Source organism: Halobacterium yunchengense (assembly GCF_037031165.1).
Lineage (GTDB): Archaea > Halobacteriota > Halobacteria > Halobacteriales > Halobacteriaceae > Halobacterium > Halobacterium yunchengense.
Map to the genome: position 1 here is coordinate 167,756 of NZ_JAYEZL010000003.1, position 52,897 is coordinate 220,652.

At 71.9% G+C, this 52,897-nt stretch carries 63 protein-coding genes and 1 tRNA gene (2 of these 64 cut by a window edge); 25 read left to right on the top strand and 39 right to left on the bottom strand.

What is annotated here, in order from left to right; genetic code table 11:
- Positions 1–1,173, top strand: the 3' portion of a protein-coding gene (locus U5911_RS09880) for a right-handed parallel beta-helix repeat-containing protein (protein ID WP_336036868.1). It extends 996 nt beyond the left edge of the window; only the last 1,173 of its 2,169 coding nucleotides appear in the window; the start codon falls outside the window, past its left edge; its stop codon occupies positions 1,171–1,173.
- Positions 1,174–1,233: 60 nt separating this feature from the next.
- On the opposite strand, the gene glmM is transcribed toward U5911_RS09880, so the two are convergent.
- Entirely contained in the window at positions 1,234–2,556 is a 1,323-nt protein-coding gene (gene glmM, locus U5911_RS09885; RefSeq protein ID WP_336036869.1) for a phosphoglucosamine mutase, read from the bottom strand.
- Positions 2,557–3,073: 517 nt separating this feature from the next.
- A tRNA-Ala gene (locus U5911_RS09890) sits at positions 3,074–3,145 on the bottom strand.
- A 251-nt stretch (positions 3,146–3,396) separates the two neighbouring features.
- On the opposite strand from U5911_RS09890, the gene U5911_RS09895 reads away from it, so the two are divergent.
- Genes U5911_RS09895 through U5911_RS09910 form a run of 4 tightly spaced genes read left to right on the top strand, consistent with a single transcriptional unit; the run spans position 3,397 to position 5,788 of the window.
- Positions 3,397–3,861 carry a 30S ribosomal protein S15 gene (locus tag U5911_RS09895; protein ID WP_336036870.1) on the top strand — a complete coding sequence of 155 codons (465 nt, stop codon included), beginning with the start codon at positions 3,397–3,399 and terminating at the stop codon, positions 3,859–3,861.
- Complete coding sequence (locus U5911_RS09900; protein ID WP_336036871.1) at positions 3,862–4,932, top strand: hypothetical protein; 1,071 nt, start codon at positions 3,862–3,864, stop codon at positions 4,930–4,932.
- Complete coding sequence (locus U5911_RS09905; RefSeq protein ID WP_336036872.1) at positions 4,929–5,168, top strand: KEOPS complex subunit Pcc1; 240 nt, start codon at positions 4,929–4,931, stop codon at positions 5,166–5,168. Before U5911_RS09900 ends, U5911_RS09905 begins: the two co-directional genes overlap by 4 nt.
- The gene (locus tag U5911_RS09910; RefSeq protein WP_336036873.1) at positions 5,165–5,788 is read left to right on the top strand and encodes a 30S ribosomal protein S3ae; all 624 of its coding nucleotides are present in this window, start codon (positions 5,165–5,167) and stop codon (positions 5,786–5,788) included. The genes U5911_RS09905 and U5911_RS09910 overlap by 4 nt, the downstream gene beginning before the upstream one ends.
- Before the next feature lie 115 nt (positions 5,789–5,903).
- Here U5911_RS09910 and U5911_RS09915 read toward each other — a convergent pair whose 3' ends face one another.
- Entirely contained in the window at positions 5,904–6,353 is a 450-nt protein-coding gene (locus U5911_RS09915) for a plastocyanin/azurin family copper-binding protein (RefSeq protein WP_336036874.1), read from the bottom strand.
- Positions 6,354–6,498: 145 nt separating this feature from the next.
- Here U5911_RS09915 and U5911_RS09920 point away from each other — a divergent pair, with 145 nt between their 5' ends.
- The 3 genes from U5911_RS09920 (at position 6,499) to U5911_RS09930 (ending at position 10,214) form a co-directional block, all read left to right on the top strand.
- Positions 6,499–7,188 carry a protein sorting system archaetidylserine synthase gene (locus U5911_RS09920; protein WP_336036875.1) on the top strand — a complete coding sequence of 230 codons (690 nt, stop codon included), beginning with the start codon at positions 6,499–6,501 and terminating at the stop codon, positions 7,186–7,188.
- Between the two features lie 23 nt (positions 7,189–7,211).
- Positions 7,212–8,501 (top strand): HEAT repeat domain-containing protein, encoded by a 1,290-nt coding sequence (locus U5911_RS09925; RefSeq protein ID WP_336036876.1) that lies wholly within the window; start codon positions 7,212–7,214, stop codon positions 8,499–8,501.
- A 129-nt stretch (positions 8,502–8,630) separates the two neighbouring features.
- On the top strand, positions 8,631–10,214 hold the full coding sequence (locus U5911_RS09930; RefSeq protein ID WP_336036877.1) for a phospholipase D-like domain-containing protein: 1,584 nt from the start codon (positions 8,631–8,633) through the stop codon (positions 10,212–10,214).
- A gap of 1 nt (position 10,215) precedes the next feature.
- On the opposite strand, the gene U5911_RS09935 is transcribed toward U5911_RS09930, so the two are convergent.
- Positions 10,216–12,102, bottom strand: a complete 1,887-nt coding sequence (locus U5911_RS09935) for a DHH family phosphoesterase (RefSeq protein ID WP_336036878.1) — start codon at positions 12,100–12,102, stop codon at positions 10,216–10,218.
- 154 nt (positions 12,103–12,256) lie between these two features.
- On the opposite strand from U5911_RS09935, the gene U5911_RS09940 reads away from it, so the two are divergent.
- Together U5911_RS09940 and U5911_RS09945 are read left to right on the top strand one after the other, a co-directional pair.
- On the top strand, positions 12,257–12,742 hold the full coding sequence (locus tag U5911_RS09940) for a Mov34/MPN/PAD-1 family protein (RefSeq protein ID WP_336036879.1): 486 nt from the start codon (positions 12,257–12,259) through the stop codon (positions 12,740–12,742).
- The gene (locus tag U5911_RS09945; RefSeq protein WP_336036880.1) at positions 12,739–13,167 is read left to right on the top strand and encodes an FAD synthase family protein; all 429 of its coding nucleotides are present in this window, start codon (positions 12,739–12,741) and stop codon (positions 13,165–13,167) included. Before U5911_RS09940 ends, U5911_RS09945 begins: the two co-directional genes overlap by 4 nt.
- Before the next feature lie 23 nt (positions 13,168–13,190).
- On the opposite strand, the gene U5911_RS09950 is transcribed toward U5911_RS09945, so the two are convergent.
- On the bottom strand, positions 13,191–13,382 hold the full coding sequence (locus U5911_RS09950; protein WP_336036881.1) for a hypothetical protein: 192 nt from the start codon (positions 13,380–13,382) through the stop codon (positions 13,191–13,193).
- A 140-nt stretch (positions 13,383–13,522) separates the two neighbouring features.
- A complete protein-coding gene (locus U5911_RS09955) occupies positions 13,523–14,665 on the bottom strand; it encodes an acyl-CoA dehydrogenase family protein (protein ID WP_336036882.1) in 1,143 nt (380 codons plus the stop codon).
- A gap of 125 nt (positions 14,666–14,790) precedes the next feature.
- Here U5911_RS09955 and U5911_RS09960 point away from each other — a divergent pair, with 125 nt between their 5' ends.
- Complete coding sequence (locus U5911_RS09960; protein WP_336036883.1) at positions 14,791–15,639, top strand: RIO1 family regulatory kinase/ATPase domain-containing protein; 849 nt, start codon at positions 14,791–14,793, stop codon at positions 15,637–15,639.
- 3 nt (positions 15,640–15,642) lie between these two features.
- On the opposite strand, the gene U5911_RS09965 is transcribed toward U5911_RS09960, so the two are convergent.
- Positions 15,643–16,431 (bottom strand): arylamine N-acetyltransferase family protein, encoded by a 789-nt coding sequence (locus U5911_RS09965; protein ID WP_336036884.1) that lies wholly within the window; start codon positions 16,429–16,431, stop codon positions 15,643–15,645.
- Between the two features lie 128 nt (positions 16,432–16,559).
- On the opposite strand from U5911_RS09965, the gene U5911_RS09970 reads away from it, so the two are divergent.
- Positions 16,560–18,074, top strand: a complete 1,515-nt coding sequence (locus tag U5911_RS09970; RefSeq protein WP_336036885.1) for an aldehyde dehydrogenase family protein — start codon at positions 16,560–16,562, stop codon at positions 18,072–18,074.
- Positions 18,075–18,581: 507 nt separating this feature from the next.
- Here the strand turns inward: U5911_RS09970 and U5911_RS09975 are convergent.
- The 4 genes from U5911_RS09975 to U5911_RS09990 all read right to left on the bottom strand — a co-directional run bounded on the left by U5911_RS09975 (position 18,582) and on the right by U5911_RS09990 (position 20,384).
- Positions 18,582–19,379, bottom strand: a complete 798-nt coding sequence (locus U5911_RS09975) for a carbon-nitrogen family hydrolase (RefSeq protein WP_336036886.1) — start codon at positions 19,377–19,379, stop codon at positions 18,582–18,584.
- 1 nt (position 19,380) lies between these two features.
- Positions 19,381–19,794: a CoxG family protein gene (locus U5911_RS09980; protein WP_336036887.1), complete on the bottom strand. Its 414-nt coding sequence runs from the start codon at positions 19,792–19,794 to the stop codon at positions 19,381–19,383.
- Positions 19,795–19,915: 121 nt separating this feature from the next.
- A complete protein-coding gene (locus tag U5911_RS09985) occupies positions 19,916–20,143 on the bottom strand; it encodes a DUF7123 family protein (protein WP_336036888.1) in 228 nt (75 codons plus the stop codon).
- 55 nt (positions 20,144–20,198) lie between these two features.
- A complete protein-coding gene (locus tag U5911_RS09990; RefSeq protein ID WP_336036889.1) occupies positions 20,199–20,384 on the bottom strand; it encodes a DUF7525 family protein in 186 nt (61 codons plus the stop codon).
- A 126-nt stretch (positions 20,385–20,510) separates the two neighbouring features.
- Here U5911_RS09990 and U5911_RS09995 point away from each other — a divergent pair, with 126 nt between their 5' ends.
- The gene (locus U5911_RS09995) at positions 20,511–21,698 is read left to right on the top strand and encodes an LEA/WHy family protein (RefSeq protein WP_336036890.1); all 1,188 of its coding nucleotides are present in this window, start codon (positions 20,511–20,513) and stop codon (positions 21,696–21,698) included.
- Positions 21,699–21,945: 247 nt separating this feature from the next.
- Complete coding sequence (locus U5911_RS16805) at positions 21,946–22,347, top strand: DUF7528 family protein (RefSeq protein WP_418771534.1); 402 nt, start codon at positions 21,946–21,948, stop codon at positions 22,345–22,347.
- Between the two features lie 36 nt (positions 22,348–22,383).
- Here the strand turns inward: U5911_RS16805 and U5911_RS10005 are convergent, their stop codons facing one another.
- A complete protein-coding gene (locus U5911_RS10005) occupies positions 22,384–23,412 on the bottom strand; it encodes a phosphate uptake regulator PhoU (protein WP_336036892.1) in 1,029 nt (342 codons plus the stop codon).
- 255 nt (positions 23,413–23,667) lie between these two features.
- Here U5911_RS10005 and U5911_RS10010 point away from each other — a divergent pair, with 255 nt between their 5' ends.
- A complete protein-coding gene (locus tag U5911_RS10010) occupies positions 23,668–23,838 on the top strand; it encodes a DUF5786 family protein (RefSeq protein ID WP_336036893.1) in 171 nt (56 codons plus the stop codon).
- Positions 23,839–23,930: 92 nt separating this feature from the next.
- On the opposite strand, the gene U5911_RS10015 is transcribed toward U5911_RS10010, so the two are convergent.
- A complete protein-coding gene (locus U5911_RS10015; RefSeq protein WP_336036894.1) occupies positions 23,931–25,007 on the bottom strand; it encodes an ATP-NAD kinase family protein in 1,077 nt (358 codons plus the stop codon).
- 86 nt (positions 25,008–25,093) lie between these two features.
- Here U5911_RS10015 and U5911_RS10020 point away from each other — a divergent pair, with 86 nt between their 5' ends.
- Positions 25,094–25,462 carry a DUF7522 family protein gene (locus tag U5911_RS10020; RefSeq protein ID WP_336036895.1) on the top strand — a complete coding sequence of 123 codons (369 nt, stop codon included), beginning with the start codon at positions 25,094–25,096 and terminating at the stop codon, positions 25,460–25,462.
- Between the two features lie 309 nt (positions 25,463–25,771).
- Here U5911_RS10020 and U5911_RS10025 read toward each other — a convergent pair whose 3' ends face one another.
- The 6 genes from U5911_RS10025 to U5911_RS10050 form a co-directional block, all read right to left on the bottom strand.
- Positions 25,772–26,455, bottom strand: a complete 684-nt coding sequence (locus tag U5911_RS10025; protein ID WP_336036896.1) for a competence/damage-inducible protein A — start codon at positions 26,453–26,455, stop codon at positions 25,772–25,774.
- 135 nt (positions 26,456–26,590) lie between these two features.
- Positions 26,591–27,295, bottom strand: a complete 705-nt coding sequence (locus U5911_RS10030) for a DUF5803 family protein (RefSeq protein WP_336036897.1) — start codon at positions 27,293–27,295, stop codon at positions 26,591–26,593.
- Positions 27,292–27,957: a DUF2110 family protein gene (locus tag U5911_RS10035; protein ID WP_336036898.1), complete on the bottom strand. Its 666-nt coding sequence runs from the start codon at positions 27,955–27,957 to the stop codon at positions 27,292–27,294. Before U5911_RS10035 ends, U5911_RS10030 begins: the two co-directional genes overlap by 4 nt.
- Complete coding sequence (locus U5911_RS10040; RefSeq protein WP_336036899.1) at positions 27,957–28,475, bottom strand: transcription factor; 519 nt, start codon at positions 28,473–28,475, stop codon at positions 27,957–27,959. The genes U5911_RS10035 and U5911_RS10040 overlap by 1 nt, the downstream gene beginning before the upstream one ends.
- Positions 28,476–28,611: 136 nt before the next feature.
- Positions 28,612–29,994: an FAD-binding oxidoreductase gene (locus U5911_RS10045; protein ID WP_336036900.1), complete on the bottom strand. Its 1,383-nt coding sequence runs from the start codon at positions 29,992–29,994 to the stop codon at positions 28,612–28,614.
- 69 nt (positions 29,995–30,063) lie between these two features.
- Entirely contained in the window at positions 30,064–30,603 is a 540-nt protein-coding gene (locus tag U5911_RS10050; protein ID WP_336036901.1) for a tRNA (cytidine(56)-2'-O)-methyltransferase, read from the bottom strand.
- A gap of 188 nt (positions 30,604–30,791) precedes the next feature.
- On the opposite strand from U5911_RS10050, the gene U5911_RS10055 reads away from it, so the two are divergent.
- Complete coding sequence (locus U5911_RS10055) at positions 30,792–31,976, top strand: hypothetical protein (RefSeq protein WP_336036902.1); 1,185 nt, start codon at positions 30,792–30,794, stop codon at positions 31,974–31,976.
- Between the two features lie 40 nt (positions 31,977–32,016).
- Here U5911_RS10055 and fer read toward each other — a convergent pair whose 3' ends face one another.
- Entirely contained in the window at positions 32,017–32,706 is a 690-nt protein-coding gene (fer, locus tag U5911_RS10060; RefSeq protein WP_336036903.1) for a ferredoxin Fer, read from the bottom strand.
- Between the two features lie 117 nt (positions 32,707–32,823).
- Between fer and U5911_RS10065 the strand changes: the two genes are divergently transcribed.
- The 3 genes from U5911_RS10065 to U5911_RS10075 all read left to right on the top strand — a co-directional run bounded on the left by U5911_RS10065 (position 32,824) and on the right by U5911_RS10075 (position 35,435).
- Positions 32,824–33,705: an SDR family NAD(P)-dependent oxidoreductase gene (locus U5911_RS10065; RefSeq protein WP_336036904.1), complete on the top strand. Its 882-nt coding sequence runs from the start codon at positions 32,824–32,826 to the stop codon at positions 33,703–33,705.
- Between the two features lie 78 nt (positions 33,706–33,783).
- Positions 33,784–34,725 carry an NAD-dependent epimerase/dehydratase family protein gene (locus tag U5911_RS10070; protein WP_336036905.1) on the top strand — a complete coding sequence of 314 codons (942 nt, stop codon included), beginning with the start codon at positions 33,784–33,786 and terminating at the stop codon, positions 34,723–34,725.
- Positions 34,726–34,796: 71 nt separating this feature from the next.
- A complete protein-coding gene (locus tag U5911_RS10075) occupies positions 34,797–35,435 on the top strand; it encodes an RAD55 family ATPase (RefSeq protein ID WP_336036906.1) in 639 nt (212 codons plus the stop codon).
- Here the strand turns inward: U5911_RS10075 and U5911_RS10080 are convergent.
- Positions 35,429–35,860 (bottom strand): DUF7522 family protein, encoded by a 432-nt coding sequence (locus U5911_RS10080; protein ID WP_336036907.1) that lies wholly within the window; start codon positions 35,858–35,860, stop codon positions 35,429–35,431. The two genes, U5911_RS10075 and U5911_RS10080, sit on opposite strands and share 7 nt — an antisense overlap.
- Before the next feature lie 97 nt (positions 35,861–35,957).
- On the opposite strand from U5911_RS10080, the gene U5911_RS10085 reads away from it, so the two are divergent.
- Positions 35,958–36,359 carry a hypothetical protein gene (locus U5911_RS10085; protein WP_336036908.1) on the top strand — a complete coding sequence of 134 codons (402 nt, stop codon included), beginning with the start codon at positions 35,958–35,960 and terminating at the stop codon, positions 36,357–36,359.
- Between the two features lie 54 nt (positions 36,360–36,413).
- Here the strand turns inward: U5911_RS10085 and U5911_RS10090 are convergent, their stop codons facing one another.
- From U5911_RS10090 to U5911_RS10105, 4 genes are read right to left on the bottom strand one after another with little or no spacing between them, the layout of a single operon-like run.
- Positions 36,414–36,596: a hypothetical protein gene (locus U5911_RS10090; protein ID WP_336036909.1), complete on the bottom strand. Its 183-nt coding sequence runs from the start codon at positions 36,594–36,596 to the stop codon at positions 36,414–36,416.
- A gap of 49 nt (positions 36,597–36,645) precedes the next feature.
- Entirely contained in the window at positions 36,646–36,873 is a 228-nt protein-coding gene (locus tag U5911_RS10095) for a hypothetical protein (RefSeq protein ID WP_336036910.1), read from the bottom strand.
- Complete coding sequence (locus tag U5911_RS10100; protein WP_336036911.1) at positions 36,870–37,121, bottom strand: hypothetical protein; 252 nt, start codon at positions 37,119–37,121, stop codon at positions 36,870–36,872. The genes U5911_RS10095 and U5911_RS10100 overlap by 4 nt, the downstream gene beginning before the upstream one ends.
- On the bottom strand, positions 37,118–37,270 hold the full coding sequence (locus U5911_RS10105; protein WP_336036912.1) for a hypothetical protein: 153 nt from the start codon (positions 37,268–37,270) through the stop codon (positions 37,118–37,120). Before U5911_RS10105 ends, U5911_RS10100 begins: the two co-directional genes overlap by 4 nt.
- A gap of 107 nt (positions 37,271–37,377) precedes the next feature.
- Between U5911_RS10105 and U5911_RS10110 the strand changes: the two genes are divergently transcribed.
- Positions 37,378–38,577 (top strand): DUF7405 family protein, encoded by a 1,200-nt coding sequence (locus tag U5911_RS10110; RefSeq protein ID WP_336036913.1) that lies wholly within the window; start codon positions 37,378–37,380, stop codon positions 38,575–38,577.
- Positions 38,578–38,614: 37 nt separating this feature from the next.
- Here U5911_RS10110 and U5911_RS10115 read toward each other — a convergent pair whose 3' ends face one another.
- Genes U5911_RS10115 through U5911_RS10130 form a run of 4 tightly spaced genes read right to left on the bottom strand, consistent with a single transcriptional unit; the run spans position 38,615 to position 43,916 of the window.
- Positions 38,615–39,625: a cytochrome b/b6 domain-containing protein gene (locus tag U5911_RS10115; protein ID WP_336036914.1), complete on the bottom strand. Its 1,011-nt coding sequence runs from the start codon at positions 39,623–39,625 to the stop codon at positions 38,615–38,617.
- On the bottom strand, positions 39,622–40,047 hold the full coding sequence (locus U5911_RS10120; protein ID WP_336036915.1) for a hypothetical protein: 426 nt from the start codon (positions 40,045–40,047) through the stop codon (positions 39,622–39,624). The genes U5911_RS10115 and U5911_RS10120 overlap by 4 nt, the downstream gene beginning before the upstream one ends.
- Complete coding sequence (locus U5911_RS10125; protein WP_336036916.1) at positions 40,047–40,721, bottom strand: 4Fe-4S dicluster domain-containing protein; 675 nt, start codon at positions 40,719–40,721, stop codon at positions 40,047–40,049. Before U5911_RS10125 ends, U5911_RS10120 begins: the two co-directional genes overlap by 1 nt.
- Before the next feature lie 3 nt (positions 40,722–40,724).
- Positions 40,725–43,916: a molybdopterin oxidoreductase family protein gene (locus tag U5911_RS10130; protein ID WP_336036917.1), complete on the bottom strand. Its 3,192-nt coding sequence runs from the start codon at positions 43,914–43,916 to the stop codon at positions 40,725–40,727.
- 171 nt (positions 43,917–44,087) lie between these two features.
- Between U5911_RS10130 and U5911_RS10135 the strand changes: the two genes are divergently transcribed.
- The gene (locus U5911_RS10135) at positions 44,088–46,181 is read left to right on the top strand and encodes a hydrogenase iron-sulfur subunit (RefSeq protein ID WP_336036918.1); all 2,094 of its coding nucleotides are present in this window, start codon (positions 44,088–44,090) and stop codon (positions 46,179–46,181) included.
- A 2-nt stretch (positions 46,182–46,183) separates the two neighbouring features.
- Entirely contained in the window at positions 46,184–46,807 is a 624-nt protein-coding gene (locus tag U5911_RS10140) for a TorD/DmsD family molecular chaperone (RefSeq protein ID WP_336036919.1), read from the top strand.
- Between the two features lie 33 nt (positions 46,808–46,840).
- Here U5911_RS10140 and U5911_RS10145 read toward each other — a convergent pair whose 3' ends face one another.
- The 6 genes from U5911_RS10145 to U5911_RS10170 form a co-directional block, all read right to left on the bottom strand.
- Entirely contained in the window at positions 46,841–47,011 is a 171-nt protein-coding gene (locus U5911_RS10145) for a hypothetical protein (protein WP_336036920.1), read from the bottom strand.
- A 44-nt stretch (positions 47,012–47,055) separates the two neighbouring features.
- On the bottom strand, positions 47,056–47,394 hold the full coding sequence (locus tag U5911_RS10150) for a hypothetical protein (protein ID WP_336036921.1): 339 nt from the start codon (positions 47,392–47,394) through the stop codon (positions 47,056–47,058).
- Positions 47,394–47,534: a hypothetical protein gene (locus tag U5911_RS10155; protein WP_336036922.1), complete on the bottom strand. Its 141-nt coding sequence runs from the start codon at positions 47,532–47,534 to the stop codon at positions 47,394–47,396. The genes U5911_RS10150 and U5911_RS10155 overlap by 1 nt, the downstream gene beginning before the upstream one ends.
- On the bottom strand, positions 47,531–47,794 hold the full coding sequence (locus U5911_RS10160; RefSeq protein ID WP_336036923.1) for a hypothetical protein: 264 nt from the start codon (positions 47,792–47,794) through the stop codon (positions 47,531–47,533). The genes U5911_RS10155 and U5911_RS10160 overlap by 4 nt, the downstream gene beginning before the upstream one ends.
- 207 nt (positions 47,795–48,001) lie before the next feature.
- Positions 48,002–48,778: a DUF7124 domain-containing protein gene (locus tag U5911_RS10165; protein WP_336036924.1), complete on the bottom strand. Its 777-nt coding sequence runs from the start codon at positions 48,776–48,778 to the stop codon at positions 48,002–48,004.
- The gene (locus U5911_RS10170) at positions 48,775–50,502 is read right to left on the bottom strand and encodes an aldehyde ferredoxin oxidoreductase family protein (protein ID WP_336036925.1); all 1,728 of its coding nucleotides are present in this window, start codon (positions 50,500–50,502) and stop codon (positions 48,775–48,777) included. The genes U5911_RS10165 and U5911_RS10170 overlap by 4 nt, the downstream gene beginning before the upstream one ends.
- A 78-nt stretch (positions 50,503–50,580) precedes the next feature.
- Here U5911_RS10170 and mobA point away from each other — a divergent pair, with 78 nt between their 5' ends.
- A complete protein-coding gene (mobA, locus tag U5911_RS10175; RefSeq protein ID WP_336036926.1) occupies positions 50,581–51,192 on the top strand; it encodes a molybdenum cofactor guanylyltransferase in 612 nt (203 codons plus the stop codon).
- A 14-nt stretch (positions 51,193–51,206) separates the two neighbouring features.
- Here mobA and U5911_RS10180 read toward each other — a convergent pair whose 3' ends face one another.
- The 4 genes from U5911_RS10180 to U5911_RS10195 form a co-directional block, all read right to left on the bottom strand.
- Positions 51,207–51,398, bottom strand: coding sequence for a hypothetical protein (locus U5911_RS10180; protein ID WP_336036927.1), 192 nt, complete (start codon positions 51,396–51,398; stop codon positions 51,207–51,209).
- Positions 51,399–51,480: 82 nt separating this feature from the next.
- Positions 51,481–52,200, bottom strand: coding sequence for a selenium cofactor biosynthesis protein YqeC (gene yqeC / locus U5911_RS10185; protein ID WP_336036928.1), 720 nt, complete (start codon positions 52,198–52,200; stop codon positions 51,481–51,483).
- Positions 52,201–52,518, bottom strand: coding sequence for a helix-turn-helix transcriptional regulator (locus U5911_RS10190; RefSeq protein WP_336036929.1), 318 nt, complete (start codon positions 52,516–52,518; stop codon positions 52,201–52,203). It lies immediately after the preceding gene.
- Between the two features lie 151 nt (positions 52,519–52,669).
- A protein-coding gene (locus U5911_RS10195) for a GAF domain-containing protein (RefSeq protein ID WP_336036930.1) crosses the window boundary here: on the bottom strand, positions 52,670–52,897 show its 3' end. 486 nt of this gene lie beyond the right edge of the window; only the last 228 of its 714 coding nucleotides appear in the window; the start codon falls outside the window, past its right edge; its stop codon occupies positions 52,670–52,672.

Below are 52,897 nucleotides of genomic sequence, written 5' to 3' on the forward strand. Positions count from 1 at the left end.
CACCACGCGCGCAACCACTGCACCGCCGTCGGCGGGTCCGGCGAGGACGGCCTCCCGCGGCTGCTGACCTTCCAGTCCAACGAGTACTACGAGAACGACGCCGACGTCCACTTCGGCGGCGTCGTCCAGTTCCGGGACAACCGCTTCGTGAACGGGAAGGGCGGCATCATCTCGGGGGCGAACACGACGTACGTCTCGGACTGCGAGTTCCGGAACCTCGAGGAGGCGGCCATCCGGAACCGCGGCGACCCCGACGAGCTCGTCGTCGTCGACTCCCAGTTCACGGACATCGACGAGATGGCGCTGAACCTCTACAGCAACCCCTCGCGGATGTCGAAGGTCACCGTCGCCGCCAACGACTTCACGGACGTCGACGGGAACGTCGTCCGGTTCCGGGTCGCCGACGGCGGCACCTGCGAGTTCTTCGGCGTCACGGAGAACGTCGTCAACGGCTGCGGGTCGAGCGCGTTCAACCTCGACGAGATCGGCGACTCGCGCATCGGCCAGACGAACTTCGTGGGCAACCACTTCGAGGACGTCGCCGACTTCGCGATCAGCACCAGCGGAATCTCCGGGCCGGCGCGGCTGATCGGGAACACGTTCGCGGACGTCGACGGCTCGTACGTGGTCATCGCGGGCGGGTCGAACGTCCTGTTCTCGAACAACGACCTCGACAACTACGCGAACCGCGGGCTGCTCGTCCGGGACCCCGGCCTGGTGGCGGGGAACGCGTTCAACCGCGGCGACGACAACGCCGTCCTCGTCTACGAGGCCGAGGACGTCCTCGTCACGCACAACAAGTTCGAGCGGACCAGCCGGGACGACCTCTACGAGGTCGGGGCGACGGACTGCAAGTTCGTCCAGAACGACGTGAACACGGAGGTCGACGTGTCCAGCGACGAGAACGTCGTCCGGAACAACTATGGCTACCGGACGGAGGACACCGGCACGTACACGGCCAGCGGGGACGGCGGCCGGACGTTCGACATCCCCCACGACCTCGCCGAGGACGCCGTGGTCGCGAACGTGTGGGCGGAGAGCGCGGCCGCCGCCGGCTCGTTCTACGTCTCCGGGAAGGACAGCGACGCAATCACGGTGACCTACGAGAGCGCGCCGCCCTCGGGCAGCGACAACCTCACCTGGGGGTACGAGGCGAACACGCACACGAACTGACGCCAGCGAGGGACGGCCCGCAGCGAATCGGCGCGAGCGGGAGGCAGTCCAGCAGCCCCGTCAGCCGTCCGCTCGGGCGCGCTCGACGAGCCGCCGGGCGTCCCGGAACCGCTCGTCGACCGTCTGCTCGTCCCGCGCCTCCGCGGTCACGCGGACCAGCGGCTGCGTGCCGCTCGCGCGCACGAGGAACCACCCGTCGTCGAACGCGACTCGCACGCCGTCCATCCGCTCGACGTCGCCGTACTCCTCGGCGACCGCGGACGCGACGCGGTCGACGACGGCGTCCTTCTCGTCGGTCTCGACGCTGTCGCGACGCAGCGGATACTCCCCCAGGTCCGCGCGCAGCGCCGACAGCGGCCCGCGCTCGGCGACCAGCCCGGCGACCCGTGCGGCCGCGAGCGGGCCGTCCGGACACAGCGTCTCGTCGGGCCAGATCCACGCGCCGCTGGGCTCGCCGCCGAACGCGACGCCCGGCTCGCTCGCGCGCTCCGCGACGAACACGTCGCCGACGCGCGTCCGTGTCACGGTCGCGCCGACCCCGTCGAGGACGTCGTCGACGAGCAGGCTCGTGTTCAGCGGCACGGCGACCTCGTCGCCGTCGCCCGCGGCGTCCCGCGCGAACAGCGCGAGGAGTTCGTCCCCGGGGACGAACTCGCCGTCGTCGTCGACCGCCATCAACCGGTCGGCGTCCCCGTCGTGGGCGACCCCGAGGTCGTGGTCGGTCGCCGCGACGTACTCGCGGAGGGACGCGAGCGCCTCGGCGGTCGGCTCGCTCGGCCGCGACGGGAACCGGCCGTCCGGGCGGGCGTTCAGCGACGTGACCGAACACCCGAGGTCGTCGAGCACGCGCGCGGTCACCTGCCCCGCGCCGTTCCCGACGTCGACGGCGACCGAGCAGTCGTCGACGGCCGGCACCGCGTCCAGCACCGCCGCGGCGTGGCGGTCCGCGGCGTCCCCGCGCTCGGTCCGCTCGCCGGCCGCCCGCCACGACGCGAGGTCGAACTCGCGCTCGCGGACGCGGCGGCTCACCGCCGCCCGCTGGCGCTCGTCGAACGCCTGCCCGCTCGTGGTCCAGAGCTTGAAGCCGTTGTCCGCGGGCGGATTGTGGGAGGCGGTGACGACGACGCCCGCGTCCGCGTCGAGGCCGCCCACGGCGCGCGCGACAGTCGGTGTGGCCTCGACGCCGACGTCGACGACGTCCGCGCCGCACTCGCGGAGCCCGGTCGCGACGCCGTCGAGGAGGAACGCGCCCGTCTCGCGCGTGTCGCGCCCGACGACCACGCGCCCGTAGCCCTCGGACGCGACCGCGCGCCCGACCGCCACTGCGAGTTCGCCAGTGACCCGTTCGCCGACTCTGCCCCGGATGCCGCTCGTCCCGAACATGCACCAGCGTCGGGCCGCGACGGCCTTGGTTATGCAGCAGCCAATCGGGGCGGCCGCCGGCGCGCACGCGCCCCCAGTCCGGCCACCAGCCGACAGGACGGCCGCTTAGACACCCTATAGTGAATACGGTTCCCGCCGACGGCACACACGGCGGCGCGCCGGACGCGACCGGCGGCCGCTGGAACGCTCCGCTGACCCGCGTCCGTGCCGGGCACGGCCGGACCAGGCGAGGAGGCGACGGCACGGACGCGCGGTCTGCTGACCGTCGTTGACGGACTCGCTCGGCTTTCCGGCACCCGCCCGGACTGCCACACCCCCGTCCCCCACCCTCTCCGTTTTCCCGACCCGACGAACGCGGACTGGAGCGCGCTTCCGTCGGCGGCTGGACGACCGGGGCCGGGCCAGCGGCCGAGCGGCGGCGCTCCCGACCACGGCGGAGAACTGCGAGCGCACTCGCCGGGATTCCCGCAAAAAACGAGCGGGACGTCGGCGAGGGACCGAGACGAAGTGCGTCGAGTGGACTCGCCGGGATTTGAACCCGGGGCCTCTCCCATGCCAAGGGAGTGATCTACCACTGATCTACGAGCCCGCGAGCGCACTCTGACGTTGCCCGGGGTCGTTGATAAACCCCGCGATTCGCTGGCAGGCGCACCCCCTCGAATGGAAACGTTTTACCCCCGCGAGCGTCTTCGCGGGGACAGGGAACAACACGGCCGCAGGTCTGACTCGCCGCGCGACTCGCCGACGTCGACTCGACGCCGGCCGGCGCGGCTTGGGACTGCGGTAGTGTCCCGGTACCCTCGGGTGCCGGCAGCGTTTCGTGTAGTTCCAATCCGAACAATGGCACGAATGCACACGCGCCGCCGCGGGTCCTCCGGCTCGGAGCGCCCGGCGGCAGACGAACCACCGGAGTGGAGCGACGTAGACGAGGACGCCATCGAGCAGCGAGTCGTGGAGCTCGCCGAGCAGGGGTACGACCCCTCCCAGATCGGCCTGAAGCTGCGCGACGAGGGCGTGCAGGGGACGCCGGTCCCGGACGTGAAGCTGGCGACCGGCAAGAAGGTCACGGAGATCCTCGAGGACAACGACGCCGGCCCGGAGCTCCCCGAGGACTTCCGGAACCTCCTCGAGAAGGCCGTGCGGCTGCACGAGCACGTCGAGGCGAACGGCCAGGACCACCAGAACAAGCGCGCGCTCCAGAACACGCAGTCGAAGATCCGCCGGCTCGCGGACTACTACCGCGGCGACGAGCTCGACGAGGACTTCACGTACTCCTACGAGACGGCGAAAGAGCTCCTCGAATAGATGGCGACGACGGGGCGCACTGCACGGGCGGGCGAGCGCGACGTCGCGGCGGTGCTGGCCGACGCGGAGTTCCTCCGCGTCGCGGCGGCGCCGACCGGCGGGAGCCTCGCCGCCGCGGCGACGCTCGCGGCGGCCTGCGACGAGCGCGGCGTGCCGTTCCAGGTGCGCGTGGCTCGCGGCGCGCGAGCGCTCGCGGCAAAGCCCGGTGACGCGTCCCTCGTGACCGTCGGCGTCGACGCGCCGGACGCGGACGCGGCCCTCGGTGCGGACGCGCCGTCCGAGGCCTACGAGGCGGCCGTGGCGACGGGAGCGGACCCCGACCCCGTGGCGGCGTTCGCGGGCGCGCTCGCGGACGGCCGCCAGCCCGCCAGCGACGTCCGGGAGGCCGCGGACCTGACGCGGCGTCCCGGCGTCGGCGTCCCGACCGCGGACCTCGCGGCGGGGCTCGCGCACTCGACGCGCTTGCACGCGTCGTTCTCCGGGGACGAGCAGGCGGCGGGCGCGCTGCTGGCCGAACTCGACCTCCCCGCGGAGCTCGACGAGGGCGCGCGCCGCCGGCTGGCGTCCGCCGTGGCGCTGGCGGCGACAGACGGCGGCGGCGAGCGCGCCGCCGAGCGCGTCGCGGACGTGCTGCGGCCGCACGCGACCCCCGACGGCGCGTTCGCGACCGTCGAGGGGTACGCCGACGTGCTCGCGGCGCTGGCGTGGGACGCCCCCGGGCTCGGGGTCGGGCTCGCGCTCGGCCGCGTCGACAGCCAGGCGGCCGTCGAGGCGTGGCGGGGCCACGCCGCGGCCGCGCACCGCACGGTGCGGCGCGCGGACCCCTCGCGGTACAGCGGCCTCGAGGTCGTGGACTGCGGGGACGCTCACGCGACCGTCGCGCGGCTCGTCCGCGACTACCGCGCCCGGCAGCCGGCCGTGCTCGCGGTCGGCGGCGGCGTCGCCGCGCTCGCGACGACCGACGCGGACGCCGGGAGCGCCCTGCCAGCGTCCGCCGGCACCGGCTCGCTGGCGGTCGCGGAGACCGACCAGGACGACGACGTCGTCGAGACCGTGCGGGGTGCGCTATGAGGCGCGAAGCGACCGTCCGCACGGCCGTCGACGACCCGGAGCGGGTCGCTGCCGCGGTCCGCCCCGACAACACGCCAGAGATGGAGACGCGCACGGACGGGGACGCCGTCGTCACGCGCATCGAGCGCGACGACACCGGCGGCCTCCAGTCCACCGTCGACGACTACGTCGTCAACCTCACGGTGGCAGTCGAAGTCGCACAGCACGCCAACCGACACACCACACAGCAACCATGAGCGAACGTTCCGTATCCAAGCAGAGCCAGGAGAAGCGGTGGTACACCGTGCTCGCGCCGGAGGAGTTCGACCGGCAGGAGCTCGGGGAGACCCCCGCTGACGAACCCGAACAGGTCTACGACCGAACCATCGAGACGACCCTCGACGAGCTCGTCGACGGCGGCGAGAACAACGTCAAGCTCACCTTCCAGGTGACGGACGTCGGCAGCGACACCGCGTCCACGGAGTTCGTGAAGCACGAACTCACGCGGGACTACAAGCGCAGTCTCGTGCGCCGCGGCTCCTCGAAGATCGAGGCGACCGTCACGGTCCTCACGACCGACGACTACCGCGTGAAGGTCCAGCCGGTCGCGTACACGACCAAGCAGGCCGACCACAGCCAGCAGAAGGCCATCCGCCGCACGATGATCGACCTCGTCGAGGAGGCCGGCGAACAGCGCACGTTCGAGGCGCTCGTCGACTCCGTCATCGAGGGCCGGCTGTCCTCGGCCATCTACGGCGAGGCGAACACCATCTACCCGCTGCGCCGCGTGGAGGTCCAGAAGGCGACGCTGGAAGCCCACCCCGAGGAGGTCCACGAGGAAGAGGAGACGTCCGTGGACGCCGACGAAGACGTCTGACCCCTCGACGCGCCACCATCACTTTTCGCGACTGCAGCTACTGGAGTCGGCGGTCCGTCGCAACCGCGCCGCCGCGAGCAGCGGCTGCGTCGCGGCGCAGCGACGCGGAGCCGCGTCACTCGGTGACGACGACCTTCCCGAGCATGCCGGCGTCCTCGTGGGGGACACAGAAGTAGTAGTAGTCCCCGGCGACCTCGAAGGTGTGTTCGTACGTCTCGCCGGGCGCGAGGATGCCGCCGTCGCCGAGGCTTTTCTCCCAGGCCTCGCGGGCGGCCTGTTCGTCCTCGAAGCCGCCGGACGCGAAGTAGTCCGCGCCCTCGGGGACGCCGTCGTCGTAGGCGGTGACGGTGTGGTTCCGGGACCCGGAGTTCGCCCAGACCACGGTGTCGCCGACGCTGGCTTCGAAGGTCGGGACGTCCGTCCCGGACACGTCGGGGTCGGGGACGAAGGCGTTCGACTGCATGCCGACGTCGTACGCGGACTTCGACAGCGACGGCCCGATGCAGCCGGCCAGCGACGCGGCGGCGGCGACTGCGCCCGATGCGAGGAACGCCCGGCGTTGCATACTCGACTCTCGGTCGGTCGAGCATTTAGGCGGCTTGGTCCGGGCGTCGAATCGCCGCCGGCCGCGGGCTGCGTCGAACCGCGGCGGCCGCGCGGGCCAGTCGCGGATGTAAACACGTAAGGACGCCCGCCGGGATGCGTGGAACATGCAACCCCGCTTCGTCGCCCGGTTGGGCGTCGCGGACGCCGTCACGGCGGCGAACGCGACGCTGGGGTTCGTCGCGGTGGTGGCGGCGACGGTCGACGTGGCGCTGGCCGCGCGGCTGGTGTTGCTCGGCGCCATCGCGGACGGCCTCGACGGCCTGCTGGCGCGGCGCTACGGGGGGACGGCGGCGGGCGAGCACCTCGACTCGCTGGCCGACGTCGCGTCGTTCAGCGTCGCGCCGGCGTTCCTCGTGACCGTCATCGCGGGCGACGCGTGGGGCCTGGAGTCCACGCTTGGCGGCGTCGCGGTGGCCGTGAGCGCGGTGTTCGTCACGGCCGGCGTAGTCCGGCTCGGCCTCTACACGGCCTACGACACCGGGAACGACCACACCGAGGGCGTCCCGACGACGCTCGCCGCGACCCTGCTCGCCGCCGGCGTGCTGGCGGGCGTGACCGACCCGGGCGTCGTGGTCGGCGCGACGGCCGCGCTCACCGTGCTGATGGTGTCGCCGGTGACCTACCCCGACCTCCTGCCGCGGGACGCGCTCGCGATGGGCGTCGTGCAGGCCGCCGCGGTGCTGGTGCCGTCCGTCTTCTCGAGGGTGTTCCCGAAGGCGCTGCTGGCGTGGGCGCTGGCGTACCTCGCGCTCGCGCCGCGCCTGTACTGGCGGCCCGAAGGGAAACGCTCATAGGCGCGCTGGCGGAACGAACTGGTATGAGCGACGGGGACGAGGAACCCAACGACGAGGCCGACGAACCCGTGCCGGACGTCGACGCGGAGACGCTGCAGGAACGCCTCGACGACGCCGAAGCGGCCCTCGAGGACGCCGAGACCGAGGCCGACCTCGACGACGTCGAAACGACCCTGGACGGCGTCGAGTCCGATCTCGAAGCCGCCGACCTCCCGGAACCGGACGACGACGAGGAGGAGTCGCCCGCCGAGGAACTCGAGGCGCGGCTCTCGGACCTCCGGGACGGACTCGAGTCCCAGCGCGGCCCGTACGCCGAGGACGTCGTCGCCGCCGTCGAGGACGCCCAGTCCACCATCGAGTCGACGGAGTGGACCGACCAGGGCCTCGAGGAGCTCCGCGAGACCGTCTCGGCGTTCCTGGACGCGGCCGGCGACCCGCTCGGCGAGTCGTTCGTCGGGGGCGACGAGGCCGACACGGACGCGTTCGTCGACGAACTCGACGACGTGGTCGACGCGGTCGAGTACAACGACCTCGACCCGGACGAGGACGCCGACACCATCGCCGCGCTCGTCGAGGCGACCGACGACCTCGAGGCCGGCGTCGAGGACGCCCAGGAGTGGGACGACCTCTCCGTCCGCCAGAAGCTCCGCGCGGAGGGCTACTACGAGGTCATGGGCGAGAAGCACAAGGACTTCCCGCCGGAGTGGACGGCGCTCAAGGAGTGGGAGCAGCGCGGGAACGTCGAGATGATCCTGCTGTGCCTCGAGCACATGGGCGACTCCGAGTTCATGGAGCGCCACTGCCTCGAGGCCCTGAAGCGCGTCGCGAGCGAGGAGGCCCTCGAGGAGGTCGGCCAGCGCGCCGAACGCCGCGACACGAAGGCCATCGAGATCGTCGGGAAGATCGGCAGCGAGGACGGCCTCGAGCACGTCGTCGACTTCGTGGACGCGGACAGCAACCCGGACCTCCAGAAGACCGCGCTGAAGGCCGTTGGCGAGATCGGCAGCGAGGAGGCGACCCAGGACGTCGCCGACCAGCTGGTCGCCGACGACGACAGCGTGCGCAGCCGCGCCGCGCGCTCGCTGGGCCTCATCGGGGACACGCGCGCCATCGAGCCGCTCGCGGACGTCCTCGCCGAGGACGACGCCGACGAGGTGCGCGCGTCCGCGGCGTGGGCGCTCGTCCAGATCGGCACCGAGCGCGCGCTCGAGGCCGCCGCCGAGCACAGCGACGACCGCTCGTACATCGTCGAGACGGAGGCCCGGAAGGCCGTCGAGGCGCTCGACGGCGACGAGGCGGAAGCCGCCGCGTGAGCGGACCACTCGTCCCCCGCGCCGCCTAACCCGACCACTCGTTCTCGAGGACGCGTCACCGACTCACTCGTCTTCCGCGCCGCGTCCCCGTCCGTAGTTTGAAGTGCGGTGGCGCGGCCAGCCAGTGGCGTGCTCGTCCGCGTGCTGGTCGCCGTCGCGCTCGCGTCGGCCACCGTCGTCGGCGTCGCCCCGAACCCGGCCAGCGACGGCGACGCCGGCGAGTTCGTGGTCGTGCGCTTCGACGAGCCGACGGACACAACCGGCTGGACGATCGCGGACGACCACGGCGCCGCGGCGCTCCCGAACCGCACGCTCTCGGGGACCGTCGCGCTCTCGACGGACCCAGCCGCGGCGCGCAACCGGACCGACCACCGCGTCGTGGGGTTGTCCGGCGACCTCTCGCTGTCGAACGCCGGCGAGCGCGTCGAACTCCGCGACGGGAACCGGACGGTCGACGCGCTCGCGTACCCCGGCGCGCCGACCGCCGAATCCTGGGACGGCGACGCGTGGACGCCGCTGGGCGCCACCGACTTCGACGCGTTCACCGCGACCGACGCGGCCGTGACCGCGTTCGCGCTGCCGGACGCGCCCGGACCGCCGGTGGACGTCCTCGAGTCGGCGGACGACCGCCTCTACCTCGCCGGCTACACGTTCACGTCCGCCCGGGCGACGAGCGCGCTCGTGGACGCGGCCCGCCGCGGCGTCGACGTGCGCGTGCTCGTGGAGGGCGGCGTCGCCGGCGGCGCGCCCGAACCCGAGGCCGAGCGCCTGACCGCCCTCGACGCGGCGGGCGTCGAGGTCCGCGTCGTCGACGGCGAACGAGCGCGGTACAGCTTCCACCACGCGAAGTACGCCGTCGCGGACGACCGCGCGGTCGTGCTCTCGGAGAACTGGCAGCCGGGCGGCACCGGCGGCCACGGCAACCGCGGCTGGGGCGTCACCGTCGACGACGCCGGCGTCGCGGACCACCTCGCGGCCGTCTTCCGCGCGGACACCGGCTGGCCGGACGCGAGGCCGTGGCGGGCCGTCCGCGGGAACTTCACGACCGTCGACGGCGGCGCCGCGACCGCGGACTTCCCGACGCGGTTCCCCGCGACGGCCGCGAGTGCCGACCGGGTCCGCGTGCTACTCGCGCCGGAGAACGCCCGCCGCGGCGTCCGCGACCTCGTGGGGGCCGCCGACGAGTCGCTGCTCGTCGAACAGCCCCGCCTCGACCCGCGGGGCGCGTTCGCGAACTGGACCATCGACGCCGCGCGGCGCGGCGTCCGCGTGCGCGTGCTGCTGTCCGGGAAGTGGTACAACCGCGCGGAGAACCGGAACGCCACCGAGCGGCTGAACCGCGTCGCCGCCGCGGAGGACCTGGACCTCGAGGCCGAGCTCGTCGAGCCGCGGTCGCGCTTCGAGAAGATCCACGTGAAGGGCGCCGTCGTCGACGGCGAGCGCGCGCTCGTCGGCAGCCTGAACTGGAACGACCACGCGGCCACGGAGAACCGCGAGGTGGTCGTGGTGGTCGACGACGACGCCGTCGCCGGCTACTACGAGCGCGCGTTCCGGGCGGACTGGCGGGGCGGCGCGTGGCGGCTCCCGGTCGGACTCGCCGCCGTCGTCGCTACCGCCGGCCTCGCGGCTGGCTGGTGTGCGACGCGCATCGAGTTCGAGGCGGGACGCGACCGCGGGAGCGAGCCCGAGCCGCCGGACCGGGTCGGCCCGTGAGTCAGCGCTTCGGCGCGCTGTGGAGCTCCTCGTCGAGTTCGGCCTCCGCCATCTTCTCGATGAGGGCGTCCAGCACCGGCTCTCGCATCCCGGGGACGAACCGGATGGAGCCGACGACGAGGTGGCCGCCGCCGGAGACGCCGGCGCCCGGCAGTTCGTCGTTGAGCTCGGCGACCATCGTCGGGATGTCGAGGCGGACGCCGTCGCTGCGCAGCACCGCGAAGTCCGGTCCGTAGCCGATGGTGATGACGGGCTCGCCGGTCTCCTCGACCTTGCGGTCGTGGATCTCGCCGGTCGTCTTCCCGGGCGCGGGATAGGTGAAGCGGTGGGCGTGGTTCTCCACGTCGATGCGGTAGAGGTTCGCGCCGTTGGCGACGCGCTCGTGTTCGACGTGGCTCATCGCGGCGTCGAGCTGTTCGGCGACGTCCTCGTGGGCGCGGTTCGCGAGGAACGGTACGAGCTCGCGGTGGCGGTCCTCGTCGCCGTCGACGTTCAGGACGTCGTAGATGAGCTCCGTGCCGGGGTCGTACCGGAGCATGTACGCCTCGTAGTCGAGGGCCTCCCCGATCTGGTGGAGGAAGTCCTCGTCGTAGCCGGCCTCGCGGGCGAGCTCGAGGTACTGGCTCATCTCGTCGGCCTTCGAGCGGTCCGAGAGCCCGGCGACCGCGGGGACGTGCTCGAGTTCGTCGGTGAGCCCGGGGTAGAGCATGCGCGCGAGTTCGACGCACAGCATCCCCGTGGTGATGCGGTAGTCCTCGCCGTGCAGGTAGGGGTTGACGTGTTCGTCGACGAGGGGGTCGACCGCTTCGGGGTCGGGGTGGTGGTGGTCGACGACGACGACGGGGATGTCGTAGTTGTCGAGGGCCTTGTAGGCGGGCGTGTCCTCCTCCGTGCTGCCGTTGTCCAGCATCAGCAGGAGGGGGAGCTTCTGGCCGTGGCGCGCGCGGTCCTCGAGCGCGAAGTTCAGGTCCCGGGTGGCGTCCTCCATCTCGTAGTAGGGGGCCTTGCTCGGGAGGCGCTTGAGGAGGTGGCGGGGGGCGTCCTCGTCCTGGTGGACGTCCTCGATGAACTGCGTGAGCGCGTACTGGACGGGGACGCTGGCGCACATGCCGTCGCCGTCAGCGTGGTGGCGCATCCGGATGGGGCGGCCCTCGAGGACGGCGCGCCGGAGCGTGCGCGCGACCGACCGGAGCTCGGGCAGCATGCCCTCGAGCGCCGGCCAGTCGACGAGCGGTTCGGTCTCCGGCGGTTCGGCGTGTTCGGCGAACGCGGCGTCGAGGCGGTCGGCGACGTCGGCCGCGTCCTCGCCGTCGAGGACCTCGATGGCGGTGACCTCGACCTGGTAGGTCCCCTCGCGTTCCTCGACGACGCCCTCCACGTGGACGACGTCCCCGACCTCGATCCGGGGGTGCGCGCGGACGCCGGCGGCCTCGAACGCCGTGCACGGCACGGCGCTGGTCTCGTCGCGGACGCGGAAGATGGTCGGGCCGCCGGTCTGCTTGATCTGGACGACCTCGCCCTCGAGGTGGACGGTGTCGCCGACGCGGTCGCCGACGTCGTCCGCGGCGACCCGGTCGTAGTCGTGTTCGCGGGCGACGGTCTCGTAGTCGTCGAGGTCGGCGAGCTCGAAGCTCAGGTCGCCGTTCTCGCGGACCTCGGTGAGTTTCACGACGACGTCGTCGCCGACCTCGAAGGTGCCGCCGTCGTAGGTGGACTCGTGGACGAGGCCGGAGACGTGCTCGGAGAGGTCCACGAACAGGCCGTAGTCGACGACGCCGTTGACCGTCGCGTGGTAGTACTCGTCGGGTTCGACCTCCGCGGCGGTACACGCCGGGTGGAGGTCGACGACGACGGGCGGCGCGCCGCCGTCGCCTGGAGCGTCAGTCATCTTGGTACCGAATTCGGCGCGGGCGTTTTTAACCCTTTTCAAGGACGTATCGCCGCGAGCGCCGCGTACGCGGGCGAACCGAGGACCGTCCGCTGGCGGTCGCGCGGTCGCGCGTTCCGGAACGCTCAACAGTCGCGGTCACGGAGTGGCTGGTATGTTGTTCGGTGGGCGGCCCGCGGTGGTCGGCATCGCCGCGGACACCCTGGAGTTCGCGATGGAGGCCGCCGAAGACAGCCACCCGGACGAGTACCTCGGGCTGTTGCGCGCGACGCCAGCGAAGGAGTTCGACCTCCCGGTCGAGGACGGCTACCTCGTCACGGACGTGCTGATGGTGCCGGGCACGGAGACGAACCCCGTGAGCGCGACGTTCAAGTCGAGCCAGGTCCCCAACGACATGCGCACCGTCGGGAGCGTCCACTCCCACCCGAACGGCGTGCTCGCGCCCTCCGACGCCGACCGGTCGATGTTCGGGCGCGGGGACGTCCACGTCATCCTCGGGGCGCCCTACGACCGGGACTGCTGGCGGGCGTTCGACAGCGAGGGCGAACCCCGGAACCTCGACGTGTACAACGTGCCGCTCCCGGAACCCGAATCGTTTTTCGACTTCACCCAGGAAGACATCGACGAAGAACTCGAATGAGACGAGTCGTCGCGCAGGGGACCTTCGACCTCGTACACCCCGGCCACATCCACTACCTCTCGGACGCGGCGTCGATGGGCGAGGAGCTCCACGTCATCGTCGCGCGCCGCGAGAACGTCACGCACAAAGAACAGCCGATCCTCCCGAACCGCCAGCGCCGCGACGTCGTCGCCGCGATCGACGTCGTCGACCACGCCCGAGTCGGCCACCCCGAGGACATCTTCGCGCCCATCGAGGAGATCGACCCGGACGTCATCGCGCTCGGCTACGACCAGCACCACGACCCGGAGGCCATCGAGGCCGAGCTCGCGGCCCGCGGCATCGACTGCGAGGTCCGCCGCGCGTCCGGCCGCGAGCGGCGCTACGACGGCGAACTGCTCTCCACCGGCGACATCGTCGACCGCGTCCTCGAGGAGCGCGGCTGACCGGGCGCCGGCGGCGCGCGTCGCTACGTCCGCTTCTGGAGCGCGTTCTCGGCCTTCTCGAGGTACTGTTCGGCCTTCTCTATGGCCTCCTCCTTCTTCCCGGAGGCGTCGCGTTTGGCGTCCGCGAGCTCCTCGCGCAGTTCGTCAGTGGCGTTCTGGACGGCGTCCGTTCCCCAGCTGTCCTCGCCACGCTCGGAACTGGATTCGCGAGCCATTGCGGGCGGTGGTTCGGTCGCGCGAGACAAGAATCTGGTGGCGGACGGCGGTCAGAACGCCCGTCGCGACGATGGCGGACGGCGGTCAGAGCGCCCGTCGCGAGCGCGACGGCGGCCGGAGGACTGCTCGCGCCGGCCGCTCAGAGCCCGAGTTCGCGTCCGACGACGAGGTGCTGGATCTCGCTGGTGCCCTCGCCGATCTCCATCAGCTTCGCGTCCCGGAAGAACCGCTGGGGCGCGAAGTCCGTGGTGTAGCCGTAGCCGCCGAGCGTCTGGACGGCGTCCTCGGCGACCTCGCGGGCGGCCTCGCTGGCGTCGAGTTTCGCGAGCGCGGACTCCCGGGTGACGGACTCGCCGGCGTCGTACTTGCTGGCGGCCCGGTGGGTAAGCAGGCGGGCGCGCTCGGTCTTCCGGTGCATGTCCACGAGTTTGTTCCGGATGGCGTCGAACTCCGAGATGGGCTGGCCGAACTGCTCGCGCTCGACGGCGTACTCCTTCGCCGCGGTGAACGCGCCCTGCGCGAGGCCCGTCGAGAGCGCGGCGATGGAGATGCGGCCGCCGTCGAGGGTCTTCTTCGTCTGCTCCCAGCCGTCGCCCTCCTCGCCGAGCAGGCGGTCCTCGGGGAGGCGGCAGTCGTCGAGTTTGATTTCGCAGGTGGGTGAGGCGTTCAGCCCCATCTTGTCCCACTCCGTCGTGACCTCGAAGCCGTCGTCTTCCTCGGGGTCGACGATGAACGTGGAGATGCCGCCGTAGCCGGCGTCCGGGTCGGTGACGGCCTTCACGAGGACGCTGCCCGCGACGGAGGCGTTCGTGATGAACTGCTTGGTGCCGTTCAGGACGTACTCGTCGCCGTCCCGTTCGGCGGTGGTGTCCATGTCGCTGGCGTCGCTGCCGCTGTCCGGCTCGGTGAGCGCCCACGACCCGAGGTACTCGCCCTCCGCGAGCGGGCGCAGCCAGCGCTCCTTCTGGGCCTCGGTGCCGAACAGCTCGATGGGCTTCGACGCCAGCGAGACGTGCGCGGCGTACGAGAGACCGATGGAGCCCGAGACGCGGCCGAGCTCCTCCGTGACGAGCGAGTACATGAGCTGGTCGCCGCCGAGGCCGCCGTACTCCTCGTCGATGGGGACGCCCATCACGTCGAGGTCGGCGAGTTCGTCGAAGATCTCCGCGGGGAACCGGTGTTCCTCCTCGATGTCCCACGCGATCGGCTCGATCTCCGACTCGCAGAACTCCCTGACGGTGTCCCGGATCATCCGGTGTTCGTCGGGAAGGCTGAAGTCCATACTGCAAGCTTTGCCACCGACCGCATAAACACACCGGAACGACCGTGAGGAACCCCGGGACGCGGCGGCCTGCCGGCGCCCTCGTGCGCCGCCGCAGTTTTATCCGCCGGTCACGTTCCTCCGGTGTGAGCATCCGCCAGTTCGTCCGCGGCACCGTCCCCTGGGGCTCCCTCGAGGCCGTCGCGCGCGAGGTCGCCGACCGCTACGACCAGGAGTCGGTGCGCGTGACGTTCTTGGAGACGGACAACTGGCTTTCGACGCCCTGCGTGGTGAACGACCGGTGGTTCGTGAAGGTGATCTCCGGGCAGAACGCGCTCGTGCACGCCCTGTTCACGGGTGCGCGGAACCTCGGCGCGTTCTCCAGCGGGCGCGAGGGGTTCTTCGAGCCGTTCGACGGCCCCGTGGAGATGGCCGAGCACGAACTGGCGGCGACCCGGAAGCTCCGCGACCTCGGCGTGCACGCGCCGGAGCCCGTGGAGGCCTTCGAGGTGGACGGCCTCGGCGTGCTCGTCCTGGAGTACCTCCCGGACTTCCGGCCGCTGGACGACCTGCCCGACGCGGACGTCGAGGCGCACGCGCCGGCGCTGTTCGAGGCGCTGGCGACGATGCACGCCCACGGCGTCGCCCACGGCGACCTGCGCGGCGAGAACGTCCTCGTCGCGGACGGCGACCTCTACTTCATCGACGCGACGAACGTCGCCGCGGACGGCATCGAGCGCGCGCGGGGCTACGACCTGGCGTCCGCGCTGGCGTCCCTCGAGCCGCTGGTCGGCGCGCGGACCGCCGTCGAGGCCGCACTGGACAGCTACGTGCCCGCGGACGGCGAGCGGACGCGCTCGGAGAACGCCGACGCGCTGCTGGACGCCCAGGACTTCCTGGGGTTCGTGCAGATCCGGCCAGACCACGCCTTCGACCAGGCGGCGCTCACCGGCGAGATCGAGAAGGCGGCGAGCGCGCGCGACGACAGCCAGTAACCATCACAGCCGGAGGCCGAACTCGTCGGCGAGCACCGCGTGCCAGTCCGCGGGCGGCACCGAGGTCTCCGTCCGCTCGCGCCCGGCGACGCGCGTGAGGGCGTCCGCGTCGAGTGCCACCCAGCCGTCGGGCGTGGACCGCTGGACGAGGGGACCGCTCGTGAACGTCCCGTCCGGTTCGTGCGCGAGGAACTCGCAGGTCGCCGCGAAGAAAGAGAGGGGGCGGGGTTCGGTCCGGAACCGGTAGCGGACGCGCCAGTCGCCGCCGGGCTCGCGGAGCCTGAGGACGGCGTCCGACAGCGGCGTGTCGTCCGGGTCGACGCGCCACTCGACGCCGGCGGCGTCCGCGACGACGCTGCCGTCCAGGGGCACGGGTTCGCGGACCTGGGGCGTGCCGGTGCCGACGTCCGCGAGGTACGACCGGTCGAAGTGGACGACCGCCGTGTGGTGGTTGGCCGGCGGGCGGCCGAACTCGCCCTCGTCGGCGACGCGCGCGGCACACCGGTCGGCGTCGAAGCCGAGTTCGGCGAGCAGCCAGCCGAACAGGCCGTTCAGTTCGAAGCAGAAGCCGCCGCGGCGATCGCGGACGACCTTCTCGTAGAGGGCCGGGAGGTCGAGGGTGACGCCGCGGCCGCCCCGTCCGCCGTGCGGGTCGCCGACGATGCCCAGGTTCTCGAAGGGGACGGCCGCGACGTGCGCGGCGACGAGGCGTCCGAGCGTCCCGTGGGTCGGGTCCAGTTCCCCCGCCGCGTCGGCGACGCCGATGCGGTCAAGGTACGCGTCCGCGTCCATCGCGTCGACCGAAGACCGCCACCCACTTATCGACTCGCTGAAACTCGTTTTGGTCGGGCGAGTGAGACGTCGCCGGCCGCCCATGGAAGGTGTACCTTTTTCACCGTCGTGGTTCCAGTTCATAGACGATGACGTACCAGCACTACATCGACGGCGAGTGGGTCGACGGCCACGGGGACGAGACGTTCGAGAGCAGCAACCCCGCGACCGGCGAGACGCTCGGCGAGTTCCGACGCGGCACCGAAGCCGACGTCGACGACGCGGTCGCGGCGGCCGACGCCGCCGAGGAGACCTGGCAGGGAATGTCCCGCATCGACCGCGCGGAGTACCTCTGGGACATCTACCACGAGCTCAAGGACCGCCACCAGGAGCTCGGCGAGGTCGTGACCAAGGAGTGCGGCAAGGAGATCAGCGAGGGGAAAGCCGACGTCACGGAGGCCTGGCACATGGTCGAGTGGGCCGCCGGCGACGCCCGCCACCCGAAAGGCGACGTGGTCCCCTCGGAGATCCCCGAGAAGGACGCGTACATGCGGCGGAAGCCCCGCGGCGTCGTCGGCTGCATCACGCCGTGGAACTTCCCGGTCGCCATCCCGTTCTGGCACATGGCAGTCACGCTCGTGGAGGGCAACACGGTCGTCTGGAAGCCCGCCGAGCAGACGCCGTGGTGCGGCCAGATCATCGCCGAGATGTTCGACGACGTCGGCATCCCGGACGGCGTCTTCAACATGGTGCAGGGCTTCGGCGACGCCGGCGCGCGCATCGTCGACGACGAGCGCATCGACACCGTGCTGTTCACGGGGTCCGCGGAGGTCGGCCACGAGATCGCGAGCAAGGTCGGCGGCGAGCCGGGCAAGCTCGCGGCCTGCGAGATGGGCGGGAAGAACGGCATCATCGTCACCGAGGAGGCGGACCTCGACATCGCGGTCCACTCGGCGGTGATGTCGTCGTTCAAGACGACGGGCCAGCGCTGCGTGTCCAGCGAGCGCCTCATCGTCCACGAGGACGTCTACGACGAGTTCAAGGAGCGCTTCGTCGACGTCGCCGAGTCCGTGGCGGTCGGCGACCCGCTCGACGAGAACACGTTCATGGGGCCGGCAATCGAGCCCGAGCACGTCGAGAAGATCCAGAAGTACAACGACCTCGCCCGCGAGGAGGGCGCGAACGTGCTCGTCGACCGCGCGACGTTCGACGCCGACGAGATTCCCGAGGGCCACGAGGACGGCAACTGGGTCGGCCCGTTCGTCTACGAGGTCGACTACGACCCGGACCTCCGCTGCATCAAAGAGGAGGTCTTCGGGCCCCACGTCGCGCTCATCGAGTACTCCGGGGACATCGAGCGCGCCGTCGAGTTGCACAACGACACGCCGTACGGCCTCGCCGGCGCGGTCATCAGCGAGGACTACCGGCAGGTCAACTACTTCCGCGACAACGCCGAGGTCGGGCTGGCGTACGGCAACCTCCCCTGCATCGGGGCGGAGGTCCAGCTGCCGTTCGGCGGCGTGAAGAAGTCCGGGAACGGCTACCCGAGCGCCCGCGAGGTCATCGAGGCCGTCACCGAGCGCACCGCGTGGACGCTCAACAACTCCAAGGACATCCAGATGGCCCAGGGCCTCTCCGCGGACATCAAGACAGAGGACGACTGAGGGAGACCCCGGCCGACAGCCGGAGCCGAGAGACCGGCGAGCGGTCGACCGATCCGCCGTCGACCGTCCGGCGGTGACAGACGAGCGGTGACAGACGAGCGGTGACGGCCCGACTGCCGCCGGACTTCCCGCGACCGGTCCCGGTGGGTGCGTCCGGACGCTCGTCCTCGTCGACGGTTCTGCTTCTGCGCGCTCGTCAGTCCCGACTCCAGCCGGGGGTATCGACGCCCGTCCGGACGGACCGAGCGCTGCGGGGCGACGCGAGAGCGTGGGGAGAGAGGAGGCGGAAGGGTGTGGCGGTCGCGGTGTCGCGTCGCGGCCGCGGGCCGGGAGCGCGGCCGCGTCGCCGGACGCGGAGCGGACGTGGACGTGTTTCGTTGCCGGTTCGACGAGAAAAGCGTCGAAAGCCGGCAGGTGACAGTTGCGCTCGACCGCACTTAAATTCACGTATCCACGCGCGTCCCGCCGCGAGGAGACCGCCTCGCGGCGACGGGTGGCGGCTCGACGTCAGCGACGCCGGTCGTCGAGCGCCGGGAAGTCCTCGCGGACGCTCGCGACGCGCCCGGGGTCGAGGTCGGCGTACACGACGCCGGGCTGGTCGCCGGTCGAAGCGACCGGCGTCCCCCAGGGGTCGTAGACGGTCGACCGGCCGAGCAGCTCGGCGTCCCCGAAGTCGCCGCTGCCGTTCACCGCGGCGACGTACGCGAGGTTCTCGACGGCGCGGGCCTGCGGCAGGAGCGTCCAGTGCTCGACGCGCGGGTACGGCCACGCCGACGGCACGAGCACGAGGTCGACGCCGTCGTCGACGAGCCCGCGGTACAGCTCCGGGAACCGGAGGTCGTAACACGTCGTCACGGCGGCCGTGAACCCGCCGAGGTCCGCGGTCGGCACCGCCTCGCCGGGCGTCAACAGCTCCGCCTCCGCGGACTCGTAGCCGAAGAGGTGGTGTTTCCGGTACGCGAGCAGGCGGTCCCCGCCGGCGTCGAAGAGGACGCTCGTGTTCGCGAGGCCCTCGTCGGCTGGCCCGCCGTCGGTCGCGGCGAGGTCCTCCACGACGCTGCCGGCGAGCACCGCCACGCCCGCGTCCACGGCGGCGTCCCGGACCGCCGACAGCGTCGGGCCGTCCAGGGGCTCCGCGAGGTCCCGGTAGGCCTCGAACGCGAAGAACCCGACGTTGAACAGCTCCGGCAGGCAGACGAGGTCGGCGCCCGCCGCGGCGGCCTCCTCGACGGCGGCGACGGCGCGGTCGACGTTGGCGTCGACGGCCGCCCCCTCGACGTGTAGCTGGGCGAGCGCGACGTCCACGTCAGGCCTCCGCCTCCAGCGCTCGCTGCAGGCCGTCGAGTTCCTCGTCGAGGTTCCGCCGGAAGAACCGCTCGACGCCCGGCACCCCGCCGTCGACGACGAACGTGTTCGTGACCCGCGACCCGCCGTCCGCGGCGGCGACCTCGTGCTCGCCGGTCACGGAGAACACGCGGGACTTCCCCACGAACTTCACGTACTCGGGCGGCCGCACCTCCACGTCGCGGGTCTCCACCTCGATGGTCGACCGCACCACCGGAATCGGCAGGCGGACGTGCCAGATCGTCGTGTCGCCGTCGCGCTCGTAGCTGTCGACGACGCTGATGGCGGCCGCGCGCTGCTCGGGGTCAGAGATGAACGCCCACACCTCCTCCGGTGACGCCGACACGTCGAAGGTGCGTTCCACCCGAACGGTCATACGCGGACTTCGCCCGCCGGCCGCAAAAAGACGCCGGTAGCGGGAGTGCGTGCACGCGCGCGGCGCGACCGACGCGGCGCCACGGCTCCGGTCCGGTGCGAAACCGTGGGCAGAAAGCTGGCTACGCGGGTTCGACGCGCCACGTGGTCGACCGGGCGCGGCTCCACTTCTCGATGTCGACGTCCTCGGACTTCTCGGCGAGCTCGGGGAGGCGCACACCGACCTGCTTCGAGGAGAGCCCGAGGTGCTCGGCGATGTTCTTCGCGCGGAAGTAGCGCTCGCCGCGCTCGACGCTCTCGCGGAGGAACTCGAGGATCCGGCGTTCCTCGTCGGTGTAGTCGTCGGTCATTCGGACCGAACTACGCGTTTCGTCGGTTTATCGTTTCCGCTCCCTGCAGTCCGTGTCAGCCCCAGACGTGGAAGGCGGCGACGCAGAGCACCGAGAGCGTCACGGCGGCGGCGAACCCGAGGGCGGTCTGGAACTGCCCGGCCGCGACGAACGTGTACGCGGACGCGGCGACGGCGAGCAGCCCCAGCGCCATCCCGATCCCGATTCCCATGTCCGACTCCTGCGTGGACCCAGTGGGCATGCGGGAGCGTTGCGCGGGACTCCCCTTAATTGGTTCTACTCGCAGCGCACCACGGGCGCCGAGGCGCCGCGAGCGGCGCCGCGAGGGGCCGACAGACTTTCAACGCGATAGTGCAGCGGTGTGGGTATGGACGCACGCGCGCTGCTGTTCGGGAGCAAGCTACGCATCGCGGCGACGGTGCTCGGGGGGCTGGGGCTGGTGGTCGGCGGCGCGTTCGCCGCGGGCGTCCTCGGCGTGCCGAGCGTCGAGCGCGTCGAGAACCGCTTCGGGGACGTCGACGAGGCCGAGACCGCCATCGAGACGGACCTCGTCGTGCAGAACCCGAACCCGGTCGGCGTCAGGCTCGGCGGCCTGCGCGTCGACTACGCGGTGTCGATGAACGACGTGGAGATGGCTCGCGGCGAGAAACGCGGCGTCGGCGTCGGCGCCGGGAACTCCACGGTGAACCTGACGACGTACCTCCAGAACGACCGCGTCCCCGAGTGGTGGGTCAGCCACGTCCGGAACGGCGAGACAACGGCCATGACCGTCGACGCGACGGTGCGGTCGAGCACGCTCGGGCAGTCGACGTCCTTCCAGCCGGCCTCGCGGACGATCGAGACGGACGTGATCGGCCAGTTCAACTCGAGCGAGGACCGACCGGTGAACGCGGACGCGCCGCTCGTCGAGGACCCCGTGCTGGTCATCGAGCGCACGAACGCCTCCTGGGGCGAGGTGACGGCCGCGGAGACGCCCATCGACATCGAGTTCCGGGTGTACAATCCGAAGGCGTCGCCGGTCGTCGTCTCGAACGTCGGCTACAACATCACGATGAACGACGTCCAGGTCGGCAGCGGCGAGACCGAGGACACCACGACCATCCCGGGGAAGACCTCCCGCGTCGTGGAGACGCCGACCGCGATGTCCAACGAGCGCCTCGACGAGTGGTGGGTCAGCCACGTCCGGAACGACCAGACGACGGAGCTCCGCATCGACTTCTACGCGGAGGTCGAGCCGCCGGGCAGCGACGACCCGGTCCGCGTGCCGCTGGACGGAATGACGTACACGAAGACCATCGAGACCGACATGTTCGGCACGAAGGCCGACGCGAGCGGTGAGGGCGGCAGCGACGGCGGCGAGGGAACGACCGGCGACGGCGACGCCACCACGAGCGAGGGGGAGGCCACCGGCGACGGCACGACGAGCGGAACGACGTCCGAGGAGGACGGAACCACGTCCGGCGACGGCACCACCGCGACCAGCGACAACTCGACGACCAGCGACGACTCGACGACGACGGACGACGGCATCCTCGCGCGCGGCGCCGCCGCGTGAGGGCCGCGCGTGAGCGACGGAACTTCCTGTCACTTCCGGCCTCGGGGTCGGACCCCGGACTTCGACTCCTCCGGCCTCGGGGTCGGACCCGCGACGCCGACCCGACTCCGTCCGGCCACGGCGAGCGGACTTCCGACTCCGTCCGGCGTTGCCAGGGGAGGTAGCTTTTTACGGCGCGGCGTGCTTGCAGGGAGTATGAACCGGAGTACCCACGCTCCTGGTCGAGTTCTCCGAGAGTGAACAGTCCATCGCCGTCGAGCCGGACGGCGGCGACATCTGCGTCACCGTCGACGGCCAAACGATCGAGCTGTCCCGCGAACACGCCGCCGAACTGCGGGACGCCGTCGGCGACGCGCTGACGAGACGCGAGGAATTCTTCCGCACCGCCTGCGAGCACCGCGAGGACGGCAGCTACGTCGTCGAGCGTCGCGGCGCGGACTCCACGGGCAACTCCACGGTGTTCGAGAGCTTCGCGGAGGCGCGGCGGCTCTTCGAGCGCCTGCCCGCACGCTTCGACGCCGACGACCTGTCCAGCGCGGGCGTCACGGGGTCGCGCCGGCACATGCTGGTGCGGCACTTCGCCGAACACCCGACGTTCCCGTGCTCGCTGGCGTCGCGGAACCCACTGGAAGCGGAGAAGCAGACCTGACTCCCGTCCGGCGACCGACGGTCCGGTCGCCGCGAGTCAGTCGATGGTCGTGTGTTCGGACTGCTCGTTGAGCGCGAGGTTCGCCGCGATCTCGGCGTTCCGCATCGCGTACTGGGCGGTCTGCTGGAGGCTCACGAGCACCTCGCGGACCTCCAGGAGGTCGTCGTTGTCCAGCTCGGGGAGGTCCGCGAGGATGTCGCCCTCGCGGTCGCCGAGCTCCGCGAACAGCTCGCGGACCTCGACGGTGGCGTCGTAGTCCCTGGTGACGACGGCGTCGACCGCCGCGGCGGTGATCTCGTCGACCTGGTCGGTGAACTCGCGGATGCGGCGCATCGTCGCCTGGTCGACGTCCAGCGAGTGGTCGTCGGCCTCGAGGACGATCTCGGCGATGTCCTCGGCGTTGTCCGCGGTGAGTTCGAGGTTCTTCGCGACCGACCGGTAGCCGATCAGCGGGAAGCCGTCGTCGAGGCCGACCGCGCGCGCGAGACTCGGGTTCTGGTAGGCGGTGAAGATGAGCCGCAACAGGAGCACGAAGATCTTGTTCGCCTGGCGCTCGCGGTTGAGCGCGCGCTGGGCGACGTCCGGGCTGCCGTGCGCGAGCGCCTTGACGGCCTCCTCGCGCATCGTGGAGCCGGTGTTCTCGAGGCGCTCGAGGAGGTTGTCGAGGTCGAAGTCCTCGGGGTCGACCGAGCACCGGATGGTGATGCGGTCGGGGGTCTCCTCGACGACGCCGAGGCCCATGAGCTGGGTCTCGGCCTTGTAGACGGCGTTGATGTGCTCGGACTGCAGCGTCTCCTCGCTCTCGACGTGGATGATGCGCCGCCCGAGGACGTACTGGCCGACGATGGCGCGCTCGACGGCGTCGGCGTCGAAGTTCTCGGCGTGGATGGTCGCCTCGGTCTCCTCGCCGTGCGCGGACTCCGGGGTGACCGTCAGCGAGCCCTTCCCGCTCTCGCGGACGGTGACCTCGTCGCCCTTCTCGACGTCCTGCTTGCGCGCCCACTCCGCCGGCAAGGTCATCGCCAGCGTCGACGGCCCGAGCCGCTGGACTTTCCGGGTCTCCATACGCGCCAGGACGCGCTGGAACGACCTTAGTCTTGCCCCTCTTTCCTTATATTTGCCTTAATCACGCTGGGCGGCGAGCGCGAGCCGGGCCCGGCAGGCCGCCGCTGGGCGGCGAGGACTCGCGAGGGTCGGGGAGCACTCGCGAGGACCGGCGAGAGCTCGCGATGGCCGTGGAGTGACACGAACTGGCAGGGAGGGTCCGGTGTACGGCGGGATTCCGGGAGCCTTTTCCGGGCAACGGCCCTCCCGCGAGACATGGGTTTCGGGAGCTACGACGAGTCCGAACAGCAGGACCAGAGCGTGGACGCCGACGAGGACCGGGGCGTCAACGTCCACGAGAACGACCACGACGGCAGCGTCAGCTTCGACGCGGACGCGGACAGCGACGAACTCGTCGACAAGCTGCAGTCGATGAAAGACGACTAGCGGACGCACACAACCACCACTGCGACCGAGTGCCGCACCTGGGCGCCACGCCGCCACGTCGACCGACGCCGTCTACGCGAGACCGACGCCGCCTACACGACTTTCATCATCCGTTCCTCGAACCGGCCGGTCCTGACTCGCCGCCAGCCGCGCAGGGACTCGTCGAGGGCCTCGTCGCCGGTGTCCACGCGCAGCACGCCCGTCTCGTCGAGCTTCCGCGGCGACGCGAGCACGCGCACCTCGCTGCGCTCGATGACCGCCGGCGAGAGCTGCTGGTTGCCGCGCCCGAACACGAACCCCTGGCCGCCGATCGGCGACACCAGGACGACGTTCTCGTCGCCGAGCGCCGCCAGAATCTCGGCCTCGCCGCCGTCCCGCACGAGGAGTTCGCCGTCCCGGTAGACGTCGACGCCGAGCGGCGACGCGTCCACGCCGAGCGCGTCCGCGACGTCCCCGACGGTGCTCCCCGGCCCCAGGACGTACGTCACGCCCTCGCTGTCCCGGATCTCCTCGGCGACCGCCGCCGCGAGCGCGGCCGTGCTCCCCGAGTGCACCTGCTTGGCGGACTGCACGTCGTCGCCGGCGACGGGGACCGTGACGACGCCCTGCAAGCGCGTCCGCACCTCGCCGTCGCGGTAGGCGTCCTCGTCGATGTCGTTGACCTCCCGGGTCTCGGTCTCCTCGAACTCCGCGGCGACGCGACCGGCGACGTCCGGCCGCACCGCGAACACCGACGAGTACACCTTCACGCCCGCCGGCACGCCGAGGACCGGGACGTCGGCGTCCGCCTCGGCGAGCGCGTCCGCGACGTCCGTCGCCGTGCCGTCGCCGCCGACGAACAGGATCACGTCCACGCCGCGGTCGGCGAACGCGCGCACGGCCGCCTTCGTGTCCGCCGCGGTCGTCTCCGCGCCCGCGGGCTCGCCGACCACCTCGGGGTCGAAGCCGGCGTCGCGTGCCTCCTCGGCGCCCATCTCGCCGCCGTACGCCAGCACCGCCGCGTCCGGCGCGTGCTCGCGCAGGGACTCGAGCGCCGCACGCGCGCGGTCCGGTGCGCGCGGCTCGGCGCCGCGCTCGCGAGCCGCCTCGACCTTGCCGTCGGTGCCCTTCAGGCCGACGCGGCCGCCCATTCCGGCGATCGGGTTCACCACGACGCCGACAGTTCGCATGCGTTCGCGTAGGGGCGGACCGCCGAAAAGACGCGCGGTTGTCGAATCCGGAACAGACTTTGAGCAGCGTCTCCCCCGTCGAAACGATGTCCGCTACCCGCGAGGTCGCGGCCGCGCTCCGCGACCGGCTCAGCGACGAGCTCCGCGTCGTCGGCGCCCACGACGGCACGGACTGGCACGTCGAGTACATGCGCGAGGACGTCCAGGAGGACTACGGCGCCGACTCCATCGACCACATCGCGGGCGACCTCGCCCTCGAGGTCGTCAGTTCGGCGCGACAGGAGACGCTGTACGAGCTCGGCGACCTCCGCGCGCAGGTGCGGCTGTTCGAGGACGGCTTCGTCGTCCACGTCCCCGTCGAGGACCGCAGCGGTTACCTCGTCTCGATGGACGACGGCGCGGACGTCCGCGGCCGCGAGGTCGTCGAACTCGTCCGCGAACTCGACGCCGAGTGAGGGCCCGGACCGAGAACAGTTAAGGACGACCGGGCGGAACGTCCGCCCATGAGCCTCCTGTTGAGTGCGGCGGGCGGCGGAGAGCTACCGATCGGCGTCGTCGGGTGGACGGTCACGCTGCTCGGACTGCTGCTGGTCGCCGCGTGGACCGCGTACCTCTACCGGTAGGGCTGTCGGGCCTCCGGTCGACGTCCCCGAACGCGACGCTCGACGGAGTCGACGTCTACCACCGGAATGCTCGGCAGTCGACGTCCACGACCGGAGTTCTCGGCGAAACGAACGAACGCGTAAACCCGCGAGCGCGTGCGGTCACTCGGGCGCGCGCTCGCGGAACCACTCGGCCGCCGCGCCGACGGTCGCCTCGTCCTCGTGCTGGATCTTCACGCGCACCGACTCCCCCGGGTAGCTGCCGACGACCACGTCGAACTCGTCCTGGAGGTCCCGCATCGCTGGAATCAGCGAGCTCTCGGGCGCGTCGACCTCCACGAACTCGACGTGGGTCGTCGTCCCGGAGAACTCGTCGGCGACGGCCTCGAACATCCCCTTCATCTCGTCGGGCACCCCGGGGAGGACGTAGACGTTCTCGACGACCGCGCCCGGCGCGACGCCGACGTCGTTCTCGAGGAGGCGCGCGCCCTCGGGGAGGTCGGCGGTGCCCGCCGTGAGGTCGTCGAACCGGTAGGTGTCGTGGCCCTCGAAGTACGCGACCGCGTCCGGGTGGCGGACGACGTCGCGGTCGAAGGCCCTGGCGACCCCGTCCATCGTCACATCGTCGTGTGTCGGCCCCACGCCGCCCGTCACGACGACGGCGTCGTACTCGTCCGCGAACCGGGCCACCTCGCTGGCGATGGCGCCCTCGACGTCCGGGACGACGACCACGCGCTCGACGGACGCGCCGCGCTCCGCGAGGCGGTCGCCCAGCCAGGACGCGTTCGTGTTCACCGTGTCGCCGACGAGGAGTTCGTCGCCCACCGTGACCAGCGCTACCTGCATGTGGCGGCGTAGGCGCTCCCCGACCAAAAGGCCAACTGCCGTCCGCTCGCCGACCGAGAGCCGGGCCAGCGTCTCGCTCGCCGAGCGAACGCCCGGCGGCCGTCCGCTCGCCGACTCGGCAGGGCGGCGGCCGCGTCAGGGTTCGAGGCCGCTGCGCTCGCGCTCGCGCTGCAGCCGGCGGATGCGCAGCCGGTAGTAGACGACGCCGCCGATGGCGGCCGCGGAGAGCACGGCGACGACGCCGCCGAACAAGAGGAGGTCGCGCTCGAGGTAGTAGCTGACGCTGATGGTCGCCGAGGACAGCGAGTCCCAGTAGAGGTGGACGTGGTTGTCCTCGACGGTCTTCTCGTAGCCGCCGGGGGAGACGCTGCCGAACAGCGGGAACGACACGCGCATCCCGCCGGGCAGCACCACCTCGTGGGAGCCCTCGAAGTCGAGGGGGATGGTGGCCGACCGGCTCCCCGCGTTGGCGGTATACGCGAACGTCCCCTCGTCGGCGGGGAGTTCGACGACGGTGCGCTGGTCGCGGCTGGCGACGTCGATGCGGTCGGCGCCGACGACGGTGCCGTTCGGGTACCGGAACTGCACCGCCGAGATGAACAGGGGGTTGCGGCCGCCGAAGCCGCTGGACTGCGCGAACCGGAACTTCTGGGTGCCGTTGACGTCCGCGACCGTCTGGTACTTGCCGCCCTCGACGACGACGGTGACGTCCGCGTCCGTGTCCCAGTCGTAGGTCGCGTTCTTCGCGAGCTGCTGGTCGCTGGGCGTCGGCCCGCCGCCGAGGCAGCCGGCCAGCAGCGCGAGCGCCACCACCGCGACGGCCAGCCGGAGCTTCCTCATGGGACGACGGCGAGCAGCTCCGCGGGGAGGTAGTCGCCGACGGCCGCGAGCAGGCCCGGCGGGTCGGTGTCCTCGCGGCAGACGACGCTCTGTTCGAGCAGGCCGAGGCGCTCGACGGTGACGATGTCCTGGGCGTGACCCGCGCGGTTGACCGTCGCCCGGACCTCGCCGCGCGTGGCGCTGTTGACGTTGATGCGGCCGGTGCCGCGCGTCCAGTCGTAGAGCCGGTCGCGTTCGGCGTCGGCGAGCCGCGGCGGGTCGCCGTACGTGAACCGCAGGGGGACGTGTTGCACGAGCCCGAACCGCTCGCGGACCTGGGCGGGCGTCCCCGGGCCGAGGCCGAGTTCGTCGGCGGGCACGAGGACGTCCTCGCCGGCGTCCAGCAGGAAGCCGTCGTCGCTCCAGGACTCCAGGGTGCCGACGTACGTCTCGCCGGCCGCGAACTCGGGCGTGACCTCGCCCCACCGCTCCGCGAGGACGTTCCGCGCGGCGACCTCGTCCGGCCCCGACAGCGTCACGGTCGGGAAGTCGTCGTGGCGGACGCCGACGTCGAACGCGACGTCGAGGTCGCCGACGTCGTTGCCGACCATCGACCGCAGGCTGTCCAGCGCGCGCTCGCGGGCGTTCCCCTCGACGTAGACCTTGGTTGCGAGGACGACCATCAGGCCTTCACGCCGAGTTCCGCGCGCAGGTTCTCGATGCGTTCGTCCATCGCGTCCACGAGGTGCGTGTTCTCCATCGCCTCGACGGGCGACCCGCACTCGGGGCACTCGAAGCCGAGGTCCATCGCCTCCGCGAACTCGAAGCGGATCGAACACACCTCGCAGAGGTAGAACTCGTTGTCCAGCTCGTACTCGCGGCGGTCGACGAGGGCGTCGAGCAGCCGCTCCATCTCCTCGCGGAGGTTCTCCGGGACGTTGTCGTACTCGAACGTCCAGAGGTAGGTGAGCCACCCGGAGTCCTCGTCGCGCACGCGCCGGTAGGTCGCGAGGTCGTTCTCGTAGAGGATGAACAGCGCGCGGCGGACGTCGTTGAGTTCGAGGCCGAGCCGCTCCGCGAGCTCCTCGTCGGTCACCTCGCCGTCCGGCGGGGCGGCCGCGACCGGCATCCCCTTCGGACCGACCAGCTCGTGGAGGTACTTCTGAACCACGGGGTCGTCGAGTAGCTCCTCAAAAGCCATTGCGTGAAACGCCGTCCGCGCCGCCATTAAGTCTTGTTACTCCGCCGGCAACGCGACGGCCCGCGGCCGCTCGCGCGTCGACGCACGCCGCCGTTCGCCCCCACAGTCCGCCGGCAGCATCTACACCGCCGCCGGCTCAGTCCTCCGGCAGCACCTTCTCGGGGTTGAGGACGCCGTTCGGGTCGAAGGCGCCTTTCACGCGCGCCATGAGGTCGACGGCGCCGTCGCCGTGCTCGCTGCGCTGGAAGCCGCGCTTGGTGTTCCCGACGCCGTGTTCTGCGGTGCACGTGCCGCCGAGGTCGATGGCGCGCTCGACGACGTCGTGGGTGACGGCGTCCCCCAGGTCGACCATCCCGGGGTCGTCGGGGTCGACGAGCACGTCGAAGTGGACGTTCCCGTCGCCGGCGTGCCCGAACGTCGGCACGGTCACTCCGGCTTCGGCGGCGCGCTCGTGGATGTACGACACCATCGCGGGGAAGTCGCTGGGCGGCACGGCGACGTCGCCGGAGTGCACCGACACGAGGTCGGGGTCGTGCTGGACGATGGCCTCGGCGAGCTCCTCGCGGACCGCCCAGAGGTCGGCCATCGCGGCGCGGTCGACGACGTCGAACGCGAGCGGGTCGTGGTCGGCAAAGACGGCCTCGCAGAACTCGATCTCGGCGTCGACGCCGTGGTTGCGGTGGAACTCGACGAACACCATCGGGCGGTCCGGCAGGTCGGTCTCGAGGAAGTCGTTGGCGATGCGCGCGCACTCGGCGTCGACGAGCTCCAGGGACGCGGCGTCGACGCCGGAGCGCCGCGCGTCCGCGACCGCCGCGGCGGCGTCGTCGACCGTCTCGAAGACCGCGCGGCCGCCGCGGATCTCCCGGGGGATGCCCGCGGTCTCGAGGGTGACGCGCGTGACGACGGCGAGCGTGCCCTCGCTGCCGACGACGAGGTCCCGGAGGTCGTACCCCGAGGAGGACTTCACCGCCCTCGTCCCGGCCGTGAACACGGTGCCGTCGGCGGCGACGGCCTCGAGCTCCCGCACCCAGTCGCCGACGGTGCCGTACTTCACCGTGCGGCGGCCGGAGGCGTCCGTCGACACCATGCCGCCGACGGTCGCCATCGCGCCCGACGTCGGCAGCGGCGGGAAGAACTGGCCGTGGGACTCGAGGGCCTCGTCGACGTCGGTGCCGACGACGCCCGGCTGGACGTCCACCTGGAAGTCCCCCGGCCGGACGTCCAGCACGGCGTCCATCCGCGTCAGGTCCAGGCTGACGCCGCCCTCGACGGGGACGGCGTTCCCGGCGATGCCGGTGCCAGCGCCGTACGGCGTCACCGGGACGCCGGTCTCGTTCGCGCGGTCGAGCACCGCGGCGACGTCGGCCGTCGACTCCGGCCACACGACCGCGCCCGGCGGACTGGCGCCGTCGTCGTCGGTCCCCCAGTCGGTCGCGCGCAGGTCGCGGTCAGCCGCCGCCACCGACCACTGGTCGGCGGCGAGACCCAGCGACTCGCAGAACTCCCTGGCGTCCATACGCGGCATCGGGCCGGCACGTAGTTAAGCGGTCCGTCGGCGACGACACCTGCGCCCCGGGCGGCGGGCCTACTCCTCGACGTCCTCGACCTGCTTGCCGAGCGCCCGCGGGACCACGCGCTGGGCGGCGTCCTCGTAGCTCTGTTCGAGTTCCCGGCCCTCGAAGAGCCGGTCGAGGAAGACGGCGAGCCCCGCCACCTCGCTGTGGGGCTGGTTCGTCACGCCGACGTTCCAGTCCGCGTGCTCGTACACCGCGAAGGGCACCTTCTCGCCGCCGACGACCGCCAGGAGCGGCCGGTCGGCGTGCGCGTCGCGGACGTCCGCCTCGACGTCCTGGACGCGCTCGCCGTACATCGTGAGGTGGACGACGACGCCGTCCCAGTCCCGGATGGTCGCGTCGAGTTCGTCCGTGAGGTCGACGTCGAACGGCCCGCCGAAGCGCTCCGTGATGTCCCGCACCGTCTCCGCGGACTGGCCGGCGTTGCCCGGCAGAATCACGCGGTCCGCGCCGAGCGCGCGCGCCGTCAGGCCGACGTGCGTGGTCATGCGGTCGTCGCGTCCCGGCCGGTGGCCGTACCGGAGCACGACGACTGGCTCGCTGTCCTGCATACCGCGGGAGAGGAGGCCCGCCGGGGTACGCGTTTCGGACCCGGGCTGCCAGCACGTGCCCGGCACCCGTGGGTCCGCACAGCGACGGCCGCATCGGCGTCCGAGCGGTCGGTGAGTCGGTCAATCGACCGTTCCAGTCCGGACGCGGTTTTTTGTTCGCCGCCCGCGTAGCCGCGAGGAGACGACGCATGCAGTCCCGGAGCGCGTTCCCGACCCTACTCGCGGTGTTCGCCGCCGGCCTGACGGCCCCGCTCGTGGTCGCGGAGCTGTTCCACACCTCCCTGAACCTCTACCTCGCGCCGGAGGAGTACGCGTACGCGTCCGCGTTCGTCTTCGGCGTGTTCGCCTGGGGTGTGCTCGCGCTCCGCGACGTCGACCGCGTCGAGTTCCTGACCGCGTCGGTCGTCTTCCCGCTGGTCGCCCTGTTCGTGACGCTGCCCCTGATCGCGGCCGCGTACCGCCACGAGGTCCAGGGCGTCCAGTACGCGTTCCACACGGTCGGCCACGCCCTGACGTACGCCGTGTCGTTCGTGGGCGCGGGCGTCGCGGCTGTCGCTATCCAGCGGGGGACCGAACGGCTCGCCGTCCGGCACTCGAGTGTGCCCGACCCCCGATTCGTCCCGGTCGTCGTCGCGGCAGTCCTGGTCCTCGCCACCGCGGCCGGCGGCGCGTACGCGCAGTACACCGCGAGCAGTGCCACCGTCGAGCGCGTCGAATCGGGTGTCCACGACTTCGACCCCAGACCGGGCTTCCACGACCACGCACCGGTGTTGAACGTGACCGTCGACGGAGGGGGAACGGAACTGCAGTTGCGCGTCACCGGGCCGAACGGTGCGACGCACGTTCAGCGAGTGCCCGCCTCGGCGTTCCGGAACGGGTCGACGACTGTCCCCGTGAGATTCTCCCGCTTCGCGTCCTTCACGCCCGCTGCGGGCGTCTACGACGTGTCCGTGCAGTCGGCCGCCGGCGTGACCGTCGCCACCGCGAGCCACACCATCGAGGTCGGGCCCGACCCGGGGCTCACTCGCGTCCCGACCGCGGCCGCCGGCGAGTCCCTGGACGTCGACCTGCCGGAGAACTCCGTCCACATGCGGCAGGAGCAGGGACCGGAGGACAGCCACACGAGAGTCGCGGTCGTCGTCGAGAACGGGGGTGACGCCCCGGCGTGGTTCGACGCCGCGGTCATGTACGACGAGGACGACGGCACCGACGCCAGACGCATCGTTCGCGCAGGGGCGTCCGCTGGCTTCGTGTTCGACGTGCCGTCAGACGTCGTGGACCGGGTTCACGAGACCGGAAACGGCACCGTGACCGTCGAAGTCACTGTCGGCGAGCGGGCCCTGACCGAGACGGTCGAACTCCCGGAGGAGTGAGGGGCGGGGCCGCCGACACCGCTGGCGCGTCGAGACGGCGTCAGTCGTCGGCGTGCGCGAGCTCGAAGGGGTACGGCGGCAGCCGGAGCTCCTCGAGGCCGGGGAGGTGTTTGACGTTGTAGACGACGCGCATGGTCGACGTGGTCGGGATGCCGTTGCAGGAAAGCCGGATGTCGCGGTCGAGCAGCTCCGCCGAGAGGATGTGGTCGGTGGGCTGTGAGAGGTTGCCGTCCACGACGAGGACCGCGCAGTTCGCGCACGCGCCGCCGCGGCAGGCGTACGGCCACGCGTACCCGCGGTCCTCGGCTGCCTCCAGGAGGGACTCCCCGGGGTCGACGACGAACTCGCCGTGGTTCACGGAGTCGAGGTCCGCGGCGCCCGCCTTCTCGAAGAGGTCGTCGTCGTCGAGCCCCCAGCCGTAGTCGTCCAGGACCGCGTAGTTCAGGTACTCGACGCGGGACTCCGACCACGGCTCGAAGTCCTCGTCCGGCTCGACGTCGTAGGCGGGCTGGGCGACGTCCGGCGCCGCGTCCGAGGACCCGTCCTCGTCCGCCTCGACGTCCGCCTCGCCGGACAGCACCGCCTCGTAGGCGGCGCGCACGAGCTGGAACTCCGCGGCGGACCCGCCCTGGTCCGGGTGGGCGTCCTTGACGCGCCGGCGGTACGCGCGCCTGATCTCCCCGTCGTCGGCGTCCTCGTCGACCCCCAGCACGTCGTAGGGAGACTCCATGCACGCCCTTTACGCGCACAGCGTGAAAAGTCTCTCCGCGAGCGCGGTCCCTGCCGGGAGTCCGGGCCGCGGCGCCGCGGGAGGCGATTTATACTCCCGGTGGCCGAACACGCGCCCATGGTTCGGCCGGAAGTCGCCGCGAGCCTGGCGGGCCGGGACTGCTCGGGAACGACCGCGCTGGTGACGGGCGCGACCGGCGGCGTCGGGCGCGAGGTCGCGCTCGCGCTCGGCCGGCTCGGCGCGGACGTCTCCGTGCACGGCCGCGACCGCGACAGCGGCGAGGCCGTCGCCAGCGACCTCCGCGCGCTCGGCGCCGACTCGCAGTTCTTCAGCGCTGACTTCCGCGACCTCGCGCAGGTCCGGGGCCTCGCGGAGCGCGTCGCCGGGCGCGTCGACGGCCTGGACGTGCTCGTGAACAACGCCGGCGCGCACTTCGACGACGGCGAACTCGCCGACAGCGGCGTCGAGCGGACGTTCCACGTGAACCACCTCGCGCCGTTCCTGCTGACGACCGAACTGCTGGACGTGATTCCCGACGACGGCCGCGTGGTGACGGTGGCGTCGGCGGTCCACCGGCGCGCCAGCCTCGACCTCGACGCGGTGACGAGCGTCGACGACTACGACGGCTTCGACGCGTACGGCCGGTCGAAGCTCGCGAACGTCCTGTTCGCGCGGGAGTTCCCGCGGCGCGTCGACGGCCCGACGGCGGTCGCCTGCCACCCGGGGTTCGTGCCGTCGAGCGGCCTCTGGCGGAACGCGCCGCTGCGCGTGCGCGCCGTGATGCGTGCGCTGTCGGTCGTGCCGCGGCGGCTGACGTTCGGCGTCGTGGACTCGCCGGGCTCGGCGGCCGCGACGCCGACGTACCTCGCTGCCGGCCCGGCGCCCGAGGACGGCGCGTACTACGAGGACTGCGCGGTCGCGGAGCCGTCGGCGGCGGGGCGCGACGACGACCTGGCGGCGCGGCTCTGGGAGTGGAGCGCCGACCGGGTCGACGCGTAGCCGGCAGCGAGAGGCCACGGCGGCGAAGCGACCGCGGCGCATCGGAAGGCACTTGCCGAGCGCGCGGGTGCCTCCGGTATGGACCTGTCTGGGAAGCGCGTCGTCGTCACTGGCGCGGCGGGACTCGTCGGCTCCCACCTCGCCGCGGAGCTCGCTCCCGACAACGACGTGCTCGCGGTGGACGACCTCTCGAAGGGGACGCGGGACCGCGTGCCCGACGGCGCCGAGTTCGCGCGGAAGGACGTCCGCGACGCGGACGACGTCGCGGACGTCATCACCGGGGACGTGGACGTCGTCTTCCACTTCGCGGCGTACACGGACACGAACTACGGCGAGCCGCGCGTGCTCTTCGAGGAGAACACGGAGATGACGTACAACGTCCTCGAGCGGATGCGCGAGGTCGGCGTCGACAGGCTGGCGTTCACGTCGTCGTCGACGGTGTACGGCGAGGCGCCGATGCCGACGCCGGAAGACTACGCGCCCCTGGAGCCCATCTCCGTGTACGGCGCGAGCAAGCTCGCCGACGAGGGGCTGGTGTCGACGTACGCGCACTCGCACGGCATCCAGTCGTGGGTGTACCGGTTCGCGAACATCGTCGGGCCGCGCCAGCGCGGCAACGTCGTCCCGGACTTCGTCGAGAAGCTGCTCGAGGACCCGGAGACCCTGGAGATTCTCGGGGACGGCCGCCAGGAGAAGTCCTACATGCACGTCGAGGAGTGCGTGGACGCGATGGTCCACGTCGTCGAGCACGCCAGCGACGACTACAACGTCTACAACCTCGGCACGCGGACGACCACCTCCGTGAACCGCATCGCGGACGTCGTCAGCGACGAACTCGGCGTCGACCCCGAGTACGAGTACACGGGCGGCGACCGCGGCTGGACGGGCGACGTCCCGAAGATGCGGCTCTCGATCGAGAAGCTGTCCGCGCTCGGCTGGGAGCCGCGCCAGTCCAGCGACGAGGCCGTCGAGCGCGCCGCCGAACAGCTCGCGGCCGAGCTCCGCGGGGAAGTGGAGTGAGCGCCGCGCTCGTGGCGGTGTTGTTACGTCGGCGACAACGAATATGACGCTGGGATTCACAGTGCCGGACGATGGGCTACGACGTCGGTGAGGTCCTCCCGGTCGACGGGATTCCGGACGGGGCGAACCTCCTGGTCGGCGGACCCTCCATGACGGGGAAGCGACGGCTCGCGCTCTCCCTGCTCGACGACGGCTGCGAGCGCGGCGAGGGCGCGGTCGTCGTCGGCACCCACGAGAGCACGGACCGGATCAGGGAGCGCGCCCCGAACGTCTCGGCGCAAGTCGACGCCGGTCGTGCCGGGGTCGTCGACTGCGTCACGCGCCAGCGCGGGAACCGCGTGGGGGACGAGGAACTCGTGAAGTACGTCTCCTCGCCCGGGGACGTCACTGACGTCGGCATCCGCCTGGGCGGGCTCTTCCAGGTGCTCGAGGAGCGGGTCGACCGCGCGCGCTTCGGCGTCTCCACCGTCTCCACGATGCTGATGTACGCCGACCCGCGCCGCGTCTACCGGCTGCTGCACGTCTTCAACGGCCACGTGGACCGGCTGGACTGGATGAGTCTCGCCGTCCTTGACACGAGCAACAGGGAGCCCTTCGACACGCTCGCGCCCCTGTACGACGGGATGGTCCAGACGCGCTCGGGCGATGACGGCCGGGAGCTCCGCGTGGTCGGCCTCGACAGCAAGCCGACCGCGTGGGTGCCCTACTGACTGAACTCCTCTGCGAGGTCGTCGGCGGCCGCGTCGGGGTCCTCGTGGTCGTCGAACTCCGCCTCGACGAACGAGAGGATACCGTCGACGAGCCTGCCGGTGTCCGTGATGGAGTCGCGGTCGAACGCCGCGATGACGCCACACCACTCGTCGAGGGGGACCTGGATGACGACGACGTCGTGGAACCACCGGACGGTGGCGTCGAGGTGACCGAACCGAGCGAACTCGGGCTGGTCGAGGGGGTCGTCGAACCCCTTCAGGACGAGGTGTTTCGCGACCTCCTCGAACTCGGATTCGGCGTACTCCTCGGCGAGGTCCTCGCGCTGGAAGACGACGTCGTAGTCGTCGCCCTCGTAGTGGACGACCGACCGGAGGTCGCCGGCGTCGAGCTCGCGGACGTGGTTCGCGAGCGACTGTGCGGCCATGCCCGTTCGTTCGGCCGACCGCGTGGTTAATCTTCCGACAGCCGGCCCGCAACGATGGGGGCGAAGGTTGAAGCCGCCGTCGCGCCTTCCTCCGTGCATGCGGATGGAACTGCGGGTGTGCAAGCACTGCTTCGACGGCGAGCACGGCAACCCCGAGAAGACCGCCGTGACCCGGGACATGGTGGCGTGTGCGCGCCGCGTCCGCGAGTACAAGGACCTCATCGGGCTGGACGCGCTGTACGTCACGATGGTCGAGGAGGGCGACCCGGGCGGCGCGGAGGAGCTACCGGCCATCGTCGCGCACATCGACCGCGACCAGGTGAACCTCGCGGACACCCAGCTGGTGATGGAGGACGACGACGGGAACATGCTCGTCTACCCGGAGCCCGAGGACATCCTGGACGTGCTCACGCGGAACATCGACCAGATTAGCGAGCAGACCCGCCAGGACGTCACCGTGGAGCTCTCCGAGGAGTCCGCCGAGCTACTGACCGCGTGACCGGTCGCCTCTCCGGACCGTCGCGTGACCCGCCGTCGAGCGCGCTCCCGGGGCTCACATCACGAGCGGGAGCGCGGCGCCGACGACGAACAGGGAGACGACGACCGCGATCGCGAGGCCGAACCGCGTCTCCCCCTCCGTGGTCACGTCCCGCGTGAGCAGGGCGACGCCGAACACGCCGCCGACGGCCATCAGGAACACGAGCGCGACGTACACCAGGTCGAGTACACCCGCCATGGCAGGAAGTAGCACACCGCGGCGTATAAAACAACTGGTGGTCGCCGGGTCAGGCCGCGCGGACCGCCGCGAGGAACGCCGCGACCGCGGTCAGGGCCGCCAGTGCGACCGCCGGTTCGGCGGCCGCCGCGACCACGAGTTCCATCTGGCGGTACCACGACCACGTGCCGCGGAGCTCCGCGAACGTCGCGACGGCGCCGACGGCGGCCACGAGCACGAGCAGGCTCGCCGCCGAGACGACCGCGGCGGCGCCGGCGACGCGGCCGACGCGCGTCACGGCGACCACCGCCACCGGGCGACCGCGAACGCGACGGACGCCGGCACGAGCGCGGCGACGACGTACTGGACGAACACGCCGACGTAGCTGATGGTGGACTCGAGGTGGATCATCCAGTGCCAGGTGCCCTTGATCTCCGCGACGAGGGCGACCGTCCCGACGGTCAGCAGGGCGAGCGCGAGCAGGCCCGCCAGCGACCAGACGGTCGCGCGGAGCGCGACGAGCGCGCGCGGACGCTGGACGCTCACGACGACTCACCCCGCCGTTCGCGGTACGCCCGGTAGTCGCGGTAGAGCAGGTAGCCGACGGCGCACAGCGTCACCACTCCGGTCCACAGCACCTGCACTGCCTGGCCGCGCGGCATCGGGAGGTCGAGGCCGAGGTGCAGGATGTGCATCGTTAGCACAGACGGACCGCTCCTACAAAGGTCTGGTTCCCGCGGGACTGACACCCGAGCGCGTCCCGCAACAAGACTTTCGGTCGTCCAGCACCTCACTGTGTGTGATGGTATCACGGCGCAATGCACTGGCGTCGCTGGCGGCGGCCAGCGGCGCCGTCGGCCTCTCCGGGTGCACGCGCGTGCTCAGCGAGCGCGCCCCCCGGGAACCCGACCTCGGCCTCGACGAGAACCCCCACGACGTCCCGGCGCGCCAGCACGCCTGGAACGACTCGCTGCGCGAGGACGAGCACGGCAACCACGTGCCCGCCACGCACTACCGGGTCGCCCTGCTCTCGCTGCGGGACTCCCCGTCTGTCGACGCCGCCCGCACCGTCGAGCGCGCGATGCGGCGCGTCGAGGCCGCCCACGACTGGGGGCCGGACGGCGTCCTCCACACCCTCGCGTGGGGGTCGGAGTACTTCGCCCGGGTCGACGCCCTCGAGCGCTCGCCGGTCACCCACCCGCGCGTGCTATCGCGGACCGACGACCCCGACCTCCAGCGCTTCGACGCCGCGCTCGTGCTCGCGAGCGACGACGCCGACCGCCTCCGGCGCGTCGAACGCGACCAGTTCACCGGCGGCGACGACCGCCTCGGCGCCGTCTTCGAGCGCGAGGCCACGCGCACCGGCTTCATCGGCGAGGGCGCGCCCGCGTCGTTCGCCGACGCCGCCGGGGTCGGCGACCTCCCGATCCCCGAGGACGCGCCGATGTTCACGGGCTTCCACTCGATGCGCCGCGGCACCCAGGCCACCGAGGACGACGTCACCATCCGGGACGGCGAGTTCGCCGGCGGCACCACGATGCACCTCTCGCAGATCGCTCTCGACCTCGAGCGCTGGTACGACTTCGAGGACGCCGAGCGCGTCGCGCGGATGTTCTCGCCGGCGTTCTCGACCGAGGACGTCGCGGAACTCGCCGACACCGTCCCCTTCGACGACGACGTCTCGGCGTCGGTCGCCGAGCACGGCGTCGCCGGCCACCACGAGAAGGTCGCTCGCGCCCGCCGCGACGGCCGCCCGCGGCTCCTGCGCCGGGACTTCGACTCCGCGGACGGCGGCGAGCCGAGCGTCCACTTCCTCAGCCTCCAGCGGACGCTCTCGGATTTCCGGCACACGCGGCGCGCGATGAACGGCTGGTACCTCCGGGACGACCACGACGACGTCACCGACCGCGAGCACAACGGCCTGCTGTCGATTCTGCGCACGACGGCGCGAGCGAACTTCTACGTGCCGCCGCGGGCGAACCGCGCGTTCCCGCTGCTGTGAGCGGCGCCGGCGCCGCGAGAACGGGAGGAGAGCGTCGTCAGTCGTCGACCGGTTCGCCGCCGTCGGCCGCGGCGACGTCCTCGTCTTCGCGGCGCCGCTGGGCCTCGTACCGGGAGCGCAGGACGTTCCCGTACGTCGAGAGCACCAGGCCGAGCAGCAACACGAGCATGCCGACGTTGACGCCGACCGTCAGCAGCAGGTTCGTCGGCCCGCCGCCGATCGCGAGGTCGCGCGGGACGGGGTACCCCTCGTCGAAGATGCTCGCGAGGAGGACGCTCACGATGCCGACGACCACCGCGCCGCCGGCGAGGTTCGACGCGAGCCGCCAGGACGGCCGGAGGGTCAGTTCCTCGATGCCCGTGCCGTCGTGGTCCTCGTCGTCGTCGTCGTGGTGCTCGGGCATGTCCTCCTTCGCGATGAACGCCTTCAGCTCCACGGGGTAGAACGCGGGGTGGAAGCCGTGCTCGAAGATGTGGAACATCACGCCCATCAGCATGATGACCCCGAGCAGGCCGTGGAACGTCACGAACGCCATGACGGTCGCCCGCGACTGGAAGACCTCCGCGAGCCCGGTCTTCGACCAGATGAGCAGGCCGGACACCATCAGCAGGACGAGTTCCACGGTGAAGATAGCGACGACGCCCTTCCCGACGTACGAGAGCAGCGGCACCTCGTCGGCCTCGTAGCCCGCGAACTGGCGGGCGTTCGGGTGGCGCTCGTCGGCGCTGCCGAGCACGAACTTGACGTCCTGGACGAACGCCTCGACGTCTCCCCGGGTCGGCAGCACCGCGCGGAAGTTCTTCCGGCGGCCCGGGCCGACGAGCATCAGCGTCACCCAGAAGACGGTGAGCGCGATGAGCGCGAACCCCGCGACGCGGTGGAGCGCGAGCACGCCCGTGTTGCCGCCCATGAACTCGACCATCCACCAGAGCTCGTCGTTGAACATCACGGCGTAGCCCGTGAAGAACAGCAGGAAGACGACGAGCGCGAGCAGCGTGTGGAAGTACGTGGTGACCCGACGGAACTTCCCGTGGTCGAGGCTCGTCATTCGCCGTCACCTCCCGGGGCGTCGGCGGACGCGGAGTGGGTCGGTTCGCCGCCGTCGGCCGCGACCGTCTCGCCGCTCGCGCGCTCGCCGGGCTCCTGCATCCGCGCCGCGAGCCGGCGGAACGCGCCCCAGTGGACGAACAACATCACGAGGATGAACGCGCCCATGATGACGTCGGCGGCGTGCGTGAGCGCGATGAGGAAGTCCAGCAGCGGGTCGGTGTTGCCCGCCGTCCAGTCCGCGCCGACGCCGCCGATGTCGCCGCCCGCCTCCGGGTCGATGCGGTACAGCGTCTCGAAGCTCGTGTCGTAGGCTGCGGTGACGAACCAGACGGAGCCGACGGCGACGACGACGCCGACGACGGCGCTGACGGCGACGGCGAGCGCCTCGGAGAGGCCGCGTGCGGCGCGGCGACCGCGCATCACTCGAACACCTCCGCGTCGTCGCCGAAGATGATCTCCATCGCCTCGTCGGTGAAGAACGGGTCGCGGTCCCGCTTGTCGAGTTCGTCGGCGATCTGGCCGGGCTGACCGACGAGGATGGCGTCGGTCGCGCACTCCTCGGCGCACGCCGGCCCCTTGCCGACCTCCTGGCGTTCCTCGCACATCGTGCACTTGTCCATGATGCCGCCGCCGCCGACGACGGCGTTCCCGCCCCCGTCCTCGTCGGGGAACTGGGGGGCGCCGAACGGGCACGCCGACAGGCAGTACTGGCAGCCGACGCAGAGGTCGTCGGTGACGCGCACGAAGCCGTCGTCGTTCTTCGAGAGGGCGTCCGTCGGGCAGACCGAGACGCAGGGCGCGTTCTCGCAGTGGTAACACTGCATCGGGATGGCGGTCTCGCCGGGGAACGCGCCGTCGTCGAGCGCCTGCGAGGAGTTCGCGTTGTAGCCCTCGTCGCCGGGTTCGCCCTCCCACATCGTGGAGATGCTGATGCGCTGTTCGTCCGGGCCGATGTCCCACGTGCGCTTGCACGCGACCACGCAGCCGCCGCAGTCGATGCAGGCTTCGACGTCTGGGAAGATCCGCGCGTCGTCGCCCGTGCTCATCACCCCGTCGCTGAGTACCTCTCGGCCTGTTTGTTGGTTAGATGACATTGTTCACTGGAGTGGTCTCCCGTCCCGGACGTCGAAGTCCTTCTGGTCGCCGATGCCCGCCTCGTCCTGCGGGAACTCGAACGTCGACAGGTCGACGTCCATGTTCAGTTCGTCCACGACGTCCTGGGTGGCCTTCCTGACCCGGACCATCGCCGCCTTCGTCTCCTGCATCTGGGTCTCGACGTCGTAGCCCGGGGACGTGATGGAGTTCACGCTGTCCCCCGTCGCGAACGGCGCCAGGCCGTCCGGGTACTCGTCGAGGAGGTCCTCGCCCTGGAAGACGCCGCCCCAGTGGAACGGCAGGAACGTCTCCTCGGCGTTCGGCCGGCGGGTCACTCGCGCCTTCACCAGCACGGACCCGCGGTTCGTCGTCTCCACGACCACCAGGTCCCCGCCGTCGACGCCGAGGTCCTCCGCCATGTCCGGGTGGAGCTCGGCGTACATGTGCGGCTGGAGGTCCGCGGTGAAGATGTTCGACCGCGTCTCCGAGCCGCCGCCCTGGTGTTCGACCTGCCGGCCGGTGGTCATGATGGTGGTCATCCCCTCGGCCTCCCGGATGCGGTCCATCGCCTGCCGTTGGACCTCGCGGTTGTTCTGGTCGAGCCGGTAGAAGTTCCGCTGCTGGCCGTTCGCCGGCCACTCGTCGACGAGGTCCGGCTCCGGGCTCTCGATCGGTTCGCGGTGGACGGGCACGGTGTCGAGGAAGTTCCACGTCACCGCGCGCGCCCGGCCGCGGCCCGTCGGCGGGTCCGGCTGGGGGTTGTCGTACTGCTCCCAGAAGTCCAGGTCGAAGTCGAACTCCTCGCGCTCGTCGAGGGCCTGCGCGGCGTCGTACGCCGAGCGGTCCTCGCGGAGCGCGTACTCGTACGGCAGCGAGAGCTCCGAGGGGTTGTCCAGGTCCGGCGGGAACGCCGTCGCGAACCCGGGATACTCGGGGACGCCCTCCACCTGGCCGTCCCACCAGTCCGGCGCGTACGGCGCCCGGAGCATGTCCAGACCCCCCTCGCCGTCCTGGTCGTAGGTGACCTGCAGTGGGTAGTCGGCGTCCCCCGGCATCTCCGCCCACTCCTCGGGCGTCGGCGCCTGCGTCCCCCACCGCGAGCGGAAGTCCTGGCCGCCCTCTCGGGGGTCGACGTCGTCGCGCCAGAGAATCGGCGTGCCGGGGTGGCCGTCGCCCCAGCACGGCCACGGCAGACTCCAGTAGTCCCCGGCGACGGGGAGCTCGGAGTCGTGGCACCGCGTGTCCTCCGCGGAGAACGCGTAGTCGTACTCGTGGTGCTGCTGGAGGCGCTCGGGGCTCTGCACGTAGCCGATGGTGCGCACGCCGAGGTTGATCTCCCGGATCACCTCCTCGTAGGAGGACTTCCCGTTGTGGATCTCCGGGCCCGAGCCCCAGTCGAAGTGCTCGCCGAACCCGAGGCGGTCCGCGAGCTCCTGCATGATCTGGAGGTCGGGCTTGGCCTCGTGGCTCGGCGGCCGCACCGGCTCGCTCCACTGCACGGCGCGGTGGGAGTTCGTCAGCGACCGGTAGTGCTCGTACTGGCTGGCCGCCGGCAACAGGATGACGCCGTCCTCGCGGTCCGGCAGCACGGACGCAAGCGACGGGAAGAGGTCGACGACCACCAGGAGGTCCAGTTCCTCCATCGCCTGCCGCATCCGCGGCATCTCCGAGATGGAGTTCGTGGAGTGCCCCCAGAAGAACGCGATCTTCACGGGGTCGGGCTGGTAGATCGGCGTCTCCAGCAGGCGGTCCTGCTGGCCGAGGGCCGCCTCGAACCAGCGCGCGACCGTCAGCCCGTTCTGGAACATCATCGACCGGTCGTTCGGGAACGTCTCGTCGATGTCGCCCTCGGCGGGCGACTGCCGCGTGTACAGCTCCTCGGGCATCAGGTCGAAGCGGTCGTACAGCTCCTCGAAGGACGTCGACCCGGACGTCGTCGGGGTCTGGTCCCAGACGTCGGCCCAGTACCGCCACGAGCCCGCACTGGAGTTCGCGTAGTACCCCGGGAGGATGTGGCTGGCGACCGCGAGGTCGGTCGCCCCCTGGACGTTCGCGTGCCCGCGCATCACCTGGAGGCCGCCGCCAGAGCGCGCGGCGGCCCCCGAGGCGAGGCTGGTCAGCGCGTACGACCGGATGTTCTGGGTGCCGTTGTTGTGCTGGGTGCCGCCCATCGCCCACTCGATCTGGACGTTCGGCTGGTTCTCGACGATGAGGTCGCCGATCTCACGGATCTGCTCCTCGGGGATCCACGTGATGTCCGCGACCGTCTCGAGGTCGTACTGGTCGAGGTCGTCGTCGACGTCCGGCCACCCCTGGACGCGCTGCTCGAGCATCTCGTCGCTGAGTTCGCCCTGCTCGCGGAGGTACCGGATGATGCCCATCATCAGCGCGACGTCCGTCCCCGGCCGCAGCCGGTAGAAGTGGTCGGCGTGCGCCGACGTCTTCGTGTACCGGGGGTCGATGGAGACGACGGTGCCGCCGCGGGCCTGCCCCTCGAGGATGTGCTGCATCGCGATGGGATGGGCCTCGGCGGGGTTCTGCCCGATGATGATGTTGAGGTCGAAGTTCCGGTAGTCGTTGATGGTGTTCGTCATCGCGCCGTAGCCCCACGTGTTCGCGAGGCCGGCGACCGTCGTGGAGTGGCAGATGCGCGCCTGGTGGTCGATGTTGTTCGTGCCCATGAACGCCGCGAGCTTCCGGCTCGCGTACGCCTCCTCGTTGGAGTGGTGGGCGCTGCCGAGCAGCATGACGCTCTCCCGGCTGTACTCCTCCCAGACGCGCTCGATCTCCTCGGCGATGTGGGAGTACGCCTCGTTCCACGTGATCTTGTGCCACTCGCCGTCTTCCTTCCGCATCGGGTGTTTCAGACGTCGCTCGGAGTGCTCGCTGCCGTAGATGGCGGCGCCCTTCGAGCAGAGCGACCCGTTGTTGATGGGGTTCTCGTGCCAGGGCTCCATGCCGACGAAGGCGTTGCCCTCGCGTTCGCCGCGGAACCCGCAGCCGACCGCGCAGAAGTTGCAGACCGTCTTGGTGAGCCGCGAGTCGTCACCCGAGACGTCCGCACCGCCCTCCTCGCCGTCCTGAGCGAGCGTCTGACCGGTGATCCCGCCGCCGAGCGCGAGCCCCCCCGCGAGGGCGCTCGCTTTCATGAACGAGCGGCGGTCTAGGTCGAGCGAGACCGGTTCTGTACTCATGGGTTGTAGCCTGTCACCAGTTCCCATGATAGTCAGTAGCGCAGTCACTTAGGTGTTGTTGCAAACCCGACGTTTTAGGCCAGCCAAAACACGGGACGGGAGGCCGTTGGTTCGCTCTGGCATGCGAGACAGCCACAACCTCTTTTGCCCGGGGTGCCTAACGGAGAGTGAATGAACGTCGGGGCGTTCGTCTGTGGCTGTGGAGGCGCCGTCGACGTCGACCTCGAGGGCGTCCGCGAGGGCGTCCGCGGCGTCGACGTGGTCGCCAGCTCGTCGCTGCTCTGCGAGGACGGCCTCCCGAAGGTCCGGCACGTCGTCGCCGAGTACGACCTCGACCACCTCCTGGTGACCGCCGAGAGCGAGGGCTGCAGGCGGCGCTACCGACGGCTGCTCGACGACGCCGGCATGCACCCTGACGCCGTCTCGTTCGTGAACCACCGCGAGCGCGCCGCCTGGGTCCACGACAGCGCCGAGGCGACGGACCTCGTCGCGCGCAAGCTCAACGCCGCGCACGCCGGCCTCCGGGAGGAAGCGCCCTCGCGGTCGGTGTCCCGCGAGGCGGACGGCGACGTCGTCGTCGTCGGCGACGCCGAGACGGCGGCCGCGCTCGCGGACGCCGCGGACGTGACGCTGGTCGCGGACGGACGCGAGTTCGCCGAGACCGACCACGACCTCCGCGACGTCACCGTCGAACGCGGCCGCGTCACCGGCGTGGAGGGCACGTACGGCGAGTTCGAGGTGCGCGTCGAGGCGGGCGTCACCGACGACTGCGTCGACTGCATGGAGTGCGTCCGCCAGGGCCCCGACGAGTACGTCACCGCCTCGCCGGTGGACGTGCTCCCGGGCGCGCCCGACGGCGACTGGGTCGACTGCTGTCCGACCGACGCCATCCACCCCGAGGAGCGCACGCTCGAGGCAGCGCAGGTCGTCTACCCGGACGCCAGCCGCGACACCCGGGGCGGCCGCACGGGGTTCTACACGGGCCCCGTCGACGCCGCGACGGTCGCCGCCGTCGAGAGCCGCCGCGACGGCCTGGAGCGACCGCAGTTCCTCGACGTCGACCGCTCTGTCTGCGCGGCCGGCGCGTCCAGCCAGGAGGGCTGTACGGTCTGCTCGGACGCCTGCCCGCACGGCGCCGTCGACCGCCCCACCGTCGACAGCGTCGCGTTCGACGAGGTGGCCTGCGAGTCCTGCGGCGCCTGCACGAGCGCGTGCCCCACGGGCGCCGTCCGGGCGCGCGAGCCGTCGAACCGCCGCGTCGCCCGGGAGGTCGAGACCCTCCTCGACCCGGCGGACCGCTCCGGGCTGCTGTTCTCGCCGGACGGCGTCGAGACGGACGTCGTCGCGTTCGTCTGCGACGAGCGAGCGGCGCGCGCGCTGGACGCGTACGGCCGCCGCGCCCGCGAACGCGACGACCTCGAGTACCCGCCGCTGCTCCCCGTCGAAGTGCCGTGTGCGGACACCGTCGGCGAGGCGCACGTCCTGCACGCCCTCGCCGCGGGCGCCGACGGCGTCGCGGTCGTCGGCTGCGGCGGCGACTGCCTGCACTCCGGCCCGGACCCGAAAGCCGACCTCGTCGACCGCCTCAACCGCGCCACCACGGACCTCGGGCTCGGCGAGCGCGTCGCGTTCTTCGCGCCCGACCCGGACGACCCCGGCGCGTTCGTCGAGGCGGTCGGCCGCTTCGTCGAACTGGACCTCGACGACTCGCCGGTCCCGAGCGGCCACGAGGCCGACGGCGTCGCGGACGACTCGACGCCGAACCCGGCGTTCAACACCCACGAGTGGGCCCTGGAGAGCGTGCGCGCCATCCTCCCGCACGTCGACCACCGGGACGGAATCGGCGGCCTCGAGTCGTTCGGCCGCGTCGAGGTCAGCGACGACTGCACGTTCACGCCGACGTGCTCGAACCTCTGCCCGACGGACGCGCTCCGCCGCGAGGACGCCGGCCTGGAGTTCGACCACGAGCGCTGCGTGAACTGCGGGCTCTGCGAGGAGGGCTGCATGGAGGACGCCATCCGCGTGGACGGCGGCCTCCACCTCGAACTGCTCCCCGAGTACAACGACGGCGACGCGTGGACGACCGTCGCGGAGGGCGAGATGCGGGAGTGCCGGCGCTGCGGCAAGCCGTTCACGAGCGAGGCGTCCGCACAGAAGATCAGCGAGGAGGTCGGCGACGTCGTCGCCGGCATCGCGAACGACGTCGACGGCGACGTCTTCGAGTACTGCGGCGACTGCCGCGCGAAACTCGTCTACGACGTGTAACCATGAGTGTCGACCAGCAGGCCCTGTACGACGCGCGACTCGAACTCGTCGACTTCCTCGTCGACGCACTGTACGACGTCCCGGACCCCGAGTTCGTGGGCCGCCTGCTCGACGGCGGCCTCGAGACGCCCGAGGCGGCCGTCGAGGACGACCTCGACCGCGGCTTCGAGTACCTCCGGGAGTTCGTCGCCGAGCGCGAGGGCGAGGACCCCGACGACGTCGCGGACGACCTGAACGTCGAGTACACGCGGCTGTTCGTCGGCCCGCGGCCGCCGGTCCAGCCCCACGAGACGTACTTCCGGGAGGACACCGACTTCCTCTCGACGGGGCTGGCGGAGGTCGAGGCGAGCTACGGCGCCGCCGGCTGGTCGAAGCCCCAGTCCGTCAGCGAGGAGGCCGACTTCGCCGGCGTGGAGCTGCTGTTCCTCCGGGACCTCGTCGACCGCCAGCGGCGCGGCGAGGAGGCGGCCGTCGGCTACGAGCGCGTCTTCCTCGACGAGCACCTCGGCGAGTGGGTCGAGGACTTCCGGGACGCGGTCCGCGAGGAGACCGACGAGCCGTTCTACCTCGCGGCCGCCCACGTGTTCGCGGGGCTGGTCGCGTTCGAGCGCGACCTCGTCGCGTAGAACGGAGCGGGGGTCGGCGTCGCGGGACCCGGGTTACTCGGCGTCGTCCGCGTCGGCGGCTTTCTCGTCGTCGCTCTCGTAGAAGGCGGGGTCCTGTTCGCCGACGTTGACCTCCCCGGGCGCGACGTTGTGGTCCCAGACTTCCTCGCCCTTGTACTGCATCGCGCGCCCCTCCGGCTCCCACTCGCTGTGCTTGTGTGTCATGTGCTGGCGTACGTCGTACTGCGTGGAAAACGTTGCGGTGGTCGTCACTCCGTCGGCGGGGCGTTCGGCGGGCGCTCGTCGTCGTAGTTGTCGAGGAAGACGGTCGCGAACAGGTCCGCGTGCATCGCCAGCACCGTCGCCGGGTCGACGTCCACGTCGGCGGCCTGCTCGTCGAGGAACGCCGCGAGGTCGTCGCTCGGCTCGAAGGTGACGGTCGTCCCGTCGACCCCGAAGTCGACCGCCTGGCGGCCGGAGACGAGGTGTTCGACCTCCAGGAGCGCCTGCTCGACCTTCGTCTCGAGGGCGTCCTCCCGGTCGGTCATGCGCTTGTCCGCCCACTCGTCGGCGGCCGCGAGCAGGCGGTCGCTGGCTTCGAACTCCATCAGAAGCTGACGCCCTCCCCCTCGAAGGCGACCCGCCACGTCGTCACCTCGCCGCAGACGGCGCACTCGCGGGCCGTGCGGTCGGACTCACAGCCCGGCAGCCGCGCGAGCTGCTCGCACTCGGCGCACTCGTACATCATCGCGGCGGGAACGACTCGGGCGCCGGGTCGGTCTCGCCCATCTCGGCGTACGCGTACGCCACCGCGGCGCCGAACCCGAGCAACACGAGCAGGCCGGCCGCGCCGCCGAGGAACGTCTGTCCCACCTGCTCGCCGCCGAGCCCGGCGTACGGCTGCATCGTACCGACGACGTTGACGGCCGTGACGACGGTCCACAGCAGGACCAGCAGGGCGGCGAGCGGCAGCCACCCCATCTGGCCGATTGCGGTTCGCATGCCCATACCGTGCGAGACGGTCGCACGGGTGAAAAATCATTCCCCCGGCGACGAGCGCCCTACGACGACGAGCCCCCTACGACGACGAGCCCCCTACGACGACGAGCCCCCTACGACGACGAGCCCCCTACGACGACGAGCCCCCTACGACGACGAGCCCCCTACGACGACGCGTCCCGTACGACGCCGCGTCCTCGCTCGCCGCGCGCCCGCTCACTCCGCGAGCGACCAGCCGGCGCCCTCGGCCGCCTCGGACAGCTCCACGAACTCCCAGCCGGCCTCCTCGGCGATCCAGGCCTCCGACGCGGTGCCGACGACGACCATGCGGTCGCTGTAGAACATCGAGTGCTCGTCGACGGCCGCCAGCCGCTCGGCCGGCCCGTCACCGGAGCCGTTGAAGAAGTCGGCGTCGAGGCCGTGGTCGCGGAGGAACTTGTTGATGGCGTGGGCCGGCACGTCGCCCACCAGGCCGACCCAGTCGGAGAACTCGTTGGTCTCCGCGAACGCGGCCCGCGGGTCCGCCAGCCGCTGGACGGCCTCGTACGTGTACGCCGTCGCCATGTCGTCGACGCCGCCGCCGTGCGGACCGCTCGCCCGGCTCGACGCCTCCGCCGCTCCCGCCGCGCGCTCGCCGGCGACCGACTCGCCGTCGTCCTCGCCCGACTCCGGCGCACGCGGGCGGTCGTCGGCGGGGCCCGCACCGCCGCCGGCGCCGCCGCGGTCCTTCGGGATGCCCGCTGGGCTCCCCGAGGACTCGTAGGGCACGTGGGGCACGCGGTCGCCCTGCGAGTCGCCGCTCGACTCCGCGCTCGCGGCGGTGTCGCCAGCGTCGGCCCCGGCGTCGCCGCCCCCTCCGCTCCCCGAACGCCGCGGGTCGCCGTCGATGTCGGCGGCGTCGTCGTCCCGCCACAGCCAGTCGCCCTCGCGGTCGCCGCCCTGCTCGTCGTCCGGTTCGACGTCCACGTCGTCGAGGTCGATTCGTTCGGTCATGCTACCTCGGTCAGGTCGAGTCGGTCGAGGGTCTCCTCGGTCGGCACGCCGTCCGCGGACCAGCCGCGGGCGTCGTAGTAGGCGTCCAGCATAGCGTCGAATCGCTCCCGCGAGAGCGCCGCGCCCGCCGCCGGACCGTCCGGCAGCGGCTCTGTCATCGCGTCCGGGAGCGCGTCGGCGTCCCGGCCGTGGCCCTCGCGGACGTTGAACAGGCGGACGAGGTTCCAGACGCGCTCGCCGAGCGCCGCGACGTCGTCGGCGGTGGCGTCGACGCCGACCGCGCGCAGCCACCGCGCGCCGCGCTCGGGCGCCGCCTCGCCCGCGAAGTCGTCGGCGACGAGACACCAGCGCGCGCTCCGCGCGTTCTGCTCGCGCACCACGGCGGCGACGCGGTCGGCGTCGGTCCAGTCGTCGGCCGCGACCGCCGCCTCCTCGATGGGCCGGGCGCGCCGGTGGCACGCCCCGCGGTCGCTGGTCGCGTACGCCAGCGCCATCGCCGGCGCCGCGCGCGGGTCGTACGTCGGCAGCTCCATCGCCTTCACCGCCGGGATGAGCTGGTCGCAGCCCAGGCGCTCGGCGGCCGCGACGACGCCGTCCGCGAGCGCGTCGCCGAGGTCGGTGCCGCGCGTCGCGACCTCGCGGATGAGGTCGCGGGCGGCGTCCGGGTCGCCGAAGGCGACGTCGCGGTCGAGTGCGCCGCGGTCGCTGGCGCGCGCCGCGAACGCCACCGCGCTGCCCGCGCTGATGACGTCGAGGCCGAGGCGGTCACAGAGCCCGCCGAGTTCGGCGACGGCGTCGAAGTCGCCGATGCCGAGGCCCGCGCCGAGCGCGATGGGGGTGGCGCCACGCGGCACCGTCTCGCCGTCGCCGTCGGGCACGCGGAAGCCGCCCGGGACGTCCTCGTCCGGGCGCTCGCGGCCGACGCTCGCCTCGCGGACGGCCTCGATGCCGACGTCGCTGGCGCCCTCGAACGTGCCGGCCTGCCAGCCCCGGGTCGGGAGCGCGCCGACCTCGTCCGCGAAGTCCACGGACTCCAGGGTCTCGCTGGCGGCCTGCCAGCGCCCGACCTCGGCGTCGGCGTACGCCTCGGCCGCGTCCGCGAGTTCGGGCGGCGTCTCCGGCGGGTCGCCGCGCGCGACGACGGCCTTCAGCCCCTTCGCGCCCATCACGGTGCCCGCGCCGCCGCGTCCGGCGTGGTGGTCGCCGCCGTCCGTGGCGACGGTCGCGAACCTGACGCCGTGCTCGCCGGCCGGCCCGACGCAGGCCACCGCGGCGTCCGGGAACGCGGCCGCGGTCTCGGCGGCGTCCAGACCCGCGAGGCCGGGGGCGTCCTCGAGGCGTGCGTCGCCGTCCGCCACGACGAGCACGCCGGGCGTGTCGCGTTCGCCCTCGACGAGCACGAGCAGGCAGTCGTCGAGACTCCCGGCGAGGCGCGCGGCGAACTCGCCGCCGGCGTACGAGTCGAGGAACGCGCCGGTCAGGGGTGACTTCGTCACGACGGCGAACCGGGGCTCGCCGGGCGCCCGTCCCGTCAGCGGCCCGACCGCGAACGCGAGCACGTTCGCCGGGGAGAGCGCGTCGACGCCCGCCTCGGTGTCCGCGAGGAGGTAGCGCGCCGCCAGTCCCTTCCCGCCGACGTAGCGCTCGCGCCACGCCGCCGGAACCGGCTCCCTCGTCACGGCGTCGTCCCCGAGGCGGACCCGGAGGACGGACTCGTCGGCCATGTACGGGACCTACGCCCTCTCCGTGTTAAACGTTGTCGCCCCGCAGCGTTGAAGCGGGTGGGGCCCCGAGTCGCCGGCGTGCACTCGGCTGTCGTGCTCGCGGGCGGCCGGTCGACGCGCTACGGCGACGGCGACAAGGCGCTGGCGGACCTCGCCGGCGTCCCCATGCTGCGCCGCGTCGCCGACCGCCTCGCGGGCGCCACCGACGAACTCGTGGTGAACTGCCGCCGCGACCAGCGGGACGCCCACGTCGACGCCCTCGACGGCTACCCCGACCCGGTGCGCGTCGCCGAGGACCCCGAACCGGACGAGGGGCCGATGGCCGGCATCGCCGCCGGCCTCCGGGCGGCCGACGGCGAGTACGCCGTCGTCGTCGCCTGCGACATGCCGTTCGTCGACCCGGACGTCGTCGAGTTCCTGTTCGAGCGCGCCGACGGCCACGACGCGGCGGTCCCCGAGCTGGACGACGGCTGGTACCAGACGACGCAGGCGGTCTACCGGGCGGACGCGATGGCGGCCGCCTGCGAGCGCGCGCTCGAGCGCGGCGACCGGAAGATCCTCGCGCCGCTCGACGACCTCGACTGGGTCGCCGTCCCCGAGTCGGCGGTCGCTGCGGTCGGCGACGTCGAGACCTTCGAGAACCTCAACACGCGCGAGGCGGTCGCCGACGCGGCCGAGCGGTTCCGCTGACGGGCCGGGGGCCGCTACCGGGACTGGTCGCGGGCGGCGACGCCGAAGCCGACCACCGCGAGCGCGACGAGGGCCGCGACCGTCCGCCACATCGCGGCCGCGACGTCCGCCGCGGTCCCGGCCAGCAGGACCGCGGCGATGGCGAACCCGAGCGCGGTGACCAGCGACTGGAGGGCGGCCCGCCGAACGACTGCGTTCGTGTCCACGTGAGCGAGCGCGCGGGGACGCCCCTTGATTGTTCGGTCTGGACGCGTCGGTCGACGGCGCGGGAACCCGAGACGGCGGCGGTCAGACGACGGCCTTCACGGGGTCGTCGGCCTTCAGGGACGCGACGACGACGCGGTCGACGTCCGCGCGCTCGTGGACGCCCGCCGCGATCTCCGTCGCGGTGTCGACGAGGGCCGCGTCGTCGGCCATGTTGACGAGCGGGACCACGGTCGCGCCGTCGGGCACGTCCTTCAGGCCGCCGTCGGGGTGTGCGAGGACGGTCGCGACGTCCGCCGCGCGGATCTCGTCGCCGACCTCGCGGCCGGTGACGGCGGCGACGCGCTCCGGGCGGTGCGCGACGGCAGCCGTGAGGGGTTCGCCGACCGCGCGCACGCTCGCGATGGGGACCACGACGTCCGCGCAGTCCGGAATCCGCGGCTCGTGGTCGCCCGGGGCCTTCAGGCGGCGCGTGCGCGCGCCGTCGGCCTTCACGAGGACGGCGTCCGCGTCGGCGGCCGCGAGGTCGGCGATCCGCTCGGGCTCGTAGCCGCGGTAGCGGTCCTCGCGCTCGCGCTCCGGGACGACGCCGACCGGCCACGCGCGGGCGTCCCGCACGGCGCCTGCCGGGTCGTCGGTGACGACGACATCGGCGACCTCCTCGTCGAAGATGGGGATGCGGACGGTCGCGGTGACGACCGCGCGGTCGAGGCGCCCGGCGAGCGCGTACAGCAGGGTCTTCTTCCCGCCGGCGCCGACCGCGCAGACGACGCCGCTGGCGTCGACGGCCTCGACGAGTCGCATTCAGTCCGCGGAGACGACGTGCTCGTCGTCGAGCTCCGAGACGACCTCGCTCACGTAGTGGTTCTCCCACTTGCGGCGCGCGCGGAGTTCGCGGTCGCCGCGGCCGGTCACCCCGTACTCGTTGGTGCGCTCGTCCTGCCGGCCCTTCTCCAGGAGGCCCTTGTCGACGAGCTCGTCGAGGTTCGGGTAGAGCCGGCCGTGGTTGATGTCGCCCTCGTAGTACTGTTCGAGTTCCTCCTTGATGTCCAGCCCGTTCGGCTCCGCGAGGCCGGCCGTCACCACGAGGAGGTCGCGCTGGAAGCCGGTGAGGTCGTCCATGTCTACGTCGAGAGAGGGAGATGAGCGTATTAAGCGCGGTGGCCGAGACGCGTCGTCGGGCGCGTGGCCGCCGCGACGCTGGCGTGGGGCGAACGGCCCGCCAGCCGCGAGCAGCGGTCGCGGTGAACGCGTCGCCGGCCGCGAACAGCGGTTACGCTTCCACTCGCGGCGGCGTGAGGAGGTCCGAGTCGGCGAGCGCGGCGCACGCGCCGGCGACGGTGGCGACGCGCTCCCCGTCGAAGAACTCGGGTTCGTGGGCCTCCGCGTCCACGATGCCGACGACGTCGTCGCCGGCGAGGACGGGACAGCAGAACTCGCTGCGGACGCGGTCGTCGCACTCGTAGTAGGGGCCGTCGTAGTCGGCGACGTCGTCGACGAG

Excerpts from the sequence above, each read along its gene's own strand:
- glmM (WP_336036869.1), bottom strand. The coding sequence starts at position 2,556 with ATGTTCGGGACGAGCGGCATCCGGGGCAGAGTCGGCGAACGGGTCACT.
- U5911_RS09895 (WP_336036870.1), top strand. The coding sequence starts at position 3,397 with ATGGCACGAATGCACACGCGCCGCCGCGGGTCCTCCGGCTCGGAGCGC.
- U5911_RS09900 (WP_336036871.1), top strand. The coding sequence starts at position 3,862 with ATGGCGACGACGGGGCGCACTGCACGGGCGGGCGAGCGCGACGTCGCG.
- U5911_RS09905 (WP_336036872.1), top strand. The coding sequence starts at position 4,929 with ATGAGGCGCGAAGCGACCGTCCGCACGGCCGTCGACGACCCGGAGCGG.
- U5911_RS09910 (WP_336036873.1), top strand. The coding sequence starts at position 5,165 with ATGAGCGAACGTTCCGTATCCAAGCAGAGCCAGGAGAAGCGGTGGTAC.
- U5911_RS09915 (WP_336036874.1), bottom strand. The coding sequence starts at position 6,353 with ATGCAACGCCGGGCGTTCCTCGCATCGGGCGCAGTCGCCGCCGCCGCG.
- U5911_RS09920 (WP_336036875.1), top strand. The coding sequence starts at position 6,499 with ATGCAACCCCGCTTCGTCGCCCGGTTGGGCGTCGCGGACGCCGTCACG.
- U5911_RS09925 (WP_336036876.1), top strand. The coding sequence starts at position 7,212 with ATGAGCGACGGGGACGAGGAACCCAACGACGAGGCCGACGAACCCGTG.
- U5911_RS09935 (WP_336036878.1), bottom strand. The coding sequence starts at position 12,102 with ATGACTGACGCTCCAGGCGACGGCGGCGCGCCGCCCGTCGTCGTCGAC.
- U5911_RS09940 (WP_336036879.1), top strand. The coding sequence starts at position 12,257 with ATGTTGTTCGGTGGGCGGCCCGCGGTGGTCGGCATCGCCGCGGACACC.
- U5911_RS09945 (WP_336036880.1), top strand. The coding sequence starts at position 12,739 with ATGAGACGAGTCGTCGCGCAGGGGACCTTCGACCTCGTACACCCCGGC.
- U5911_RS09950 (WP_336036881.1), bottom strand. The coding sequence starts at position 13,382 with ATGGCTCGCGAATCCAGTTCCGAGCGTGGCGAGGACAGCTGGGGAACG.
- U5911_RS09955 (WP_336036882.1), bottom strand. The coding sequence starts at position 14,665 with ATGGACTTCAGCCTTCCCGACGAACACCGGATGATCCGGGACACCGTC.
- U5911_RS09965 (WP_336036884.1), bottom strand. The coding sequence starts at position 16,431 with ATGGACGCGGACGCGTACCTTGACCGCATCGGCGTCGCCGACGCGGCG.
- U5911_RS09970 (WP_336036885.1), top strand. The coding sequence starts at position 16,560 with ATGACGTACCAGCACTACATCGACGGCGAGTGGGTCGACGGCCACGGG.
- U5911_RS09980 (WP_336036887.1), bottom strand. The coding sequence starts at position 19,794 with ATGACCGTTCGGGTGGAACGCACCTTCGACGTGTCGGCGTCACCGGAG.
- U5911_RS09985 (WP_336036888.1), bottom strand. The coding sequence starts at position 20,143 with ATGACCGACGACTACACCGACGAGGAACGCCGGATCCTCGAGTTCCTC.
- U5911_RS09990 (WP_336036889.1), bottom strand. The coding sequence starts at position 20,384 with ATGCCCACTGGGTCCACGCAGGAGTCGGACATGGGAATCGGGATCGGG.
- U5911_RS09995 (WP_336036890.1), top strand. The coding sequence starts at position 20,511 with ATGGACGCACGCGCGCTGCTGTTCGGGAGCAAGCTACGCATCGCGGCG.
- U5911_RS10005 (WP_336036892.1), bottom strand. The coding sequence starts at position 23,412 with ATGGAGACCCGGAAAGTCCAGCGGCTCGGGCCGTCGACGCTGGCGATG.
- U5911_RS10010 (WP_336036893.1), top strand. The coding sequence starts at position 23,668 with ATGGGTTTCGGGAGCTACGACGAGTCCGAACAGCAGGACCAGAGCGTG.
- U5911_RS10015 (WP_336036894.1), bottom strand. The coding sequence starts at position 25,007 with ATGCGAACTGTCGGCGTCGTGGTGAACCCGATCGCCGGAATGGGCGGC.
- U5911_RS10020 (WP_336036895.1), top strand. The coding sequence starts at position 25,094 with ATGTCCGCTACCCGCGAGGTCGCGGCCGCGCTCCGCGACCGGCTCAGC.
- U5911_RS10025 (WP_336036896.1), bottom strand. The coding sequence starts at position 26,455 with ATGCAGGTAGCGCTGGTCACGGTGGGCGACGAACTCCTCGTCGGCGAC.
- U5911_RS10030 (WP_336036897.1), bottom strand. The coding sequence starts at position 27,295 with ATGAGGAAGCTCCGGCTGGCCGTCGCGGTGGTGGCGCTCGCGCTGCTG.
- U5911_RS10035 (WP_336036898.1), bottom strand. The coding sequence starts at position 27,957 with ATGGTCGTCCTCGCAACCAAGGTCTACGTCGAGGGGAACGCCCGCGAG.
- U5911_RS10040 (WP_336036899.1), bottom strand. The coding sequence starts at position 28,475 with ATGGCTTTTGAGGAGCTACTCGACGACCCCGTGGTTCAGAAGTACCTC.
- U5911_RS10045 (WP_336036900.1), bottom strand. The coding sequence starts at position 29,994 with ATGGACGCCAGGGAGTTCTGCGAGTCGCTGGGTCTCGCCGCCGACCAG.
- U5911_RS10050 (WP_336036901.1), bottom strand. The coding sequence starts at position 30,603 with ATGCAGGACAGCGAGCCAGTCGTCGTGCTCCGGTACGGCCACCGGCCG.
- U5911_RS10055 (WP_336036902.1), top strand. The coding sequence starts at position 30,792 with ATGCAGTCCCGGAGCGCGTTCCCGACCCTACTCGCGGTGTTCGCCGCC.
- fer (WP_336036903.1), bottom strand. The coding sequence starts at position 32,706 with ATGGAGTCTCCCTACGACGTGCTGGGGGTCGACGAGGACGCCGACGAC.
- U5911_RS10065 (WP_336036904.1), top strand. The coding sequence starts at position 32,824 with ATGGTTCGGCCGGAAGTCGCCGCGAGCCTGGCGGGCCGGGACTGCTCG.
- U5911_RS10070 (WP_336036905.1), top strand. The coding sequence starts at position 33,784 with ATGGACCTGTCTGGGAAGCGCGTCGTCGTCACTGGCGCGGCGGGACTC.
- U5911_RS10075 (WP_336036906.1), top strand. The coding sequence starts at position 34,797 with ATGGGCTACGACGTCGGTGAGGTCCTCCCGGTCGACGGGATTCCGGAC.
- U5911_RS10080 (WP_336036907.1), bottom strand. The coding sequence starts at position 35,860 with ATGGCCGCACAGTCGCTCGCGAACCACGTCCGCGAGCTCGACGCCGGC.
- U5911_RS10085 (WP_336036908.1), top strand. The coding sequence starts at position 35,958 with ATGCGGATGGAACTGCGGGTGTGCAAGCACTGCTTCGACGGCGAGCAC.
- U5911_RS10090 (WP_336036909.1), bottom strand. The coding sequence starts at position 36,596 with ATGGCGGGTGTACTCGACCTGGTGTACGTCGCGCTCGTGTTCCTGATG.
- U5911_RS10105 (WP_336036912.1), bottom strand. The coding sequence starts at position 37,270 with ATGCACATCCTGCACCTCGGCCTCGACCTCCCGATGCCGCGCGGCCAG.
- U5911_RS10110 (WP_336036913.1), top strand. The coding sequence starts at position 37,378 with ATGGTATCACGGCGCAATGCACTGGCGTCGCTGGCGGCGGCCAGCGGC.
- U5911_RS10115 (WP_336036914.1), bottom strand. The coding sequence starts at position 39,625 with ATGACGAGCCTCGACCACGGGAAGTTCCGTCGGGTCACCACGTACTTC.
- U5911_RS10120 (WP_336036915.1), bottom strand. The coding sequence starts at position 40,047 with ATGCGCGGTCGCCGCGCCGCACGCGGCCTCTCCGAGGCGCTCGCCGTC.
- U5911_RS10125 (WP_336036916.1), bottom strand. The coding sequence starts at position 40,721 with ATGTCATCTAACCAACAAACAGGCCGAGAGGTACTCAGCGACGGGGTG.
- U5911_RS10130 (WP_336036917.1), bottom strand. The coding sequence starts at position 43,916 with ATGAGTACAGAACCGGTCTCGCTCGACCTAGACCGCCGCTCGTTCATG.
- U5911_RS10135 (WP_336036918.1), top strand. The coding sequence starts at position 44,088 with ATGAACGTCGGGGCGTTCGTCTGTGGCTGTGGAGGCGCCGTCGACGTC.
- U5911_RS10140 (WP_336036919.1), top strand. The coding sequence starts at position 46,184 with ATGAGTGTCGACCAGCAGGCCCTGTACGACGCGCGACTCGAACTCGTC.
- U5911_RS10145 (WP_336036920.1), bottom strand. The coding sequence starts at position 47,011 with ATGACACACAAGCACAGCGAGTGGGAGCCGGAGGGGCGCGCGATGCAG.
- U5911_RS10150 (WP_336036921.1), bottom strand. The coding sequence starts at position 47,394 with ATGGAGTTCGAAGCCAGCGACCGCCTGCTCGCGGCCGCCGACGAGTGG.
- U5911_RS10155 (WP_336036922.1), bottom strand. The coding sequence starts at position 47,534 with ATGATGTACGAGTGCGCCGAGTGCGAGCAGCTCGCGCGGCTGCCGGGC.
- U5911_RS10160 (WP_336036923.1), bottom strand. The coding sequence starts at position 47,794 with ATGGGCATGCGAACCGCAATCGGCCAGATGGGGTGGCTGCCGCTCGCC.
- U5911_RS10165 (WP_336036924.1), bottom strand. The coding sequence starts at position 48,778 with ATGACCGAACGAATCGACCTCGACGACGTGGACGTCGAACCGGACGAC.
- U5911_RS10170 (WP_336036925.1), bottom strand. The coding sequence starts at position 50,502 with ATGGCCGACGAGTCCGTCCTCCGGGTCCGCCTCGGGGACGACGCCGTG.
- yqeC (WP_336036928.1), bottom strand. The coding sequence starts at position 52,200 with ATGCGACTCGTCGAGGCCGTCGACGCCAGCGGCGTCGTCTGCGCGGTC.
- U5911_RS10190 (WP_336036929.1), bottom strand. The coding sequence starts at position 52,518 with ATGGACGACCTCACCGGCTTCCAGCGCGACCTCCTCGTGGTGACGGCC.